We start from the raw sequence: 57,671 nt of genomic DNA, 5'->3' as shown, positions 1-57,671 counted from the left end.
CTTGGCACAAGCGATATTGGATTATACGATGATCTTGCGCCCAGAAAAGGTTGTACTCGGTGGCGGCGTGCCACATCGTGAGATTCTTTTCCCCTTAATTCGGGAAAGCTTTGCGGAACAAATGAGCGATTATTTGGCAGTGCCACCATTGGATGACTATATTGTGCCAGTGGCCAACGGGGACAATGCCGGCATCCTTGGTTGCTTCTACTTGGCGAAAACATTACTATAAAAAATAAAACCGACAAGCCATTAATTGGTTTGTCGGTTTTTTAGTGCCTGTAAGGCTAAGTTGTGGGCGCCAAGATTGTCTTTTTCTGGCAACCATTGACTAAGGACGAGGGTACGAGACGCTAGCAATGCCAAAATGTCATCGACTTCGGGTTGATAATGTTTGGCATATTGTTTGTGTAACGCCTCGACTAATAATTTAGAATCACTATAAATGGTTAGAATATCCGTGTTAGGAGGTAATTGCTTTAACGCCCAAATCAAGGCTTGAAACTCCGCCGCGTGGTTATCCAAAGATTCAAATAGGGGCGACTTAAATTGTTGCTGCTGTTTTTGTTGAATCAGTACGGCACCGGCAGCGCTGAGGCCAGTGTGGGGCTCACGTGCGGCATCGACGTAAAGGGTAAGCAATGGTTTTTCCTCGACAAATAGTTTTTTTAAGACAAATCTGATCGTGTGATACTGTCATATTGTTTCCTATTATAGCGGGTTTTTAACCAAAAATGTACTATTTTTAAGTCTGTGGTTGAGGCACGTTAGTTTTTAAAAGGGGCGCCGAAAACAGCTAAGCGATCAGCTAAACTTGCTTCAATGGCAGTGACACCTGGCGCCAATAATTTTCTTGGGTCATAGTTTTTACCAATTAAATCTTGATCGGTTAAAATAAAATCGCGTAATGCTTGATGAAAGGCTAATTGTGCTTCAGTATTCACATTAACTTTGGCAACACCCATGTCAATTGCTGTTTTGATTTGATCATCTGGGATGCCCGATCCGCCATGCAAAACAAACGGCACCTGGTGCTTGGTGATGTCGTCCAGTGTGGTCGTTAATTTTTGAAGATGGGGCAGATTCAGCCCTTGCCAATTAGCGGGATAGCGACCATGAATATTGCCAATACCTGCAGCAATGAAATCAATTTGGGTTTCAATCATCGCAATGGCATCAGCAATCGGGGCAATTTCACCAGTGCCAATGATGCCATCTTCTTCGCCGCCGATACTACCAACTTCAGCTTCCACTGAAATATCTTGTGCATGGGCTAAAGCGACGATTTCACGGGTTTTGGCTAAATTTTCCGCCAATGGTAAATGCGAACCATCAAACATGACCGATGTAAAACCTGCTTGGATAGCGGATTTGGCTGCTTCATAGTCACCATGGTCGAGGTGAATGGCAATAGGGACGGTAATATTCAAGGCGTCGTCAAGATTGCGAATCAGCTGCGCAACAGTTTTAAAGCCACCCATATAGTTGATGGCGCCCATTGAAATGGCAATCATCGTTGGGGCTTGTTTAGCTTGTGCGACTCGTAGAATTGCTTGTGTCCATTCTAGATTATTGGTATTAAAAGCACCCACGGCGTAGCCGTGATCACGGGCTGCTTGTACAATAGCTTTACCAGAAACAATTGTCATAATTTATTCTCAACTTTCTTTGGTTTAAATTTGGTTGGTTTCACGAAAATATAGGATGTGGTGCGTCATAATGCTGTTGAAATTTGGCTATTTGAAAGGTTAGTTGGCGTTTTTGAGACTAGACCAATTTATCATTTTTACTCAACAAAGCATGTGTTCTAGTCCGTAGAATGCCAGGTGTTATACGCGTCAATATTTGGCCACAGCGGATAAACCTCCTTTTTTGGAAACGCTTACATTTTCGTTATAGAAAACATTATACCGTGTCAAAAAAATAAATCAATATATACCAATTTTGAAATTGGTCTTAAATTTGACAAGGTGACATCAGCAAAAATACGTCGCGTTGTAGGTTGGACTAACAGACCGGCACCAACGGATGATAGCTATTTGTGGTACAATAGTTCTAGCTAATTTCCGATAAAAATTTAAGAAATATGACAAAAAAACTTGAAAAATAGTGGCAAATGCATGTCAGACATCGCAGTAATGCGTGTCTTTTCATTGGATGGGAGGTAGACACATGATTCCAAAGCGTGGGTTCTTTCAACCCTTAGAAATAACGGGACAAATTGGTTGGTTATGGTGGGGAATTGCGCTGTTGGCTGGCCTCATTACTTGGAGTGAATTGTCGTTCCAACTCGTACTACCAGTGATTGGCTACCTCATCATCGTCCTCTTGTTAGGCTTGATTCTGGTTTTACGTCGACGCGTGTATATCGTGGGCCCACGACTATTTTTAGGGCATGTCTTAACATCAGAATATGAAGAAATTTCACTTGTGAAAGTTGAGAATTGGCAATTAAATGGGCACGTATTACAATTAACACGTGCCGGCCGTGATCGGAAATATTGGTTGAGTAAAAATATCACACAACAAATTAAGGATTATATGAATACCCATGACGGACAAAATCACAATTAATATCACAGATCAAACGGGCCGAATTGATGCCATTTTGGCAAATCAAAACTTACCGTATTCTCGTACAGTTTTAGCAAACTGGGTGCAATCAGGCGAAGTACTCGTTAACGGACAACGGGTGAAGCGCTCGTACAAAGTCGCTGCCGGCGATGTGATTAGCATCCAACCACCGGCCGTACAACCAACCGAAATTGTCGCCGAAGCGATGCCATTAGATATTGTGTATGAAGATGCAGATTTACTGGTCGTCAATAAGCCGCAAGGGATGGTTGTACACCCAGCAGCAGGGCATACGTCTGGCACATTAGTGAATGGTTTGTTACACCATGCACCATTATCGACGATTAATGGCGAATTCCGACCAGGGATTGTCCATCGCATTGACCGTGACACCAGTGGATTATTAATGGTTGCTAAAAACGATCAAGCCCATCAAGCGCTCTCTGCACAATTGAAGGCGCATAAGAACGACCGTATTTACTATGCACTCGTTCGTGGTGAGTTTGAAGAAAATACTGGGACAATCAATGCCCCAATCGCCCGTCACGCCATTGACCGTAAAAAGCAAGCGGTACAAGAAGGTGGGCGTGAAGCGGTAACGCATTTTGAAGTCCTCGCGCGTTATGTTGGTTATACGTTACTTAAGGTGCGCTTAGAAACTGGTCGTACACACCAAATTCGTGTCCATTTAACTTACATTGGCCATCCGATTGTTGGGGATCCGGTTTATGGTGGTGCACAAAAGCTATCTGGGGTGAATTTAGCCGGTCAATTATTACATGCCAAGACACTATCGCTAACCCAACCAACAACTGGTGAGAACCTCATATTTGATAGTGAATTACCCGCATATTTTGAACAGGCTTTAGCAACTTTGACCCCAATTAATCCACAACATGATTAATAACAGATAAGAAAGGAGCTGTGTGGTTGTGTAACCGCATAACGAGAATATGGCAAATAAAGAAGTGTTAGATAACGCATCATTACAACGTGCGTTGACCCGTATTACTTATGAAATTATTGAACGTAACAAGGGCGGACAAGATCTTGTCCTGGTCGGCATTAAGACGCGTGGTGAATTCTTAGCCCATCGGATTGCGAATCGTCTAGAACAATTAGAAGGGGTTAAAATCCCAGTGATGGCCATTGACATCACTAATTTTCGTGATGACGTTTTGAATCGCGATGATAGTTTAGGTCTAAATGCTGAAGAAAAAACCAACATTTCGGATAAAAATATTGTGTTGATTGACGATGTGTTGTTTACAGGTCGCACAATCCGCGCAGCGTTGGATGCTTTGATCCACATTGGTCGACCAAATACCATTGCTTTGGCGGTATTGGTTGATCGTGGTCATCGAGAACTACCAATTCGCGCAGATTTTGTTGGGAAGAATATTCCAACGGCGCAAAATGAAAAGATCAAGGTCTTGGTCCAAGAAATTGACGGTCGTGACGCCGTTGAAATTGTCCATTAATAGGAGATATAAAGTAGGTTATTTGGCAATTTTGTGACCTATTGTGAGTAATAGATATGAAACGGCACTTAATTCTTGAGGATGGCACGGTATTTCAAGGCTTAGGCTTTGGTGCACCGGCAACGACATTTGGCGAAATTATTTTTCATACAGCCATGACTGGTTATCAAGAAATCATCACCGACCCGATTTATGATGGGCAGATGATTGTTTTTGCGATGCCAGTTGTCGGCGCCGCTGGGATTCATGCAGAGGCGTATGAATCGGTGAAACCAACGATTCGTGGCATGATTGTGCATGATCTGGCGGAAGTCTCTGTTAACCGGCAACGTCGGATGAATTTAGACCGCTTTTTAAAGCAAAATAATATTCCTGGTTTATACCAAGTGGATACACGGCAACTTATCCGGCATTTGCGCGAGACCGGGCCACAAAAAGCGACCATCGTGGATTATGCTGATGAACATGCAGTGGATCAATTAGTGGCTACGGTGTTAACGAATAAACAGGTGCAAAACACCGCAACGCCAAAGCCTTATGCTAATCCAGGACGGGGTCGTCATATTGTCGTGATTGATTTTGGTTTAAAACATGGCATTTTACGGATGCTGGGCGACTTTGATGCTAACGTTTCGGTTTTACCCTATACGACAACTGTTGAAGAAGTGCTCACGCTTGATCCAGATGGTATTGTGCTATCAACTGGACCAGGAGATCCGCGTACACTACCAGAAAGTGTGCTAACCTTGATTCGGGTTTTGCAAACCAAAGTCCCAATGCTTGGAATTGGCCTGGGACATGAATTATTTGCGATGGCAAATGATGCGGAACTCAAGCCACTGCAGTCTGAACATCACGGCATGAACCATCCTATTCAAGAAATTATTTCACAACAAATTTTTTATGCGATGCAGGGTCAAGGTTATGCGGTCGATGAAGCAACCATCAATCGCAAGAAAATGATTGTGACGTATCGTGATTTAGTGGATGGTGCTGTCCAAGGGTTGCGTCACCGTGAATTTCCCGCTTTTAGTGTACAGTTTTTCCCTGATGCTGCCCCAGGGCCATTAGAAGCCACCGCTGTATTTGCAGATTTCTTTGAAACGGTAGAAGATTATGTTGAACATTTCAATCAATACTAATATAAAAAAGCTGCTCTTTATCGGTGCGGGTGCCAATGATTTTGGTCGCGAGGCAGAACATGATGCGGCAATTTATCAGGTGATGCCAGAACTTTGCGGGCACGGCATTGATGTTTTTGTCATTGATGAAAATCCATATGCGCTGTCTTTGGAGAGTTTGGCGGCGACGGCCTATTGGCAACCGCTGACAGTCGCCAATATTAAAGCCATCATCAAAGACAATCAAATTGATACGGTGATGCCATTGTTTGGTGGCGAAGCATCGTTGCGAATCTGGGCCGAAGTTGTCCAAAGTTGGTCGCACGGTGACGGCGCATTACCGCAGACACTTGGCCTCAGTATTGAGATGTTACTGAAAGTGAATAATATACCGGCACTGACACGATTTATGGCCGACAATGGCTTGCCTGTTATTACCAACTATGTGCTAAAAGCACAAGACGAAGCCAATGAGTTATTGCGTGAATTACATTTACCACTTATGGTGCGGGCTTTGCATCCGAATCAAACGAATACGCGTCATATCGTTGAACGGTTAGATGATTTTGAAGATGCCATTAACCTGGCTAAATCCCAATCAGTGACGCAAGAAGTCATTATTTCGCGCGCCATCAACGGTCTCAAAGAAGTGAGTTTAGAGATTTTACGTGATGCGCGCGGCAATAAAATGCAAATTGGGGCCAGTGAAGATATGGATCCGATTGGGATTCATACGGCTGATTCCCTCAGTGTGTCACCAATTTTGACGATTCAAGATCAGTTGATTAGTCGCATGCGAGACTATGCCTTTCGGATTGCTGATATCTTGCAATTACAGGGGATTATGCATGTCCAATTTGCAGTCGATGACGATACGGATAAAATCTATGTGATTAAAGTGTCGCCTTATATTGACCAAATGGCGACCCGTATGGCCTTAGCCACGGGCTACCCAACAATGCTTGTCGCGATTAATTTAGCAATGGGTATTCCGTTGGAAGAAATTGTGTTACCGCACAATTTTGGCCCACAAACAGCGATGATGGAACCGATGATGGACCATGTGGTGGTTAAATTACCGGTCTTTCCATTTGGTGAATTGGCTGAAGCTGGGGTGCATGTGAAACGCCAACTTAATAGTGTGCAAAAGTCCGTGGGAACAACCCTTGGTTTTGGGCGGACGTTTATTGAATCCTTGGAAAAGGCGATTCGTTCGGCGCACTTTAACAATGCCAGTTTCTCACCAACGAACATGGCCCACATTAACGATGATGAATTGATTCAACAACTGATTCATCCACAAGATAACCGTGTGCTCTTGCTGATTGAAGCGATTAAACGCGGGTATGAAATTGATGAACTGGCTGAATTAACGGCAATTGATGAATTTTTCTTCCATCAGCTGCAACATTTACATCAGTTAGAAACAGAAATTGAAGCTGATGTGGATAGTATTACCGCGTTGAGACGGGGGAAAAGGTATGGTCTCTCAGATGGTTTGATTGCCCGTTTTTGGCATACGGATTTCAATATTATTCGGACCTTAGCCCAGGAACATCATATTGATGTGACTTATAAGGCGGTTGAACCATCTGCTGGTGAATTCCCAGAAAATGCGCGGCAGTATTATGCGACTTTTGAATCAGAGAATGAATCCACGCAGGTGTCAGAAGACGCTATTTTGGTCATTGGTTCTGGGGCTTTTCGGATGGGGGATGCAGCATCTGCTGGTTATGCCACGACAATTACGCTATCGGAGTTGCGGCGGTTGCAGCATGCAACCATTATTATGAATAATAATCCTAGTGATGCGACCTTGTTACCACATTTAGCGGATAAACAGTATTTGGAACCGTTAGAAATTTCTGACGTCATGCAGGTTGTTGAACTAGAACAGCCAAAGGCGATTATTATTCCTGGTAACCGACGCAAGTTGATTCGTGCTTTACGTGAATTAGGACAGCGGGTGATTATTTTACCAAAAGAAAAGCATACCCCTAGCGGTCCAGATGAAAATGAGTCGGAATTTGCGCTAAACGTCTTTTTTGATGGTGAAAAAGTTTATCCAATCAATGTTACGCAACATATGGCTGGCGAGATGCGAGTTATTGCACCTGCTGACGATGTCCCAAGTCGTTTACTGACAACAACAAAAACACTAGAAAATCCTGGTGTTTACCAAGTAATTTGGTATGAGAAAACGGTTCAGTGGCGTCGAGCAGTTGATTTAGCACCGATTGATGATGGCACTTGGTTACGGCCAATGCCATTTGGGCAAATCGCTTTCTTGACCAAAGTGACGCAGATCGAATGGTTACGCTTGACCATTCGGGCCGCTTTACATGAAATGACTGAACTAGATTTGCGACTACTAGCTGATATTGCGCATCATGCCAAGTCACAACCGTTGGCATTGGTGGCCGCTGACGTGAATTATCGTTTGCATTTGCAACCGAGTGAAGTGATTGATGGCACAAGATTTGAAATGGGAGTTGGCGTGAGTGATTATGGGCGATCGGAAGAAGTATGAGACGCATCTCTTTAAGGGGATTCTCGTGACGCAAAACGCATCGGGACGCTTTGAACCAAAAGCTGATGCGGTGCCGCATTTGTGGCGTACGGGAAAACACACCAAGGGGCAATTTAAACAAATTGGGCAAATTTTCTTAACAGAGAATGGCCAATCAGTGGCGGTGTTACAGCAGGATAAATTAGCTTTTAATCAGCGCCACGATTTTACACCCTTACAACGGTGGACCTCAGAATATGTACCACTTGACTTATTGACCAAGTGGTTATAAAAAAACCTGAACATCATGTTCAGGTTTTTTGTATGGGGGCTGGTTTAATATGCTTGCTTGTAAAGTGAAAGAGCGTGGCATTGAGGATAATAATGAGTCCGCTGAAAATGAAAATGGCCCGATAATCATATAGGCTAGCGACAATGGCTCCCATCATGGGGCCAATCACAGAACCTAATGACTGAAAACTTTGATTATAACTGAAAATACGACTGGTCATTTCAGTGGGTGAGTTTTTAGAGAGTAAGGTTTGAACGGCTGGTAACATGGTCGCATCACTAATGCCGACCAAGAATCTAAAGAACATTAACATACTGATACTGGTCACAAAAGCGGTGGGAATAAAAGCAATGACGCCAATCATAAAACCAATTTTAATCATGCGATGAGTCCCGACGCGATCACCAATTCGGCCAAAACGTGGGGCCGCAATCACGGTTGCGATACCTGGCATGGCAGCTACAATACCGGCGATAAACGTGGTGTCGGCACCATGATGTAAGATTTCTCGAACAAATAAACTCACAATCGGATTAATCGCGGTGTTAACGGTTTGGACTAGCATGGTGGTCACAAACAAGCCGACAATGAGTGGTTTATTGGGGATATTTTGCCAAAGTGTTTTGGTGGAAACACGTGACACGCGTAGGGCAGCGGGCCGGGGTGATTCCTTGACCAGGAACAACGTTAATATAAACACGAGAAACAGGATGATGCCGGTAATATGAAATGAGGTGCGGTAACTGAAAAAAGTTGCCAAGATACCACCAAACAGTGGCCCAACTAAATTACCAGCAGTCATCCCCGTCACTAAAATACCCAGGGCTTTTCCGGCATGTTTTTTCGGTGTTTGGGTCGCCACTAAGGCATTCGCATTTGAAATGAACCCACCCATAGCACCTTGCAGTGCGCGTAGGATAAATAATTGCCACACATTGGTCACATTACCCATTAAAAATAAGACAATTGACATACCAAAGGCGGCACGTAACAACATGAGCTTGCGACCTTTGCGGTCGGCTAGTTTACCCCAAAATGGTGACACAATCGCTGTTACCAAAAAGGAAACCGCAAAGACAGCACCAGAATAAAAACTTAATTGGTCTTTATTAAATGTCCCTAATGTGTCAATGTAAAGGGACAAGAACGGCATGACCTCACTCAATGCAACCCCAGTCATAAAGACGCCAAACCAGAGGACAAAGACATTTCTTTGCCACAATGGCTCGCCATCCGACTGAGATTCTTGCGTGTTTTCAGGCATATAGATCTTCCTCCGAGAAAAAATTGATAGTCTTAGTGTATGCTTCTTTGTCAAAATATGCACGTTATAAGACTTAGCTTGTGAATGTATTAAATTTTTATTATAATGAAACTACGTTTGAAAACGTATCAAGGCATGTTGCGGTTTTTAAAATAGTGATGTGTCTTCCGGAATTAAATGAAGGGAATGTGCTTTCTTGCATACACTTGTTTGAAGTACATCGACCAGATTTGGTGATCGATCAAACGACTGTGTGTCTAGTAGCGCGCAAAACAATATGGCAAGAACTAAGAGTTATTCAGGGCAGGAAGTCCTTGATATGGTTGGGCAATATATGGCGCCAGCAGATGCCGAAAAAGTCAAATTGGCTTATGACTGGGCGTCAGAGCTCCACCACAATCAGTTCAGAAAATCTGGTGAACCTTACATTATTCACCCCATTCAGGTGGCAGGGATTTTAGCCGAACTTAAGATGGATACGGCAACGGTTATTTCCGGCTACTTGCATGATGTGGTGGAAGATACACCAGCCAGCATCCAAGACATCGAAGAGAAGTTTGGTGCAACGATTGCCCAAATTATTGACGGTGTCACAAAGATTAGTAAAATCGAATACAAAAACTCACGAGAACAGCTTGCGGAAAACCACCGAAAGCTGCTTTTAGCAATGTCCAAAGATATTCGTGTGATTATTGTCAAACTCGCCGATCGTTTGCACAATATGCGCACGTTAGGCGCGTTACGGGAAGAAAAGCAGCGCCGTATTGCGAGTGAAACATTGGATATTTATGCACCATTGGCCGATCGCTTAGGAATCAGTACGATTAAATGGGAGCTTGAAGACTTAGCTTTGAGCTATTTAGATCCCGAAAAATACTACATGATCGCGTCGCAAATGAACATGAAGCGTGACGAACGGATTCAATATGTCCAAGAAGCGGTGACGGAGATTACGCAAGCAATTCAAGATCTTGAATTGGAAAATGTGAGTGTTTACGGGCGACCAAAGCATATCTATTCTATTTATCGCAAGATGACGGACAAGCATAAGGCTTTTGAAGAAATTTATGATTTGTCAGCAGTTCGTGTCCTCACTGACACGATTCCAGATACGTATGCGGTTCTGGGTGCCATTCATTCTAAGTGGATGCCATTACCTGGTCGTTTCAAAGATTATATTGCGTTACCCAAAGCCAATGGGTATCAAAGTTTGCATACCACAGTGATTGGCCCAAGTGGTCGACCTTTGGAAGTGCAGATTCGCACCCATACTATGCATGAAGTCGCCGAATTTGGTGTGGCAGCACACTGGGCCTATAAGAAAAATAAGGGCTCAAACAAAGAAGCAAAAGTCAATGACCAAAACCAACAAGCATTGACTGTCATTCAAGGGATTTTAGAATTACAGGAAGATGCCAAAAACGCCGAAGATTTCATGGCTGGCGTACAAGGGGACCTCTTTAGTGATCGTGTTTATGCATTCACGCCGCGTGGGGATGTCTTTGAATTGGCAAAAGGTGCTGGACCGCTTGACATGGCTTTCTCTATTCATACCAATGTGGGGATTAAAACAACGGGGGCCAAAGTCAACGGCCGCATTGTGCCACTCGATTATAAAATCAAAACTGGTGATATTATTGAAATTATCACGAGCTCAACGGCTAAGCCAAGTCGCGACTGGTTAGATATTGTCTCAACCCGTCGGGCACGCAATAAAATTAAGCAATATTTTAAGCAACTCGATCGCGAGGATAACATCGAAGCGGGTCGTGACTTGTTAGCCCGGCTCTTACAAGACACTGGTTTTGATCCGGCAGTTATTTTAACAGCGGATCGGTTGGCTAAAGCGGCTGAAGCCCTCCATTATCATACGTATGAAGATATGTTGGCAGCGCTTGGTTATGGTGACGTTGCCGTACCAGGTGTGGCTAACAAATTAACTGAAGCCATTCGTGAAGCCCAGCAAGCAGCGGAAACGGCGGAATTACAACGGGAACTGCTTGAAGAAGGTCACGAAATTAAACGGGTTGAAACAGCGCTCACCCAACGACAAAAGGCGACTGCCGATGATATTGTGATTGCCGGTGTTGATAATTTGCTGGTGCGTTTAGGTCGTTGTTGTACACCAGTGCCAGGAGATGACGTCACTGGCTACATTACCAAAGGTCGTGGTATTTCGGTGCATCGTGTCGGGTGCCCAAACATCCGCGCGGCCGAGACACAAGGCCAACGTTTGGTGGATGTGCAGTGGGAAGACGAAAAGGGGCTCAAGCCTAACTATGACGCTGATTTAACGGTTCATGGTGAAAATCGTAATGGGTTATTGAATGATGTCTTACGGGCTGTCAACGGTCGGACAAAGTTTGTCAACTCAGTGAACGGCCATGTGACCAAAAACGGGATGGCCCAAGTGTCATTATCGATTGGTGTGAAAAATAGTGAACAGCTTGGCAATATTATGGATGCCCTTAATAATCTCCCAGCCGTCTATGATGTTGAGCGCACATTCCATTAAAAAACGGGCAACGTGATTTTTTTATCAAACGATTAGGCGTCTTTTCATGCTATATTTTTAAGTATTACTTTTTAATTTGAAATGAGCGCAAAATGAAGACCCCAATTTTAATGGCCATTGCCCCCATTACCCAGGCACAGCAATCAGGGATGTTGCTAGTCGATAAACAGGCAAAAAAAGTGTACTTTACGGCACAACAATTACCGGAACCCAAGTCCCAAAAATGGTTACTCTGGCTACTGATTATTAGTAGTGTCTTAGTGACACCTTATTGGTTGTTTGATAAGTTGCTGCACTTACCACATTTTCCAATTAACCAGCCCATCATGTGGTGGGTTGTCTTAGTTATCACACTAGGCATTCCAATTATCGCTTGGTATGTGGGTCGGCAAAAGGTCCACTATGACTTTCAGCAAGTGCAACCCTTAGCCGTGGATCAAGGTACCTTAGACCAAGCGCTAAAATACTGGTGGTTTGAACGGTTATGGGTAGCGACAGTCTTGTTGTTGTTACCACCGACATCTGTCTTGTTTTTAGTACTTTATATGATTAAACGTGATCCATTAGATGCTTTATTGATTACGGTTCATGCGACACTATTTATGCGGCGTTTGATTCCGCACGCCTTTTCTCGTATTATGGTATCTAAACGTGATATTGAGGAGTGGAGAAAATGAAAGTTGTGTTACAACGTGTCAAATCGGCACAAGTTACGATTGATGACCAAGTTGTTGGGCAAATTAAAGCTGGCTTTGTGTTATTAGTGGGTGTTGCTGATGATGACACAACGGCTGATATTGATTATCTGGTCCGAAAGATTAGTCAGTTACGGGTCTTTGAAGATGCGGACGGGCGGATGAATTTAAGCATCCAAGCGATTGCTGGTGAAATTTTGTCTATCTCGCAATTTACATTGTTTGCGGATACCAAGAAGGGCAATCGGCCAAGCTTTACCAAAGCTGGTCAACCCGCCTTTGCCAGCATGATGTATGACCAGTTTAATGCTGCGCTACGGCGTACCGGGTTACCGGTCGAAACGGGACAATTTGGTGCCGATATGGCAGTGTCATTGGTAAATGATGGGCCAGTAACCATTCTATTTGATACAAAAGACAACTAAAAAAGGTTCGGCTTAGCCGAACCTTTTTATTTTTGATGTGTTTGTCGATAGTGATAGTACCAACCAAAGGGTACCAGACTTTCAGTCCCGTTTTTAATACGTTGGATATTTGAGCGGTGACGGTAAAAGACGAAGCAAGTTAACGCGGCCGCTACTAAGGTCAAAATGAGATCGTGATAGAAAAATGACGTGATCAGGGCAAAACTGAAGCCAACCATTGAACTCAATGACACCATTGACGTGAGCAGTAACATGATAATAAAGACTGCCGAGACTAGGATGAAAAATTGTGGGTTGTAGGCGAGTAAGACACCAGCTGAGGTAGCCACCGCTTTACCCCCCTTGAATTTAATCCAAATTGAGAAGGTATGCCCAATGATGGCTGCAATACCAACCAACATGGGGTTGATTGAACTGTGGAAAAGATGGGGTAACAAGCCTGCGGCTGTCCCTTTTAAGAGATCAAGGACGAGCGTGACAGTACCGGCGACTGGACCAAGGACGCGAAAGGAGTTGGTCGTGCCGATATTACCGGAACCTTCATCACGAATATCCTTGTGATAAAAAATGAGGCCAATCCAATATCCCGGTAGTAATGACCCGAGAAAGTAGGCACAGACGAACATTAGTATGGTTGAAAACATAGTTTAACTCCTCAATATTGTGAATAAACACAAAGTTAATTCTATCATAAAAAGTCATCGTAAAGGGGGAGACATATTGAAAATGTTATTTTGAGTCTTGTCAGAATAAGTTTTTTAATCTATGATAATATAGATTGACGCATGATCACGAACAGTTGTTCAATCATGACAATGTTTTAAAATAAGAAAGATATGAGTATTCATGGCAGAAAAAAATCACTATGATTCAGATTCAATAAAAATTCTTGAAGGTTTAGAGGCGGTTCGTAAGCGTCCAGGGATGTACATTGGTTCAACTGACGGCCGTGGTTTGCATCATTTAGTTTATGAAATTGTTGATAATGCAGTGGATGAAGCCTTAGGTGGCTTTGGTAATGATATTCGGGTCACAATCCATGAAAATAATGCCATAACAGTGCAGGATTTTGGCCGTGGTATGCCAGTTGGCATGCACGAATCAGGTAAACCAACGCCTGAAGTTATTTTAACAGTGTTACATGCTGGTGGAAAGTTTGGTCAAGGCGGCTATGCCACTTCTGGTGGCCTCCACGGCGTGGGATCATCGGTTGTTAACGCCTTATCCGAAAGTTTGCAAGTGACGATTGTGCGTGATGGTCACAAATGGCAAGAAGACTTTGTGAACGGGGGACATCCCGTTGATACGCTGCGTGATCTTGGACCAACGACTGAGCATTCAGGGACAACGGTCAAATTCAAGCCAGATCCATCATTATTTAGTGCGACAGTCTATAAGTACGACACGTTATCTGAGCGCTTGCGTGAATCAGCCTTTTTGATGTCAGGTGTGAAGTTTACTTTAACGGACGAACGCGTGCAACCTGCACGGGTAGAAACGTACCATTATGAAAAAGGGTTAGAATCATTTGTTGGTTTCTTGAATGAAGATAAGGCCACAATTGGCCCAGTTATGACATTTGAGGGCGAACAATCAGGGATTGTGGTTGAAGTGGCGGCGCAATACAATGATGGCTATTCTGAAACGCTCCTATCATTTGTTAACAATGTGCGGACGCAAGACGGGGGAACGCATGAAGTAGGCTTCCGGACGGCTTGGACAAAAGCCTTTAACGAATATGCCCGTAAGGTCAATTTGTTAAAAGATAAAGATAAAAATCTCGAAGGGACTGACGTGCGTGAAGGCTTGGCTGCCGTTATTTCGTTACGTGTGCCGGAACAATTCTTACAGTTTGAAGGCCAAACCAAAGATAAGTTAGGCACACCAGAAGCCCGTGGGATTGTGGAGTCAATCGTCAATGAAACGCTTGGGCGTTTCTTGATGGAAAACGGTGATTTTGGTCAAAACTTGATTCGTAAAGCCATTCGGGCACGAGAAGCGCGTGAAGCAGCGCGTAAAGCCCGTGATGAAAGCCGAACAGGGAAGTCAAAGGGGCAAAAAGAACGGTTACTATCCGGTAAGTTAGCCCCTGCGCAGTCAAAAGATGCGACGCGCAATGAACTATTTTTGGTCGAGGGTGATTCAGCCGGTGGTTCCGCTAAGCAAGGCCGTGATCGAAAGTTCCAAGCGATTTTGCCTTTGCGTGGTAAGGTGTTGAATACCGAAAAGGCCAAGCTGGTCGACATTTTAAAGAATGAAGAAATTTCAACGTTGATCTACGCCATTGGTGGCGGCGTTGGGAATGACTTTAAAGTATCTGATACAGCCTTTGATAAAATCATCATCATGACGGATGCCGATGATGATGGGGCGCACATCCAGACACTCTTGTTGACGTTCTTTTATAAGTATATGCGGCCATTGATTGAGGCTGGTCGGGTTTATATTGCCTTACCACCGCTCTACCGTGTGAAATATGCGTCAAAGAAAATGGCTGACAAATTTGCTTGGACGAATGACGAATTGGAAGCAATTACGAGCCAAAGTGACGCGCGTTATGAATTAACACGCTTTAAGGGTCTGGGTGAAATGAATGCACCTCTCCTTTGGGAAACGACCATGAATCCTGAAACACGGACTTTGATTCGTGTGAAAATCGATGATGCTGTGTTGGCTGAAAAGCGCGTGACAACATTGATGGGCGATAAGGTTGAACCACGTCGTGACTGGATTGAAGCCAATGTTCACTTTACATTAGATGAAGCGGGTTCAATTTTGGATACGGTTGATGGTGACCCGATCAATGCGAGCGACGTGTTTGAAAAAGCCCGTCAGCATGAAAATAAACCAGTCGTCGCGACGAAGTCAGCAACATCAGCGGGACCAGTGATTACGAACTGGCAAAATGGACAAGACAACGGCGCTTGATTTTTGCGTTGTTAGTATTAATTTGACGAAAGTCTTAGTCGCCGCGTACGTTTGTGCGCGGCCTTTACATCTGACTTTGCATGCATTCTATTTGAAAGGAAATGTGTCTAACCGTGTGACGTCTGTTAGACACTCGTATATATGGCAGATCGTATAACTGAACTCTCACTGGAAGCAGTGATGGGGGAGCGCTTTGGGCGCTACTCAAAATATATTATTCAAGAACGTGCGTTACCGGATATTCGGGATGGGCTTAAGCCTGTGCAACGACGGATTCTTTTTGCGATGGACCAAGATGGTAATACGTATGACCATCCTTATCGTAAATCAGCTAAATCTGTTGGAAACGTCATGGGTAACTTCCATCCGCATGGTGATTCATCGATCTATGAAGCGATGGTGCGACTATCACAGGACTGGAAAGTACGCGAACCGTTAATTGACATGAACGGGAACAACGGGTCGGTCGATAATGATCCAGCGGCGGCAATGCGTTATACCGAAGCGCGCTTGTCAAAGATTGCTGGCGAAATGATGGCTGATTTAGGACAAGAAACGGTTGATATGGTGTTGAACTTTGATGATACGACCTATGAACCGACCGTTTTGCCATCACGAATCCCAAGTTTGTTTATTAATGGGGCAACGGGGATTTCTGCGGGTTACGCGACCGAAATTCCACCGCATAACTTAAAAGAAATCAATGCCGCATTAATTTACTTGTTGGACCATCCTGAAGCACCGTTATCAGCGTTGATGCGCTATATCAAAGGGCCTGATTTCCCAACTGGTGGGATTATTCAAGGCCTTGATGGGATTAAAAAAGCGTATAAGACAGGGCGTGGTAAGATTGTCGTCCGTGCAAAAACGGAAATTTCTGACCTTAAAGGTGGGAAGAAAAAGATTGAAATTACCGAATTACCTTATGAAGTTGTCAAGTCAAACTTGGTGTCAAAAATTGATGCCATTCGTTTGAATAAGGAAGTTGCGGGCATTGCGGAAGTCCGTGATGAATCGGACCGTGAGGGGATGTCAATTGTCATTGAACTCAATAAGGGAACGAATGCCGAAGGTATTCTGACTTATTTGTTCAAGAAGACAGATCTTCAAATTTCTTACAACTTCAACATGGTGGCCATTCACAACCAACGGCCAGTCACGGTTAATTTAAAGCAAGGCCTACAAGCATTTTTGGATTTTCGAAAAGAAGTCGTGTTGAAGCGTTCAGCCTTCGAATTAGCGAAGGCACAAGCTCGGCAACACATTGTTGAAGGCTTAATTCGAATGTTGTCAATTTTGGATGAGGTCGTGGCCACTATTCGCGCTTCTCAGAACCGTAAGGATGCCACGCAAAACTTGATTGACCAGTTCCAATTTACACAACCACAAGCAGAAGCGATTGTGACTTTGCAGCTTTATCGTTTGACTAATACAGACGTTACGCAATTAGAAGCCGAATTTGCGACATTAACAGCTAAGATTAATCATTTGAATTTGATTCTAACGGAAGAATCAGCCTTAAAAGATGTGATTCGTGATGAATTGACAGCCATTACGAAAACGTATACCACCCCACGTCGCTCACAAATTGAAGCTGAAGTGGAAGATTTGGTCATTGATACGGCTGTGACGATTGCCGAAGAAGATGTCCAAGTGTTGGTTTCTCGTAATGGGTATTATAAGCGGGCATCATTGCGTTCTTATAAGGCATCAGATGCTGATAACGGGTTGGCTGACGATGATTTGCCAGTCTTTGTTGGTCAGTTAAATACCACCCAGCATTTGTTTATGTTTACGAATAAGGGGAGTGTCATTTACCGTCCAGTACATGAATTACCAGATTTCAAGTGGAAAGACACTGGGGAACATTTCTCACAGCAGTTAGCTAACTGGCGACCAGACGAATATGTAATCCAAGTAGTGGCGGTTGATAATTTGGCACAAGGTGGGGCGTTCACCATCGTGACAAATGACGGTTTCATCAAGCAAACGGCCTTAGCTGATATGGTACCTAAAGCTTATAAGAAGAAGACCTCAATGGCCATTAAGCTCAAGACTGATGATAGCCAGGTTGTCAATGTGGCTTATACGCCAACTGTCACGGATCAAGATGTACTCTTGCTGTCACACAATGGTGTTGGGTTGCGCTTTGGCCTAAGTGATGTGCCAGAAATTGGTGCCCGTACGGCGGGTGTCAAGGCGATGGATCTTCGCGGGGATGATACCATTCAGGCTGCCTTAATGGTAACGTCACCAGACCAACAGGTTGCCATTGTGGCAGAAAACGGCGCCTTCAAATACATGCCAGTCGCTGAAATTAATCATTCAAAGCGTGCCAATAAAGGCTTGTTGATCTTTACGCAAAAGAAGACGGTGCCTTATCATGTGGCTGCTGCGACATTGTTTGATCAAGATGTGACTGCATTGGAGATTTTGACAAGTCGTTGGCAAGTACAAGATTTGCAGTTGAGTGATTATAGTCCTTCACAACGTGTTGGTAACGGCCAATATGTTGTGGACGTGAAGAAAAACGGCACGCCTTGGCTGGTTCGGCCTTTGGCGATTGCTGGGACAAAATAATTTTTTTCTGCTAAAATAAACGTATATTGAACGAGGAGACATTCACGCATGGCTAAAACTTTAGTTTTCGGACATAAAAATCCAGATACAGATACAATCGCTTCAGCAATTGCTGCCAGTTACTTCTTAAACCAAATTGGTGAAGAAACAGAAGCAGTTGCGCAAGGCACACCTAATGCGGAAACGCAATTTGCTTTGGACTACTTCAAGGTTGCTGCACCACGCGTAGTGACGTCAGCTGATACAGACACAGTCGTTTTGGTTGATCATAACGAAGCGGCGCAATCAGTGGATAACTTGGCAGATGTGACTGTGACTGGTATTTATGACCATCATAAGTTTGCCTTTACAAATGCAACACCACTTTATATCATTGCTAAGCCATGGGGCTCAGTCGCAACAATCTTGTACTACGAATTTAAGCAAGCGCAAATGGCTATTCCGGCAGACGTTGCTGGTTTGTTAGCTTCAGCGATTATTTCAGATACATTGTTGTTAAAGAGTCCAACAACGACGGACTTTGATGTCACAGCTTTGAAGGATTTGGCTGACATTGCTGGTCTTGAAGACTACGAAGCTTATGGTTTGGCCTTGTTGAAGGCGGGGACAGATTTGTCATCACGCACAGATAAGGAATTGATTGATGGCGACGCCAAGTCATTTGACATGGGTGGTCACCAATTCCGCATTGGTCAAGTTAACACAGTAGCCATTGAAGATGTGTTGTCACGTCAAGCTGGTATTGAAGCGGCGATGACTGAAGAAGGCTATGACAACTTCTTGTTTGTGATTACAGATATTTTGAATTCAAATTCAAAGGCGATTTTCTTGGGTGAAGCAACTGCCGCTGTAGAAGCTGCGTTTGATGGTCAATTGGTTGACAATGTGATCGACTTGCCAGGTGTTGTCTCACGTAAGAAGCAAGTTGTCCCACCACTTGAAGCACAATTTTAAGTCGTGATACCGTGAGTTGTTGGGTAGGGATTATTTAATTTTGACGAACAGGTTTTCGTCAAAATTGATAAAAACGCTTTACACTGATGGGCGGTTCATGTATAATAACTAATTGTATTGACAAGCAAATAATTTTAACAAACCACATTAAGGAGTAAGGATATGCGTATTCACGTGATTCTAGGAAATGATGAAACTGGTGAACGTATTTACTTGACGTCTAAAAACCGTCGTAATACACCAGATCGTCTTGAGTTGAAGAAGTACTCACCAAAACTTCGCAAAGTTGTAACATTTAAGGAGATTAAGTAATATGGCAAAGAAGTCAAAGATTGCTAAGGCACAAAAGCGTGAAGCTTTGGTTGCAAAGTATGCTGAAAAGCGTGCAGCATTGAAGGCGGCTGGCGATTACATCGGTTTGGCTGCATTGCCAAAGGATTCATCTCCAGTACGCGTACACAACCGCGATTTGATTGATGGTCGTCCACACGCTTACATGCGTGAATTCGGTATGTCACGTTTGAACTTCCGTCAATTGGCACACAAGGGTCAAATTCCTGGTGTGCGTAAGGCTTCTTGGTAAGATCAAGTTTTCGTTGAAATTGCGTAACTTACACCGGTAAGCATTACGTGGGCGCGTTAAAAGTCAATTATTATAGCATCAGCTAAATACAGTGACTGCCTCAATGAGCATAGCGAATGGGGTCATAAAGGTTCACACACAAGTAAAACCACAGCAATGTGGTTTTTTGTTTGGTCAAAAATAGCATGTTGTTTGCACTTTCTTAAAAATTGCGCTATACTAGAGAGTGTTAATTTACATAGATATTGTAAATGAGCGGGTCACAGTATATGGGGCCGGCTCATTTTTTATGAAATTGGCACTTGCTTGCAATACAGATACAAATTCATCAAAGGAGGGTAGGTAAATGGCAAATAAAGTCGAACAAGAAATCACGGCATTGATCACACCGATCTTAGTTGAACAAAACGATTTATTGTGGGATTTAACCTATACAAAAGAAGGTGGCCAAAAGGTTTTGCGGATCATGGTTGATAAACCTGATCATGCCTTTATCACCATGGCGGATATTACGGACTTTACCCAAGCTGTTAACGACCTTTTGGATACGGTTGAGCCAGATCCAATTCCAGAAGCATATTTATTGGATATTTCATCACCTGGTGCCGACCGGCCATTAAAGCAACCATGGCATTATAAGTGGGCTCAGGAAGCTGACGAAACAATCCTAGTTGCGCTCTTTGCGGCCAAAGAAGGTCAAAAGAAGTGGCAAGGGAAAGTGAAATCCGTGACGGATGATGGCATTGTTTTGTCAACAGCGCAGGGTGACTTATCACTTCAATTTGATGAAATTGCTAAAGCAGTGCTGGATATCCAGTTTTAACGCAACAGGTTAGTCCTGTTGTTAAATGGTTTTGATTATTGTATCAATACAAAACTGGCAATCGTTGCCGGAAGAAAGCACACTATTAATTAAATGAGGATAGGCGAATGAGTAAAGAATTAGTCGACGCGCTCGATGCCCTTGAAGCTGAACGCGGGATTGAACGCGCGGTTGTGATTGAAGCCTTGGAAGACGCCTTAAGAGCGGCTTACAAGAAGCAATACAATGCAGAACAGAACGTTGAAGCCGTTTTTGATACTAAAAAAGGGAATGTTGCCATTAAGCAAGTCAAAGTCGTTGTCTTAGACGAAGATTTTGAAAACGAAGACACGGAAATTCCTTTGGAAGATGCTTTGGCAATTAATCGTGCTTATGAACCAGGCGATGAAATTCGTTTTGATGTCACACCAAAAGACTTTGGTCGGATGGCCGCACAAGCAGCAAAACAAGTGATTGTGCAAAAAATGCGTGAAGCTAGCCGCGAAGCGATTTATAATAAGTTTGCGGACTATCAAGATGAAATCATCACGGGTGAAGTTGATCGTCAAGACACACGTTTCTTGTACTTGACTTTGCCAGGTAATCAAGAAGCAGCCATGGCACCAGCTGATCAAATGCCAAACGAACATTACCGAATGGGTGATCGTATCAAGGTTTTGGTCAACAAGGTTGAAAATAATGCCAAGGGACCACAAATCTTTGTGTCACGGACAGCGCCTGACTTGGTTAAGCGTTTGTTTGAACAAGAAGTACCAGAAGTGTATGACGGTACGGTTGAAATCATGAGCATTTCACGTGAAGCGGGCGATCGCTCAAAGATTGCGGTTTATACGCATGATGCTGACCTTGACCCAGTTGGGGCCATGGTTGGTCAACGTGGTGCCCGTGTACAAGCCGTTGTTAACGAACTTGGCGGCGAAAACATGGACATTGTGGAATGGGTGGAAGACGAAGCGCAATACATTGCTAACGCCTTGAACCCATCAGAAGTCACAGATGTGATTTTTGATCCAGAAAACGACCGTGCCGTAACGGTCATTGTACCAGACAACCAATTGTCATTAGCAATTGGTAAGAAGGGCCAAAATGCCCGTTTGGCAGCCCGCTTGACTGGCTTTAAGATTGATATCAAATCTGAATCTGAAGCCGCTAACAGTCTTGTTGCGGAAGCACCAGTTGTTGTCGAAGACGAAACAAACGAGTAATCTGATAGAAAGGAAACGTGTTTCTGCTCAAACGAGCACAAAGACACGCTAGATATTATGAAACCTAGAAAAATACCTATGCGAAAAGACATCGTTACCGGTGAAATGTTTCCTAAAAAAGAACTTGTTCGTGTTGTGCGCGACAAAGAAGGACATGTGAGCTTAGACCCCACATCAAAAGCCAATGGTCGCGGTGCTTATATTGGTTTAGATCGTGAGATTGCAGCCATTGCAAAGAAGAAGCGCATTTTTGATAGAGCATTTGAGGTGAAGATTCCCGATGAGTTTTATGACGAACTTATCGCTTATGTTGACCATCAACAAGCGCGACGGGAGTTGTTTGGTGATAAGTAAAGACGACCAAATTTTAAATCTCCTTGGCTTAGCCATGCGTGCCGGTAAGTTAGTGTTGGGTTCTGATCCCACGTTAACCGCCATTCGTGGTAATAAAGTACAACTGGCCTTTTTTCCAAGTGATGGTGGCCAAAGTCAAGCAAAAAAATTCGCTGATAAAGCAGCGTTTTATCATGTCACACTGATTCAAGACTATACCAAAGCGCAATTAACCGATGCTATCGGCGTAAATCGCAGTGTATTTGCGATTGCGGATCGCGGTTTTAGTCGCAAAATTAAACAATTAATTTCAGAAAAGGAGCGGAACTAAATGGCAGAAGAAAAGAAATTCTCAGGCTCAAACCGTCCTGCACGAAAACAGGCAGTCCCAGAACGTAAGGAATTGCCCGCATCACAACGTCGCCATGCGGCAAAATTGACAGAAGGATCAGCATCACAAGCAGGTGCTGGTTCACGGTCAAGTCGTCCTGCACGGCCAAATAATGGTCAAGGACAAACACGCAACGCCGCACGCCCAAATGGTGCAGCAGCTAGTCGTCCTAACAATGGTGGTAACCGTAATAGTCGTCCTGGCTCACGCTTACAACCAACTGGTGGTCGCCCAGAAATTCGCGAAAAGAAGAACTGGTCAACTAAGCCACGTGAAGGCCAAGTGGATTACTCAAAGCAAACAGATAACAGCTTGAAGCAATACGTGAGTGAAAACGAAAAGCGTAAGCAAGCTGCCGCTGCGGCCAAGGCGCCTAAGAAGCCAGCCGCACCAGCAAAGGCTGCTGCAAAGCCAACTGATGCTAAGAAGCCGGCTGCTAAGGCAGCAACAACACCAGCCGCACCAGCTGCGGGCGCAGGTAAGTTTGGTGGTGCTTTGGCATCAGGCAACAATTCAGCACGTAACAACTCACGTAAGCGTAACATTACGGGTACTGGGCAACAAACACCACGTCGTAACGATAAGCCACGTGGCTCAAAGAAGTCACGTCGTATTGCCGCCAAGAAGGGGCCAGTAACACCAGTTACTGAACGTAAGGAACAGCCACTACCACAAGTATTGGAATACCGTATTGGCATGAACGTGCAAGACTTGTCAAAGTTGTTGCATCGTGATGCGGCCGAAATCATCAAGAAGTTGTTCCTTTTGGGTATTGTGACGAACCAAAACCAATCATTGGATTCAGACACGATCGAAATTTTGGCAGCCGATTATGGTATTGATGCCAAAGTTAAAGAAGAAGAAGACGTTGCTGATATCGATAAGTTCTTTGATGAAGACAACATCGATGAAGATAAGTTGGTACCACGTCCGCCAGTTGTCACAATCATGGGACACGTCGATCATGGTAAGACAACTTTGTTGGATTACTTGCGTAACTCAAACGTGACGGAAGGCGAAGCCGGCGGTATCACACAACATATTGGTGCTTACCAGACACAACTTAATGGTAAGACAATTACCTTCTTGGATACACCTGGTCACGCGGCCTTTACGGAAATGCGTGCCCGTGGTGCTAACGTAACTGATTTGACAATTTTGGTTGTGGCTGCCGATGACGGCGTGATGCCACAAACAATTGAAGCGATCAACCACGCCAAGGCGGCTGAAACACCAATCATCGTTGCCGTTAACAAGATTGATAAGCCAGGTGCTAACCCTGATGATGTCATGAACCAATTGATGGCCTATGATTTGATCCCTGAAGAATATGGTGGTGACACAATCTTTGTTAAGATTTCAGCAAAGTTTGGTCAAAACGTTGATGAATTGTTGGAAATGATCTTGTTGCAAGCTGAAGTGCTTGAATTAAAGGCTGATCCTGATATGCCAGCCCGTGGTTCAGTTGTTGAAGCACGTTTGGACAAGGGTCGTGGTCCAGTGGCTACAGTCTTGGTACAACAAGGTACAATGCGTGTTGGTGACCCAATTGTTGTGGGTAACACTTACGGTCGTGTCCGGACAATGACCAACGAACGTGGCGTTGAACTTGAAGAAGCTTTGCCAGCCACACCAGTACAAATTACTGGGTTGAATGATGTGCCACAAGCTGGTGATCGTTTCATCGTCATGGCGGATGAAAAGACAGCGCGTGCCGCAGGTGAAGAACGTGCCAAGCGTGCGCAAGAAGCAGTCCGTAACTCGGGTTCTGTCGTGACTTTGGATACATTGTTTAGTACAATGTCTGAAAAGGCGATGAAGACAGTGCCGGTTATCGTGAAGGCGGATGTGCAAGGTTCTGTTGAAGCACTTTCTGGTTCATTGAAGAAGATTGAAGTCGATGGCGTACGTGTGGATATCATCCATACGGCTGCTGGTGCGATTAATGAATCTGATGTCACTTTGGCATCAGCATCAGGTGCTATTATTATTGGCTTTAACGTTCGTGCAACACCATTGGCCAAGGCGCAAGCTGACTCTGATAAGGTTGACATTCGCTTCTACAACGTCATCTATAATGCAATTGATGATGTTGAAGCAGCCATGAAGGGTCAACTTGAACCTGTTTATGAAGAGAAGGTTATTGGAACTGTTCTCGTTAAAGAACTGTTCAAGTTCTCTAAGGTTGGTATTATTGCCGGTGCGATGGTTGAAGAAGGTAAGATTACCAAGGATTCAAAGGTTCGTATCATGCGTGATAGCGTTGTTGTTTATGATGGCGAAGTGGCCTCGTTGCAACGTGGTAAAGACGCTGTGAACGAAGTGAAGATGGGCTACGAGTTCGGATTTACAGTATCAAAGTTCAACGATATTCGCGTCGGTGATGTTGTTGAATCATATATCATGGAAGAAGTTAAGATAAAGTAAGCCAACTAGCACTTTATCGCTTGTATTAAAAGAAAAAGGGGGCACAAGTTATGGCTAATCCACAACGTGCAGGTCGCCTCGCACAAGAAATCCAACGTGACGTGACGGATCTTTTGCTTAAGCGGATCAATGATCCACGCGTAAAAGACGTGACGGTAACGAGTGTTGAATTGTCTGGTGATTTGCAAATTGCAACAATTTATTATTCAATCTTGTCTGATTTGGCAAGTGATGGGCAAAAAGCGCAAGCTGGCTTGGAAGCAGCAAGTGGCTTGATCCGTAAGGAATTAGGGGCACGCTTGACGGTTTACAAGACACCTGAATTACGCTTTGTTCGTGATCAATCTGTTCAATATGGTAATCATATTGAAGATTTGATTCGCAAGCTACATGCTGAAAATTAATAAATGATAACATCTCAACGCTACTCTAAAAGGGGTAGCGTTTTTTGTGTTAGAATAGACTTATATTAATTTGACTAAAAAATGAGGACTTCGAAAATGACAAGCTTGCCACAATCTTTAAACCCAATCATTGCCGATATGGCACCTGATCGGTTATTGGGCTTTCAAGAGAAAGTGCGTGATATTCCAGGTGTGTTAAAGCTGACGTTTGGTGAGCCTGGTTTTGCTGTTGATGATCGCATCAAACAGGCAGCGGTTGCGGCAATTGAGGGTGACCGTTCACATTACGCCGAGAGCCAAGGTGAACGGGCATTGCGCTTGGCAGCGGTCGATTATTTTAATCAAGCCTATCATTTAAATTATGCTGGTGAAGAAAATGTGATTGTCACACTGGGTGTCAGTGAGGCAATCAACGTGGTTTTTCATACCTTGTTGGCAGATGGCGACGGGTTACTAATGCCTGAACCAGCTTACGGGCCATACTTTACATCATTGGAATTGGCGCGTGGGACACGTATTACCATTGACACCACGGCTAATCGCTTTAAACTAACGCCAGAAATGGTTGAAGCGGCTATTGCAAAGGCAACGGTGCCAGTACGGGCTATTTTGATGAATTACCCGACAAATCCAACAGGCGTAACTTATTCACGGGATGAGATTATGGCATTGGCAGCCACGTTCAAAAAGCATGGGATTTGGGTGATTTCTGATGAAATTTATGCGGTGCTGACTTACGATCAAGAACACGTGTCATTTGCGGAAATTATTCCCGATCAAACCATCTATATTAATGGTTTATCAAAGTCACATGCGATGACAGGTTATCGTGTCGGCTTTATCTTGGGCGCAGCAGAAGTGATTGCGCAAATGCAAAAAGTCCACGGGGCATTGACGTTTGCGATCCCCACGTTTATTCAAGATGCCGCATTAGTTGCTTTGCGCGATGTGACTACAGCGCCACAAGAAATGCGTGATGTATACAAAAAGCGACGTGATCGTATTTTGCCACAGTTAATCGCGTTGGGCTTTGATGTGGTGTCACCAGAAGGCGCGTTTTATTTGTTTGCCAAGTTACCAGCTGATTTAGGCGATGATGGCGATGAATTTGCATTACGATTAGCACAAGAAGGTAAAGTTGCCGTGATTCCAGGGTCTGGTTTTAGTGCGGCGGCCAAAGCTTATATCCGGATCTCTTATGCAGCATCCGATGAAGATTTGGATGAGGGTATGCGACGGCTGACAGCTTATATTAATCAACGTCGCGGAAAGTAAGTGAGAGGTAGTCTATGAACTGGTGGCAAAATTTATTCATATCATCTAGCAAGCACACAACAGTGGCATCAACCGGACAGTTAAATGCGACTCAGATTTCGCGTAAATCTGAATTACCTGTCATTGTGGCACCAGTCACAGGACAGTTACAGAGAATTACGCTCGACAATGATCAGTTAAGTAGTCGTCATGGCTTTATGATGATTCCAAACGGACGTGATATCATGTCACCAGTGGCAGGGATTGTCACAGATGCGGTACCACAGGCAATCACAATTCGCAGTGAACGCTATGGGACTGTCACGGTGCAAGTGATGTGTGAAAAGGATCAGGATGTCAGATTGGCATCTTATCGTACTGGACAACAATTACACGCAGGCGATTTGATTGGTTCAGTTCGTCAGCATGATCAGTCTGTTCGCGTGTATGTCTTATTTGAAGCGCAGGCGACGCCATTTGTCAGCTATGGTGCAGTTTATGCTGGACAAAATATCTGGCGGCCGCAAGAGGAAATCGATGCAAAAGAATAATCCAGTTGACGGCATCTTGGTCGTCAATAAACCAAAAGGGGTCACGTCATTTGATGTCGTGGCCAAGGTACGGCGAGCAGTAGGTCAAAAAAAGGTCGGCCATGCCGGGACTTTAGATCCTAATGTTGATGGTGTCTTAGTCGTCGCTTTGGGAAAAGCAACAAAATTAATCGATGAATTACAAGCACGACCAAAACGTTATATCGGTGAAATCACGTTAGGTTTTGCAACGGAAACCGAAGATCTTGACGGGGCCGTGGTAGCCGAACAACCGATTACAACGCCTTATACCGACACGGCAATTGATCAGGCCATCCAGCAATTGAACGGGCCGATTCAACAAGTGCCACCGATGTTTTCGGCTGTTAAAGTCGCCGGTAAGCGCTTATATGAATACGCGCGTGCCGGTGAAACTGTAACGCGACCAGTTCGTGATGCGATGATTTATGATTTTCATCGCACATCTGCGGTGCGTTATCAGCAACAACAACAAAAATTTAACTTTGAAGCAACTGTGTCAAAAGGCACGTATATTCGAACACTGGCCGTTGACACTGGCAAACAATTAGAAGTCCCAGCAACCATGACCAGCTTAACGCGAACGATGGGAAGCGGAATGCCTTTGTCGGCGGCAACGCCATTAGAAACAATCACATCGTTACCACGAGAAGATGTCTTAAAGCTAGTCGTCCCCATTCAAACGGTGTTGACATGGCCGGTGAAAGCTTTGACGGATGACGAGTGGTTTGCGGTCAAAAATGGGCAAAAAATCACCACCTGGCCAGCGGCCGACACTTATTTGCAGTTAACTTATCAAGGGGAATTAAAGGCAGTCTATGCATATCAAGCTGCCGAACACCACTGGCAATCACGCTATGTGTTTACAAACGAATAAATATGATAGAAACTGTTCAGTTACATTATCCAATGCAAAACTTTCAATCATCGCAACCCCAAGTGGTGACGATGGGCTTTTTTGATGGGGTCCATTTGGGACATCAAGCAGTGATACAAGCAGCCAAAGCCGAAGCTGATCGATTAGGGGTGCCACTAGCAGTCCTGACCTATGACCCGCATCCGGTTGTGGTGTTTAAGACACTGACGCATCCCTTGCATTATTTAACGCCGCTTGACCAAAAGGTGGCGTTATTTGAAGCACTGGGTGTTGATCGCGTGTATGTGATGCGCTTTACCTCGCAATTGGCACAACTTGCGCCCCAACAGTTCGTTGATGAAGTCCTATTGCCTTTACAGCCAACGACTGTGGTTGCAGGGTTTGATCATCTCTATGGTGGTGATCGACAGACGGCCAATATGCAGGTATTAGATCAATACGCTGCTAATCGCTTTGACGTGATTACGGTACCGCCTTTTGAAGAGGCAAACCAAAAAGTGGGCTCTTCGGCGATTCGACGCGCATTAGACGCTGGTGATATGCAAACGGTTAATCATCAGTTAGGTCGTGTTTATCAAACGACTGGCACGGTAGTCCATGGTGAAGCGCGAGGACGTGAATTAGGTTTCCCTACAGCCAATATTCAAACGCCGGAATTAGAATGGCTGCCTGGTATTGGCGTTTATGTGGTTGGGATTGAAATTGCTGGCCAGTGGTATCAAGGAATGGCAAGTATCGGCCGAAACGTCACATTTGGTGATGCCCGACCAATCACTGTTGAAATCAATATTTTAGATTTCAAGCAACAAATCTATGGTGAAGCGGTGACGGTTGCTTGGTACCATTACTTACGCGGCGAAGTCAAATTCACGTCGGTACCTGACTTAATCACGCAGTTACAACACGATGAACAAGCGACACGACAGTATTTTAAAGCACTTAACAAAGGTTAAGTGCTTTTTATTTGGCACTCGAATAAAAAGAGTGCTAAAATGCTTGCATTTTTTTCGAAAAGGGTGTATTATAATAGATGTTAGCAGTTGGTATCTATGAGTGCTAAAACGGAGGTGATGGCATGCTAACGGAAAGACAAAAATTAATTTTAAGCGCCATCATTTACGAGTACACACACACTGCGCGAGCAGTCGGGTCGAAAAGTTTGCAGGAACAGCTTGATATTAAAGTAAGTTCCGCAACAATTCGTAATGAAATGGCTGCATTAGAGTCAGCTGATCTGATTAAAAAACTGCATACTTCAGCGGGACGGATACCGTCAAGTGCTGGCTATCGTTATTATCTCGATCATCTCATGGCGACACGCCCCGCAACACAGCAAGATGTGGCGATGGTGATGCATTCATTTCGTGGGATTTTTCATGAAATTGATGACTTGCTTGATGAAGCTGCGCGGACACTATCAGAATTAACCGGCGCAACCGCTTTGATTTTGAAGCCAAAAGGGTTAAACATCAAAGTGTCGGGGTTCCGTTTGGTGCCGTTGGAGAATCATCAATTAATTGCCGTGCTGGTAACCAGTGACGGTAAGGTGACAAGTCAGACATTCAAATTACCACGCGAGTTAGCGATATCATCGTTAGATAGTATGGTCAAGTATATCAATGATCAGATGATTGGCCATCCGATTCTGGAAGTGTTGCAACTCATGCAATCAGATGAGTTGCCAACGCAAATGAATCGGGTGATTAAGACATCAGCTGCCTTCTTGCAATTGTTTGGCGACGTCTTAGCGCGATCGATTGGCGATAATGTGCATATTGGTGGTCGACTGAACGTGTTGGATTTTGGTGAAAATGTTGATGAAACACAGAAAGTAAAGCATTTGCTAGAATTTCTGTCATCAGCACCTGATATCCGACGTGTGGCGACGGCTGTCCCACATCAGGTGACAGTTAAGATTGGGCAAGAAATCGATGAACCCTTATTACAATCCTTTAGTTTGATTACGAGTGCCTTTCAGGTACCAAATCAGGGAGATGGGGTGATTGCATTGCTTGGACCAATTCGGATGCCTTATGCGCGCAACGTTTTGTTGATGGATGCCTTTGGTGAAGCGCTAAGCCAAAAGATGCTCGAATATACATAAATTAGGAGGTCACTTACGTGGCAGATGAAGCGAAAGAAGCAATGAAGAACGACGAAGAAATCGTTGTAGAAGACGTCGCAGTTGATGATGAAGCTGTAACGGAACAAATCGAAGCAGAAACTGATGTTTTGCAAGAAGATGAGGCACCAGTAGAAAACTCAGAAGCGAGTCAGATTGCAGACCTTGAAGCTAAGGTTGCAGAATTAGAAGACAAGCTGTTGCGTTCACAAGCGGAAATTCAAAATATTCAACAACGTCATGCCCGCGAAGTACAAAATGTGCGCAAATATGATGGTCAGAAATTGGCCGGCGCAGTTTTGCCAGCGGTTGACAATCTTGAACGCGCATTGCAAGTAAAAGCAGATGATGCAGTAACAAAGCAAATTAAAACAGGTGTTGAAATGACACTGAAGACATTGGTGCAAGCCTTAGCTGATAATGGTATTTCAGCAACAGGTGAAGTCGGAGAAGCATTTGACCCAACGAAGCACCAAGCCATTCAAAGTGTTGAGTCAGAGGATGTTGCGTCTGATGAAATTGCCGCTGTTTTGCAAAAAGGCTATATGATTCAAGATCGCGTCCTTCGACCAGCAATGGTTGCCGTGGCGAAATAACGACGATTGTCATGGTGATTCAGCGTGTGCACCACACCTTAAAAAGTTAAAAAATAAAAAGATTAAAAAAGTAAAGGAAGAATTAATTCATGTCAAAGATTATCGGTATTGATTTAGGAACAACAAACTCAGCAGTTGCCGTCCTTGAAGGTGGCGAACCAAAGATCATCACAAACCCAGACGGTGGTCGTACAACACCATCTGTTGTGTCATTTAAGAATGGCGAAACACAAGTTGGTGACGTGGCTAAGCGTCAAGCCATCACAAACCCTGATACAATTATCTCAATTAAGTCACACATGGGTGAAGCTGGCTACAAGGTTAACGTTGACGGTAAGGACTACACACCACAAGAAATCTCAGCCATGATTTTGCAATACATCAAGGGTTATGCTGAAGATTACTTGGGTGAAAAGGTTGAAAAGGCTGTTATCACAGTACCTGCTTACTTCAACGATGCACAACGTCAAGCAACTAAGGATGCTGGTAAGATTGCCGGTCTTGAAGTTGAACGTATCATTAACGAACCAACAGCCGCAGCGTTGGCATATGGTTTGGACAAGTTGGATAAGGATGAAAAGATCCTTGTCTACGACTTGGGTGGTGGTACATTCGATGTGTCTATCCTTGAATTAGGTGATGGTGTCTTTGAAGTTTTGTCAACAAACGGTGACACACACCTTGGTGGTGATGACTTCGATAACAAGATCATCGATTACTTAGCTGAACAATTCAAGGCTGAAAATGGCATTGATTTGAAGGAAGACAAGTTAGCTTTGCAACGTTTGAAGGATGCCGCAGAATCAGCTAAGAAGACATTGTCTTCAGCAACTGAAGCACAAATCGACTTGCCATTTATTGCTTCAGGTGACCAAGGCCCATTGCACTTGCAAACATCATTGACACGTGCAAAGTTCAACGAATTGACAGCCGACTTGATTAAGAAGGCTGAACAACCAGTTTTGAACGCCTTGAAGGATGCCGGTTTGTCATTCTCAGACATCGATGAAGTGATCTTGAACGGTGGTTCGACACGTATTCCTGCCGTACAAGAATCTGTTAAGAAGTTGACTGGTAAGGAACCTAACCACTCAATCAACCCTGATGAAGCGGTTGCTCTTGGTGCAGCTGTTCAAGGTGGTGTGATTACTGGTGACGTGAAGGACGTTGTCTTGTTGGACGTGACACCTTTGTCATTGGGTATCGAAACAATGGGTGGTGTCTTCACAAAGTTGATCGATCGTAACACGACAATCCCAACATCAAAGTCACAAGTCTTCTCAACAGCTGCCGACAACCAACCAGCTGTTGACATCCATGTCTTGCAAGGTGAACGCTCAATGGCGGCTGACAACAAGACTTTGGGTCGTTTCCAATTGTCAGACATTCCTGCTGCAAAGCGTGGTGTGCCACAAATCGAAGTGACATTTGACATTGACCGTAACGGTATCGTTTCTGTATCTGCCAAGGATTTGGGTACGCAAAAGGAACAAAAGATTACGATCCAAGCCGCTGGTGGTTTGACTGATGAAGAAATCGAACAAATGATGAATGATGCAAAGGCTAACGAAGAAGCCGATGCAAAGAAGAAGGCAGCCGTTGATACACGCAACGAAGCTGACCAATTGATCTTCTCAACAGAAGCGACACTTGAAGAAGTGGGTGACAAGTTGGAAGAAGATGCTAAGAAGGCAACAAAGGATGCCCTTGAAGCATTGAAGCAAGCTAAGGAAAAGGTCGGCGATGATGTTGAAGCTGACTTGACTGAATTGAAGGAAAAGTCAGAAGCATTGGCTAAGGCTGCACAAGAATTAGCAATGAAGCTTTACCAACAAGCTGCGCCACAAGAAGGTGCTGAAGGTGAAGCAAAGCCAAAGGATGATAACACAGTTGATGGTGACTTCGAAGAAGTTGACCCATCAAAGAAGTAATCCTTTGACGACAAATCAATTCGTGACAATCACTTAATCATAAACGAACCGCATCCAGTTGGATGCGGTTCGTGTACATAATATGGAAAAGGAGCGGGCTGTTGAATAATACAGAATACTATGACCGTCTTGGCGTTGATAAGAATGCTAGCCAAGATGATATTAAAAAAGCATACCGAAAGTTATCAAAAAAGTATCATCCTGACTTAAACCAAGAACCAGGTGCCGAAGAAAAGTACAAAGAGGTTCAAGAAGCCTTTGAAACGTTAGGCGATCCCCAAAAGCGTGCCCAATACGACCAATTTGGTCCAGCTGGCGCCAATGGTGGCTTTGGTGGCCAAGGCTTTGGTGGTTACCAACAAGGTGGTTTCGGCGACTTCTCTGATTTGGGTGATATTTTCAGTCAAATGTTTGGCGGCGGCTTTGATCCGAACCGACCACGCAAGGGACAAGATTTGCAATACCGGATGCGCTTAAGCTTCGAAGAAGCCATTACTGGTAAGGAAGAAATCATCAAGTTTAATCGTGGTGATGGCCCTCATGAAATTAAGGTGACGGTTCCAGCTGGTGTCGAAACTGGGCAACAAATGCGTCTGGCTGGCCAAGGTGAAGAAGGCGTTAACGGTGGCCCACGTGGTGATTTGTTCGTGGTCTTCCAAGTTGCGCCTTCAAAGGACGGATTTGAACGTGATGGTGCTGATGTCTTCCTTGAACAAAAGATTAGTTTCACGAGTGCTGCCTTAGGGGATGAAATCCAAGTTAAGACAGTGCAAGGTGACGTGAAGTTGAAGATTCCTGCTGGTACGCAAACAGGTAAGCAATTCCGTTTGCGCGGTAAGGGTGCGCCGCGTCTACGTGGTACAGGCAATGGTGACCAATATGTCACAATCTTTGTTGAAGTGCCAACGTCAATGACTAAGGATCAAAAGAAGGCCTTGGAAGCCTTCCAAGAAGCCATGACTGGTAAAAAGAAGAAAAGTTTCTTTGATAAGTTAGAAGAATTAACAGAATGAAGACGATAAAACGCACGGGTGAACACGTGCGTTTTTTATTGATGATAAAAAAATGAGGTTTTATGTTAAAATAGATGACAAAATTAACGAGGTGAGCATATGATGTCATTAAAAGCACAATTGGCACAGTTTACAACTATTCATACCGACCGTTTGCTGTTGCGGCCGGTTCAGCTGGCGGATGCCCCAGCTATGTTTGATTATTTACAAGATGCCGACACGATGCGCTATATTTCGATACCACCCGTGAAAACACTCAAGGAAGTCATTGAAAACAGCATTCAAAGTTATTTCATGCTGGATCCGATTGGGAAATGGGCAATTGTCTATAACAAAAAAATGGTGGGGACCATTGATTTACGTTTAAACGAAGCGCATCAACAAGCAGAAATTGGTTATGTCTTGAATAAAAACTATTGGGGACAAGGCATCATGCCGGAAGCAGCGGCCGCTCTTTTAGCGATTGGGTTTGACCAGTTACACTTGGTTCGTATCTTTTCTGAGCATGACACCCGTAATCCGAAATCGGGGCGCGTGATGGCAAAAATTGGCATGCACAAAGAAGGCGTTGCCTTAAAAGCACAAATTATCAAAGGCGAGGCCGTTGACATGGTGAGATATGGCATCACAGATGAACAGTACCGAACCCAACAACATTAAAAAAAAGCCAGTCCCGATGCGGACTGGCTTTTTTTGGTTAATCAACATATTTTGTGTCGTCATTGACTTCCCAAGGGGCTGTCATATTAATATGGTCGTAGTATAAGTGACCATGTAAGTGATCGATTTCATGTTGGAAAACGATAGCGGGATAATCACGCAACTTAAGCGTCTTGGTTTCACCTTGTTCGTTTTGATAGCGGACCGTGATACGGTTAGCGCGGGGGACGAAACCAGGGACATCTTCATCAACAGATAAGCAGCCTTCACCAACATCTAGGGCAGCCCGCTTAACAGATTCTGAAATAATGACGGGATTGAAGATCGTGCCTTTGAAATAAGGTTCCGCATCGCGTTCATGGGGATCCTGTGATGGGATCAGCACGGCCGCCATTTGGAGTGATTCGCCAACTTGTGGGGCGGCTAAACCAACCCCTGGACGCAAACCGTATTTTTCGTTTTGCTCCTCATCTTGTGAGATCACCAAGTAGGTCATCATATCTTCCGCTAGTTGCGCGTGTTCTTCACTGAGTGGGAAAGGTACTTTCTCAGCGACTTGTCTGAGAACCGGCTCCCCATCACGTGTGATTTTATCCATTGTAAATCGAATTGTCATGTCTTTTCACCTCCATAATAGTATATCAAACTGGCCAACAGGTTAAAACTCCTAAACGCGTTAGGCAGCGCAGTTTTATACCTATTTTTATTTTTTCGTGCCACCAGCGTCGCCGTTAACGCCTTCTTCGGTACCTGGATTCCACCAATCAACGTGGGCGTTGGTACGTTGGGTACGTAAATTAAACAAATCAACGAGCCGTTGCGGTGCTTGTTGCCAAGTGTAGTGGGTTTTCAATGTTGCGTGGGTGATAATGCGGTATTGTGTTGATGGAAAGAGACAACTAATAATCGTGAGTGTTGGCGCTTTGGTTGGATTAAGGACCGCAATGTCATTTTTATTCACGGTAGTTTGGCCTGTAATCTCATAAACAAAGAGGCCTGTTGCATTAGCTAAAATAACCGGCTCACCATTCAACCAGTTGGATCCCTTCAATTGGCCGTTTTGAACGTAGGGCCAATCGTGATTATTAGATTCTTGCAAAGCACTAAAGCCAGATTGGCCATCGTTGAAATTATGGCCAGCCAAGCCGTAGTTACCTTGACCCATAATAGGTTTTTGGGTACCGAGCGGATCGACTGCTGACCGATTGGCGTAATTGGCACCAGCATCTAAACCTTTATTTGAATAGGCATCGTTATAAATAGGGAGGAGAATAAAGCGGCTGGGGATGGCGACAAAACCTTGTTTTTCTAAGCCCTTTTGTGCTTGGCGCATGACCATTTTGGCAATCTGATCGCGCGAAGTCGCATCGTTTTTTGCTTGGCGCGCTTGTGCCTTTTGCCGCTGTTTTTGGAGCGTATTGAGCGTGTGGTCTTTGAATTGGCCAACATTATTTTGGTAGAGATAGTCTAGCCCCAAGGTGATGCTGGTGACCAAACTCGCCATCATGAGTGCTTGATAAAACCACCGCAAGTATTGTTTTTTAGGACGATGTCGCAAGTAAGCTAACCCAAAAACAAGCAACATCACAAGTCCAAATGTGAGACCCGCCAAGTATAGTGGATGCCAATTCAAAATATTTAAAAGACCTTGTATCATCTGTTGTGCCCTCATGATTAATTTGACTAGGTGTTAAAACTTGTCATCGTGTCGTTCAACACCTCCAAATCATTATACAAAGAAGCGCATTGATTTCATAGGTTTTCACACGACGATACTCGGTCGCGACGCCACTAATTGGTTAGCCGGTAAATCGATTGCAAGGGGATGTATGTTACAATAATTTTAGCTAAGGATCGCTAAAATAGTGGCTGAAGCGGTAAAATAGAGATAATTGATGAAAAATTTGAAAGATTGTAGAAAATAGAGTAATGAGTGAAAATTATACGTTACCAATCGATGGTAGTTGGACAGTTGAAGATATTGTGGCGGTATCTCATTTTATTGACAGCGTGTTAGCTGTTTATGAAACGGGTGTCGCTAAAGCCACGTTACTGGCACGTTATGACGCATTTCGTGAGGTGATGCCAGCGAAAAGTGAACAAAAGCGGTTCGATCGTGATTTTGAACGCCAAACAGGTCACAGCATTTATCAAACCATGAAACTGGCGCAAAACACGACCAAAGATCGGGTACGCGGATGACACTGAGCCAATTCGAAATTCAAGAAATTGACCAAACTGTCCTGTTATGGCTCGATGACGTGCGTCAACAAACCTTAGCGGCAATGACACAAGAATTAAACGTCGGCACCAAAAATAATCCACGTGATTTGGTGACCAATGTTGACCGAGCAAATGAAACGTTTTTAAATACTAAAATTCGCGCCTTTGATCCGGAAGCGCATATTGTCAGTGAAGAGGGCTTTGGCGATCAGCAACTGGATATGCAAGGGCATGTGTGGTTTGTGGATCCCATTGATGGCACGATGAACTTCATCAAAGAAAAATCGGACTTTGCGATTATGATTGGTCTCTATATCGATAATCAGCCCGTTTTGGGGTGGATTCTTGATGTGATGAATAATGTTGTTTATCACGGCGGACCGGAAATTGGGGTCTATGCTAATCAATTACGCGTTAGCGCCCCTAAAAATGAGCCTTTATCTGAAGGCCTAGTCCTATTAAGTGGTGCGCGCTTACTGTATGGCATGTTTGGTTATGATGACATTGCCAAAGCAGCCCTAGGCTTTCGGATTATCGGGGCTGCCGGGCCATCATTTATTCGCGTTATTTTAGGTCAGGCGGTCGGTTATTCCTCTAAAATGATGCCATGGGACTTTGCGGCTGGCCAAGTTTTGGCACAAACACTTGGATTGTCAGTTTCAGATATTGACGGTAAGCCCCTCGATATGTTATCATCTAACATAGTATTAGTGGCTACAAATCGTGCGCATCGTGATATTTTAGCGTTGCATCAAAGCTAGGGCACACCAGTCCCTAGCTTTTACTATGAGAAGAGTAGCATTTAAATTAAAGGAGCACTAGGAAATTGGCAAATCGCGAAGATATTCGTAACATCGCTATCATCGCCCACGTCGATCACGGAAAGACGACGTTGGTTAACGAACTTTTGAAGCAATCAGATACATTGGACTCACGCAAGGAATTGGGTGATCGTGCAATGGATACAAACGACATCGAAAAGGAACGTGGGATCACGATCTTGTCAAAGAACACAGCCGTTAAGGTTGGGGACAAGCAGATCAACATCTTGGATACACCAGGACACGCGGACTTCGGTGGTGAAGTTGAACGTATCATGGGTATGGTTGATGGCGTTTTGTTGGTTGTTGATGCCTTTGAAGGCACAATGCCACAAACACGTTTCGTGTTGAAGAAGGCCTTCGAACAAAACTTGACACCAATCGTTGTTGTCAACAAGGTTGATCGTCCAGGCGCACGTCCAGAAGAAGTTGTTGATGAAGTGTTGGATTTGTTCATTGAACTTGGTGCCGACGAAGAAGATTTGGACTTCCCAGTGATCTTTGCTTCAGCAATGAACGGGACATCATCATTGTCACCAGATGTCGCTGATCAAGAACACACAATGAAGCCAATCTTTGACAAGGTGTTTGAAACAATTCCAGCACCTGTTGATAACTCTGACGAACCTTTGCAATTCCAAGTTGCGATGTTGGATTATAACGACTTCGTTGGTCGTATTGGTATCGGCCGTGTTAAGCGCGGTACGATCAAGATGGGTGATAACGTTGAAGTGTTGAAGCTTGACGGTTCAAAACAATCATTCCGTGTCACAAAGCTTGCTGGTTTCATTGGTCTTGACCAAGTTGAAATCGAAGAAGCTAAGGCCGGTGATTTGATCGCGGTTTCAGGTATGGAAGACATCTCAGTTGGTGAAACTGTTGCTGATCCTGCTCACCCAGAAGCTTTGCCAATCTTGCGTATTGATGAACCAACTTTGCAAATGACTTTCCGTCAAAACGACAGCCCATTTGCTGGTCGTGAAGGTAAGTTCGTGACAGCACGTCAAATCGAAGACCGTTTGCGTCGCGAATTGCACACTGACGTTTCTTTGCGTGTTGAAGATACTGACCAAGCTGGTGCATGGTTAGTTTCAGGACGTGGTGAATTGCATTTGGCAATCTTGATCGAAACAATGCGTCGTGAAGGCTTCGAATTGCAAGCTTCACGTCCACAAGTTATCTATCGTGACATTGATGGCGTGCAATCAGAACCATACGAATCAGTTCAAATTGACACACCTGATGAATATGCCTCAGCAGTTATCGATGCATTGAACCAACGTAAGGGTGAAATGATCAACATGGAATCTGTTGGTAACGGTCAAACACGTTTGACTTATATGGCACCTTCACGTGGTTTGATTGGTTACTCAACTGAATTCATGTCAGCAACACGTGGTTACGGTATCTTCAACCACACATATGCTGAATACCGTCCAGTAGTTCGTAACTGGGAACCAGGCCGTCGTAACGGTGCCTTGGTTTCAATCACACAAGGCACAACTTCTAACTATGCCATCATGGGTGTTGAAGACCGTGGCCAAATGTTCGTTGGTGCCGGTGTTGACGTTTATGAAGGTATGATCGTTGGTATGAACTCACGTGACAACGATATTTCTGTCAACGTGACAAAGTTGAAGCCACAATCAAACGTCCGTTCATCAAACAAGGACCAAACAGCCTCAATCAAGACACCACGTGTCATGAACTTGGAAGCTAGCTTGGAATTCTTGAACGATGATGAATACGTTGAAGTAACACCTGAAAACGTTCGTATCCGTAAGGCAATCTTGAATACGGCTGAACGTGAAAAGGCTGCTAAGCGTCGTAAGGCGTCAAAGTAATTTAATTGATTAAGAACCACTTGTGGTTCTTGTTCATGGAGATATGGCACAATCTGGTACTGCAACGGACTCGAAATCCGTCGAGCCGCGTTTCGCGGTGTGCGGGTTCAAATCCCGCTATCTCCTTAAGGGTATGCCATATACCGTCAGAATATAAAAAAACGTTGATATATCAACGTTTTTTTTATTTTCCATTACGTTAAATAACGGAAGAAAACATCTCACGCGGAGCCAAATTGGAGCCGCGTTCAAATTTTCTTAACCTAATCGCTCAACCTTTTATGGTGCTAGGAATTAGCCCCAAATACTCTTAACTTTGTCTGCTTCTTGAAGTGATACTTGGGAATAATGTCAATACTTTGGAGTGGTTTTTAGATAGCCCCGCGAGGGGCCGGAGCTACCCCGAAAGTTTAATCAAAAAGAATAAACGAGGTCCAGGCAATCATCGCCCGGACCTCGTTTGTTTTCTATAATTTATTTTCGGATTCAATCATGTAAGAATCATAGTTGTCAATTTTCCACTGTAAATAATCACGGGCATCAACAATTTCTTTTACCTTTTCGTTAAGCGTATTAATTGCTTCGCCTAGAATGTCTTTACGGGCTGGAATGGTAGTCGGGTCGTCTTCGAACACGGCGCTGATGTCAAGATTATGGACAGGCTTTTTTGGCACCGAGAGGTACCGCACTCCGAAAATTTTTCAAAACCCGGATTTCAGCTTAAAACGGCGTGATTTCTGGGTGTTTTTGTAGGTGGAACAGGGCCGAGCCCTACCAGTGAGAGAAAACAGGTGGTATAGATTGTGAACCAGCCGGATTTCACAAGTTGTATCGTGCAACAAATAAGCCTTCACAAGGCGAATTTTTGAAATTCACAAGTGACGGCTTATAAACGGCGTCGTACCGGCTAGTGCCGATAACCGGCATTATGTTAAGCAGCAAGTGGTATAGCTGCCGGACGGGTCTTTGTAGATATTCTGGTGGTGTTCCACCAGTAGTCATAGCGGTGCGCTCCTGCAATAATCGCATTGATTGACCAACTTAAGCGACGTGGGTTGAAGAATTCTGATTTGAAAAATGAGTGATAGTTTTCGATGATTGTGTTGTGCTCGGGATGCCCGGTGAGCTGAATGAGTGCATGAGGCCATAAAATGAGACGGTATCTTCGTATTCCTCACTGATGAAGTGGGAACCGTTATCTGAGTGCAAAATGATTGATGTTTCGGCGTTGAGAATCGATTTAGGAATTTGACGCATAGCTGTTTGAAGTGCTCGTTTAGTTAAATCAGATGTCATATCATAGCCAACGACGGCACCAATGACATCACCGGTAAACCAGTCTAGAACGCTGGCTTTATAGAGTTTCTGCTTATCTGGCATCACCAGGTAAGTTACATCAGTTGTGAGAACTTGGTATGGTCGTTCAATGATAATGTCTTTAACCAGATTGTCGCGTTCAACAACTGGACGGCCGCGATTTCCTTTATAAGACTGAGTGATAACAGACTTATATTCAATCTTCTGCATCAAGCGATGAACACGGTGTTCACCGGTATGTATGTCATATTGATCGGCCAATTCCTGCACCATACGCTTAATTCCGTAGGAATTATTGAACTCGTGCGCGTCAACGATTTCTTGAATTTTCTCGATTATCAGAGCGTCTTGTAAATCGTGTTCTGTGGGCGATTTTGGAGCTTTGTGCGAATAAAAAGTGCTTGAGGGCACATTCATGACCGCAAGCAACTTGGTTTGAGAATATTTCGCATTTTCAGACATATCGACGACGGCGCGCTCCGCTAAACTCATCGTCGGTTGGATTTTTTTATCTGTTCACGTGAGTATTTGTCCATTAAAGTGACTGCTTCACGCAAAATTTGGTTATCTTGTTCGAGTTCGGCAATTCTCGCTTCAAGTTCAGAGACTGTTTTCTTGGTAATTTTTTCGCCATTGTCACTCACCGCAGGTGAATACTCACGGACCCAGCGCCGAACGGCGCTTATTGAGATTTTATTTTCACGTGAAATTTGGCTTAATGTTTGTTTTTCATCCCAATGTAGGGCAGCGATAGCTGCCTTCTGTTCAGGGGAATAATAATTTCGTGTAGTCATAATAAAAAGACGCTCCTGCTGGTTTCATTTTACAGGAAATGGTTCTAAAAACCACTCCATGAAACTAGCATAAGCACCATACATATAAAAGAGAAAAGAGACTAGTATGGCAATAGTTAAGGATATATTTGATAAAACACAGGCAATTTCTGGATCAAAAAGTCATGGGAATGTCACACTCTACTTAATGCGTTATAGACAAAAGACAATTAAAGCAGAGAAAAATAGCAAAGTTATTACATTTCCGTCTTTTTACGATGCGAAGTTAGACAATGATTTGCAGGAAGAATTTGTTAAATTATTTCTAAATTCCAGCTCATACTACTCTGATTTAACATATGATTATAGTGTGAACGGGTCTCAAGAGGACGGTGTCGCTGTTGTACATGAGAATGATTTCGAAAATGTTACAAAATTTATAGGAGATTTAAAACAAGGATCCAATGTTTTGGATGATATGTCTCAACTTAATTTGGCAAGAATCAAGGCATATATTGTTAGACTATCGTTTGGCAATGATGACGATTTGTATTTTTTTGGAAGCATTAAAAATTATTCACAGTTACAAAAGAAAAGTGTTGTGCTTCACAAATCAATAAATAAAAGTAAATTAAAAAAGTTTGATATGAATGATACCATAGGTTTTGATTTTTACGTAAATATGTTTTGGTACGATAATGATTTGTATATAGCAAACGCAAATAAATTTGAATCTGTATTCCAAATGTCTCGTTATTATAAGGAAAAAGCAGAAGAAGTATTAAATACAATTGTGAAATCTGATTGCGTTATGGATGATGATATCATTGCCATTAATAATAAATGTAAAGATGATTCCAGAATAGCTAAAAAAGTAATGAAACTTAAGTTTAGAGAAGACCGAATTAAGAGTATTTACGAAAACTTAAATCAAGATATTTTTGATGAAATTACAAATGATTCTGTCTTGAAAGATAAATACGAATTAGTCAAGTATGAGAATGGTAAACTGACAATGGTTGATAATTCTGATTTAAAAAATATTCATGAGTATCTCAACTTTATTGCGGATACAGCTAAAAGGGGTATAGCCTCAAAGCAAACAAGTAGTGAAAATTTTTAATTGAAAAAGAGGGTTCACGATGAGTGGTTGGATGAAATGGTCGATGTATGTGATGTCATATTTACCATTGTACATACTAATTCTTTTACAAAATATGACTGATTTTATCAACATGCTAAAAAATATAAGCCAGTCTAAGTATTCATTTCATGATAATGCGCTCGAATTTTTTGTATTTTGGTTTATTATTATTTTGGTACTTTGGGCACTGATCACGTGGAAAAATATATATTCGAATAAAGTTTCTAGGAATACCAAAATTGGTACTTATGAAGATGCGGGTGAAGGGACCTTAAATTATCTGGCTACGTTTATCGTGCCGCTTATCTCGTTGAAAATAAATGATGGCAATACCATGATTGCAAATCTTTTTTTATTCATATTGTTGGGGAAACTTTATACTATGGGAGACCTTTTATATTTAAACCCAGTGTTCACGATATTTGGTTTTCATATTCTTAGAGATAAAAACACAAAGAAAATTATGCTAAGCAAGTATTCAATAAGTCAATTACATGAAGCAGGGAAGAGTAATTTGAATCAAATTACAGTTTCGATCCTAGGTTCCTCAGAAATTAATATCATCAAAGAAATAGTTAATCAAGAATTTGAAAATGATGAATAAATGTCTTATAATCGCAAGTGAAACTGACAACAGTAACATCTTTCGGTTTTTAGTGTAAGTAACAACACCTTCGGGTGCTTTTTATTTGGACAAAATCATTGTTGAAGAAACTAAAATATCACTAAAACATATTCGAGATGTGATAAAAGTTAATAAGCAACATTTAGCAGAACAAAAGCAACGGCGTAATGAATGGCATGAGTGCTAACGTCAGAAAGTTAAGGATGAGTTTTACGGGAACACGAATATTGATTATCGTAAACATATCGGTTTGTGACTTCTAATCCAACTTGCGTTCTTTCGATGGTATGATTGTTGCTATTGGAGGATTAAAAGATGAAAAAAATCGAAGACTTTTTAGCACGAGAACTGAAATATGTGTGGGGTAAATATAAAACTATAATTATTTTATTTTTTGTTCTAGGCCCTTTTTTGATTCAAATATTATTTAAAGTGCTGAATCAAATATTTGAGAACTCACATACGGATTTGAAATTTTATTTTCCTTCCGATTGGTTAGGATTTTGGGGGAGTTATTTAGGTATCATTCCTTCAGGATTGATAGCGTATGCAGTCTCTAGGTATCAAATAGAAACGGAGAAAGACAATAAAAAAATTGAAGCTGAGCAAAAAAATTTACCGTATCTAATGTTTCATATAGAACAAACGTTTCATTGTATTAAGCAAGACAAAGTTTTTCAATATCGTATTCCTTATTTTATAAAATTTTCGGCATATAATAATTTTTATCCAATACGATCTGTTACAGCGTTTATATATATGAATACGGATGAAGACAAAGAACCTGGTGTTAAAGACAGTGTTTATTTAGGAGACATTATGCCAGGAATCGAGGAGTGGACACCTGTAACTTTTATGTTTGATGAAAATTCTGATGATTTCAAATTCGTTGAATTAATCTTTTATGGAAGATTGATTGATGGTAGAGTAGTAAAAATCAAAGCTAGAAACAATACGGTCTCTCATTTATTCATGGATAAAGATAAAGTTTGGCATTCATATGAACCGGAGCCTCTCGAGATAGTGTTTAACGATCTGGAAAAAGAGGAAATTAGAGAAAAACAATCATGAATTATATGTTGATCAAAGTATGGTTATGTGAGGTTTCATTGAACCCATGAAAGGAGGTGCCGAAACGACATGAAATTAACACCGAAATAGCAGAAGTTTGCGGATGAGTATATCAAGACTGGAAACGCAACGTAGTCAGTGATTGAAGCGGGTTATAGCAAGAAGACAGCAGCGGTTATTACAGCTGAAAACCTAATAAAACTTAATATTAAATCGTACATAGCCGAACACATGGAACGGATTGCATCAAACCATGTCATGGGATATGCAGAAGCTGTTGAACTGCTAACTAGTATAGCTAGAGGTGAGTTAATGGAAACGGTTGTTGTCGGCACCATGAATGGCGCGGAAACAGTCAAAAAAGAAGCTGATATCAAGACGCGCATTGTAGCGTTGAAAGAAATATTCAAACGTTATCCAGACAACGATAAGCTGGTTGAACAGCAAGTACGCAAGATGAAAGCTGATGCTGACATGGCGGAAGCAAGGGTTAAGCTGATGAATGATGACCGCGTATCGCTTGAAACCAAGATTGTGATCGGGGAGTATAACGATGAATAAATCAGTCACGTTAGAATTTCCAAAGACAGAAAAGGTGTTCAATAAGCAGATATTTGATAACTTGACCGACTACGGTTCGCGTATTGATCATGGTACGGTAGTGCTGCATCTGGCAAGTCACACGGTGTTGTGCAAAAGGTTGTGGTTAAGACGTTGCAGTAACGAAGTCAATCACGGCCATTATTAATAGTTTTGCTAATGGCTATAGTAAGACTAAAAATTGAATTCATTAAAAGACCCGATCAGATTGATTTCTGGTCGTTTTTTTATGACTGGTCTAAGATTACAGTAAATGTCTGAGTAGAACAAAATTTATTGATATGTTGAATAATAAGGTATATGATTTGTTTCAAGACAAAACTAGAAAATAAGAGGCGCATCAGATGGAATTACTTGATAAGGATACAGCTGAGAAAATTAAATATCTTCTCAAAGAAAAAAATTATTCACCTATAGTAGAGGAATTGTCACAGAAATTTACAAATGACGAGATTGAAAAAACAAAAGCATCCTTTTTGAAAATCGGTGGTCCATTTGATGGATTTGGTACCATTTATAGAGATGGATTTCCAGAAGCTCAGCTAAACTATCAATATGTCTTTGTTTCAATTATCGAAGATGGAAAAGTTGCTGTAGTTGGGAAAACATCATTTTGGGACACACGTCGTGTTGAGGGGAGTATAGATTCCTCTGAAAAATACAATTTAGGCGATTTATATAGACCTTATTCAACGAAAAATTCAAATCCTACCGCAAAGGCAATTATTGCTCATTATGATGAAAAAAATGAATTGGTCTCTGATGTGAATGAAAAAATAACCTATGCTGTTATTATTCCAATTGACAACAGCAAATTCCACACGGAGGAATATAAAACACATCAACATAGTGGTGCAGAGCTAGTATTAGATGCGTTTGGCATTCTGAACAGTAACTCGCATGAACTTTGAAAATTGGTAAGTGACTGATAAAAAGTCCGACTTGATTAAATTCTGATCGGATTCTTTTTTTATTTGCTATTCGCTGTGATACGTGTTACAGTTAATGAGTAATAAAGTTTTTGATTTTGATTTCTCTTTTCTTGAAGGACATTCAGTACCAATTATTTAAATTACAAATAAAGATTGGTGAATGCACCAAAGGAGAAACATATAATGGAAACAGGCACAGTAAAGTGGTTTAACGGCGACAAGGGTTTTGGATTTATCACACGTGAAAATGGTGATGATGTCTTTGCTCACTTTTCAGCTATTCAAAGCGACGGTTTCAAAACACTTGATGAAGGTCAATCAGTGACTTTTGATGTTGAGAATAGCGACCGTGGTTTGCAAGCTGCAAACATCGTTAAAGCTTAATAATAGATAGTAAAGACCGACTAGATTAGGTTCTAGTCGGTCTTTTTTGTTGGAAATAGTGAAGTAAAAGATAGGCCATATTATTATCGGTTTTACTGGCTTCTAAAAACATCTATATAATAGGAAGAAAAAATAAAAATAACTCGATTAGTTACACATTTATCGAGTTATTTTTTATATGTACGCCTATGTGATTTGCAGTTTTTTATCTGGAGCCAAGTTAGGAGCCAGCAGTGTTTTTAAGGGGTAAAAAGTGTAAGTATACCAAGGGGTTAGGGGATAGGGGTGTTTTTTATTTGTCTTATTTTGGAGACTTCATTGTCTAGTATGTACGCCCAAAAGGGCTTATATTAGTCATTCAAGTGTTGTGCAGCGTAGTCTGCTTCTTCTGGTGTGAATTTTTCGCCGTCATCAGAAGTTAATTGGTCTCTAATAGCTTCTGTAGACATGTTCAGATTCTTTTGGTAGTTTTTTGCTGTCTCTAAAGCGTTTTTGTTATAATCAGCCTTTAGGTTATCAACGGCATATTGAGCTGCATCTGCCGGGAATTTTTCGCCGTCATCAGAAGTTAATTGGTCATAAATACCAGCTTTAGACATGTGCAACGAATCAGAGTATGTCTTAGCGCTACCTAAGGCTGCTAAATATTCAGCTGATACCTTTGGTTTTTCGGCAACGCTGCTACTTGTGGATGATTGAGCTACTGAAGTTGATGAAGTAGTGTTATTTGATTCAGAAGTCTTACTATCAGATACACTGATAACAGCAAAAATAATTACTGCTGCAGCAATCCCCCAGAACCAAACGCGTTTATAAAGTGGCTTTACTTGCACGTATGTGTTTCCGTTCTCGTCGACAATCTTCTTTGCCATAAAATAATACTCCTTAGCCTTTTAATGTGGTTGCTCAGCACATATTCGTTTAAAAGGGCCTTTTAACGTGTTACCCAGCACGTGCTATTTCAAATAGTAGTGTGTTGTCGTGGTTTTAATTGTTGTCTTAAATGTTATTAAGTGAGCAAGTAGGGAAATATTGAATCTTTAAAAAAGCAAAGTGATTATTTTAAATGATTTTGCTTGCGGCTAGTTGTTTATTTTTAAATAATCCTATGGTTATTTCCGGTTAGGTTATGTTAGAGTCTTTATCAACCCATATGTACGCCCAAACGGGCTTTTTTAGTCGTGGAACTTCTTTAATCCAGCTAGATATAATGAACCACCAACGATCGCGACAATGCCGCCGACCCAACCCATGAAGGGGACGAGGGCAATGGCACCGCCAACAATCAATAAAACACTGGGTGATTTTGTGAGGATTGGTGTATTGTTGAATTGCACCAATCCGACAATACCGAGCACAAAAATTGCGACCTTCAAAGCTAAAAATAGCGCAATCATAACGTTCAACGTATTATCACTTATAGCCGAAGCGCTCAAAACGATCCAGCCCCCCAATAGCAGGATGATACCGCCGGCCAAACCAACAATTCCGTTAATTTCTTTAACTTCATAAAAACTCCCCTAAGAACCTTTTAATGTGGATGTTCAGCACATGTTGTTTTTGCTGAAGCTTTTTAACGGGCGATTGGCATATATGTACGCCCAAATGGGTTTATAATTATGAGTTTTATTGTGTCAATATCGTGTTATACTGCTCTAACCATTTACTTTTTTCTTCGAGCCAAGTGTTTTTGGCAGAATTCATTTCGTCAATTAGAAGTTGTTTGTCAGATTCTGATGTAGTAGGATCTTCTGATGTATATTTATCATGATATATAGTCGTTGCATAGTCTTTAAAAGCTATCAAGTAACTATTTAAAGCATTCGAGTATACTACTAGTTTGTCTTTATCCTCTTTGGTGTAATCCCTATCTGGCTTGTAAGCTAACTGTTTGGCATCATCAGCTAATTTTTGGACGTTTTTTAACGCATTCATTATTCCGTCGATTTGATATGAGGCGCTTGGATTATTACTTGTTGGGTCAAAATCAGCTTTTTTTAAAACTTCATTTTCAATATTTTCATAATTTTCTTTCGGCATAGTAGAAACATCTGCTTTAAGATTAGCTAACGAAGTTTGACTATCGGTGCTAAAATTACTAATCGATGATGATGATGAATATACCCCAGATGAGGCAATTTTTGGGGAATCATCATAACTATTATAACTGTCGGACGAACTAGTCTCTTCAGTAGTTGTTTCTGGCGTGTAATCAGATGAGTTTTTTGTAACAAGACTTACAAAAATGATCAAGCCAGTAAGATTAAAGCCATCACGATAATTCCGTGTTTGTGGCGTACCTTTTTGTTTTTCATTGCATGTATTCTCCCAAAGCCTTTTAATGTGGTTACTCAGCACATATTTCGTCTACAAAGAGCCTTTTAACGTGTTGCTCAGCACGCGTTACTGTTAAAAAGTAGTCAATACTGCAGGGGAATACTCATGTCAGCAAATTTTTGACAAAATGTTACTAAATGAGCAAGTAGATGAAGAATGAATCTTTCAAAAAAACATAAAGTGGTTTTCTATCGTTGTGTATTAAAATTATGATTTGCAAAATATGTATCACACAACAGCTTTATTGAAAAAATTGTTAAAATTTACATATCTAGTTATTTTATACACGCACACTGACATGAAAGAGGATATGTGTAATCTATATTGATTTTACAGATTACGGTGTTTGATATGTACGCCCAAACGGGCATGTATTATTTCGCAACGTTTAATTCCCAACTGTAGCCGTGCTTTTTGTCGCCGTGACCGACCAAGTAGCCCGTGACTTCAGCAGTTTGACCAACACTATAATTCTTGAGATCATTGTTTGGATCATTGATGACAACAACGTAGGCTTTTTGCTTTGTGTTCCGAACGTTGGCTGGCATTTCCTCAACTGGGACATACAGGTAGAGGTCTGTTTCTTCAGCTACTGGTTCAATCACTTGACCCTTGATTGTTGTCTTTGTTGTCGCAACGTCGGCTTTTTGATAATAGGCTAAGTGCTTTTGTTTATCTTGCGCATAGAACGTTTTCAAAAAGGTCACCATATCACCAGACTTTAGCGCCGCTTTTAATTTTGCAACGACAGCGTCGTCAACCGGTTGCTTTGATGTGTTTGATTTTGCTGTTTTATGCACGTTTTGCGCGCTATTAGCCGTTTCTGGTGTTTTAGCGGTTGTCACATAGACAACGATTGCGACAACTGCCAGTAACAACCAAAGCCACGTTTTTTGATTAATGTGCTGGTTTTTCACGAATCCCCAAATCAGAAAAACGATAAAGGCGACAACTGAAATAATAAAGATTAGTCCTGAAAGTGTTGAAATCATATGCTCCCCCAAGCTTTTTTATTGTGATTGCTGATCATATCACTTTTTTATTCGCCACATATTAATTTTATAATTATTGAAAAAACGGTCAATATTTTAGCCGAAAATCATTGTTCTAATGCGTGAATGTATTGTCAGACAGCGTATTTGATGATATTATCGTTTTTGTAAATAAAACGATGGGGAGAAGTTTTATGAAGAAGATTATCGTAATCGCCATAACAGCGATTGTATCACTCGCAATCGGTGTGTTTATCGGGGCAAAAATGATGACACATCGTTTGGATAACGATGCTGACAAGCACGTCGTGAGACACGCTAGTCGATCAGATAAGGCAGTCGTGAAAAACATTAACCAAACACAGAGTAATGACAACTGGAATGTCACACTTAACCGTGTTAAGACTGAAAAGGTGAAGCGGTCAGCATATGATCGTGATATGTTTGATGTCAGTTCTGCAATCAAAGACTTGTTGCCAGAAAAGTTCTATAAGACAACAGTTGAAGCAACACTAGAAAATAAAACGGATCAAGATATCCATGGGAGTCAATTAAATGGGAAGTATACTTTTATTGACGGTAACGGGAATGCGAGATCAGCAGCAGGGGAAACGTTAGATTCCTATACGAATGTCCGACCAGCAGCAATTGAACTATTCCCAGCAAAGTCAAAAACAAAGGTGAAATTTGTCGTTTTGAGTGACAAAGATGATTTCAAGTCTGATGGCATTAAAATTGCACTACCAGACGTTGCTAAAGATGGGTCACAAAACGAATCTTATACTGGCGGCACATTCTACTTCAACAAGTAATCAAATAGCAGCGTGATAACAGTAAAAGCGCCAATCTTACTAGTAAGATTGACGCTTTTTGAATTAAGATGATACTTGGCGCCTGACAAGGCATATATTATTTGCGTTGTCTGGCTAACTATGGTATTCTTATTAAGTTAGCTCAGTGATTTTGCGATCACCATATTTCTTTTATCTAGATTGAAATGTATTCCAGGGGCTGATGTACATAGTAATACAACAGTTAAACGCCGATTTTGGCGTTTTTATTTTGCCATAATGGCAAAATAAGTGAACAAACAAAAAAGCGTTGGTCTCAATAAGAGGCCGACGCTTTTTTAGCTCAAGTTAAGCTATCGCTTAACCAAGACGTGATATTACTTCTTTTCTGACAAAAGCTTAACGATGTCTTGTAAATACTTTTCAGTCTTTGTATCTTCAACTTCAAGAACTTCTGCTTCTTTAGCAGACTTCTTGTTCATTGTGTTGAAGACTTTAACCATCATGAAGATTGCGGCTGCAATGATCAAGAAGTTGATGATAGATTGCAAGAACAAACCATAAGCAACAGTTGCTGTGCCAACTTTAATCGCAAGATTTGAGACATCAATCCCACCAATCAAAATACCAACAAGGGGCATGATGATATCGTTAACCAGTGACTTCACGATCAAACCGAAAGCACCACCGATAACAACGGCAACGGCAAGGTCAACAACGTTCCCTTTAAAAGCGAACTCTTTAAATTCTTTCCACATAATATATTATCTCCTTTTTTCTATTATATCACACAACAAACATCTGTATAAGTCGATAAGGGGCGTTCCAATGTGTACAACAAGCCACAACGGCTAACATTAAAATGATGTTCTGCTAGTATCGGGCTGAATAATACTTATCTATTTCGAGTTAAATGAGAAAATAGTATAATGGAGGCGTTAGTAAAAAACAGCGATAACGCTGTAAAAAATTTTTTTAATTGAAAGGATTTTAACCGTCATTATGTACGCAAAACGCTTTATTCAACTTTTTGTGATGTTTTTAGTCGCAATATTTATCGCCCTGTTTGTTGTTGTTTTCTTTGGGATTCAAGGTTATTTGGCGCAGGCACTCGTGCTAACAGTTGTGGGCTATATTATCTTGGTGATTCCGCTCACAGCATTAACGATTATGAAGCAACGCAAGAAGTTTAGCACGAACACTAATGCAACAGCCGACAATGTGTTTCAAAATGCGCTCAACATGCTGGACAATATTCTTGTTTTATCAACGGTTTCGGCTGATAAGACTATCAGTGCTAGTGTGATTACGTTTAAGCAATCAAGCACAGCTGAGAATGTATTTTATATTGTGACGGATAAGACAACCGCACGTGTGCAAAATATCAAAGCGACGCACACAGCTGCTATCACGACATGGTTTGACAAGCAAACAGGTACTCGCGTGAGTTCAAATGCCGTGGATGCGTTGGTGATTGCTGATGAAGATGTTAAACAGGTGGTTGCTGCCCATCCAGAAATTAAAGCGTTATCTGAAGATTTCAATCATAACGCCATTATTCAATTAACGCTCCGCTCAGCACTAGTTGAATCATTCAAGACTAGTCCGACAGTGGTCGACTTTCAAGCATAACTAAAAACCACGATGCGCGTTGCGCAAAATCGTGGTTTTAATTGTATCATGATGGTAAATAGGCATTGTATTTTGTTTGACAATCATTTTATTCAGTGTCAAGATATAGAGTAAGCAACGGGAGGGAAGACGATGTTAACGAGTTATAAAGAGTTTTGGACGAAAATTTTGACTTGGAATGCGACGGCAACCAGGGCACAATACTGGATCCCAGTGATTATTAACTATTTCTTGGGTGGCCTTTTAGTCAATGTGATTGAAAAATTGCAAGGTCACGAGCTTGGCGATATTTATAATATTGCTGATTTAACGACAAATACGACCGCGCAAGTCATCTATTTATTGGTTTGGGTCGCCACATTAACGTTAAAGGTTCGTCGTTTACACGATACCAATCATAGCGCAGGGTGGATTTTGATTCAGTTCGTACCAATTATTGGCACGATTTGGTTCTTTGTACTCATGGTGTTACCAACGACACCAGAATCACGTTGGGTCATTAATCAATCACGTGTTTAAATGAAAGCGCCGTTCGGCGCTTTTTGTTTTGGGATGAAACTGACGTGGTGACATGGCGCAAGTGACTTGTATCTCATTGAAAAAAGGGCTAGTATAGATATAGCGCTTATTATGATAAAAATGCATAATATTTAGTAGGAACACCTATCAAATCTATCGCCAGGTAGCCACCCGTGAGGGGCGTTATACGCGTGTAGTATAGGTAAAATAAAAAAGGCGGATATATGTTACCAATCAAACAGATTTTACACAAGTTATTACATCATCCAAATACCCTGCCGTGGGTGTTTGTCGGGATCATGGTAGCAGTGATGTCCAGTTATAATACAATCATTCGTTATGGTTTTTCAGAAAAAATGTTGTTGCGTGTGGCGATTATTTATCCATTTGTTGTGATGTTTATCTACTGTTTGCGGACTTATGTATCGTTACCAATTGCCATGAAGTTACATCAATATTTTCCAACAATCCTGACCAAAAACGTCCCAAAACATGTTAGTGTTACGGTACTTGTCATTACTTTTAATGTTTCGGTTATGATGGTGTGGTTTACGGAAATACATCGACAATTATACCCGCATTTCATTTCGGGTTATGTCGGGAATTGGGCCAAAACCTTTTTTGTTGCGATACCGCTATACTTTTTTATCGTTCGTCCGATCACTTTAAAACTGTTTAACAGGTTGAAACAGGCGCATCCAATATCACACATTGTGACGCTGGAAAATCATTAAAAGTCGGCATACGATAAACTGATATCAATTTGATATAAAATTTTGATAAAGGTTTGACAATTTCAGTGGAAATGTGATAAATTATTCTTGTAACGTATTGGTTACGTTAGCCCAGTACATGACGTCCACGTCTGTTGAAACACATAACACACACTTTAACATAAAATTAGCAATATTTTCCCGAGAACAAACGCTATACTTTTAGTCTACTCAATTCGGATAGTGTGCTGGGTTTTATTTTCCATATTAAAAAGCGCCGTGATTAGTATGATACTAGTTGCGGCGCTTTTTTTATAAAAATTATGAGATATTTTAAGCGCGTAAGTTAGAAACCCACATCATAATGCCATATATTACGTGTTGACGTTGTGCCTGTGGTATACTTGAGCGAAGGGGGAGATGACAATGGCAAAAAATAGGAATGATCTACTAACAGTATTGGAACAATTATCACTTAATATAGCGGAACAAGTAGTTGTAGACCGTGCAATTAATCAGCTCAAAACAACTCATGAAAGTGAAGCGCGTGTGTTAGGATCGTTACAAAGTGGTTTTAGGGGACTGGCATTACAGAAAAAACTGTCAGAACAAGGGCTGGCATTTTTCACCGAACTTCAAAAGCCTGATTTTGCTCGAGACAACGCGGTGATGTGGTCGATGTGGCTTGGTAATTTACGTTGAGAACGGGTGTACCAGTATTGAAATGATAGCGCAAATTTCAGCGCTTTTTATTTTGCGATAAAAAAAGCATCATCTGAATTGATGATGCTTGTAGCCTACAAGGCTGAATGACCGGTTTCGACACCGATTTTAAAGCCATGGATAAAATCCGGAATTTCATTGAATAAAAATGATACCACGATGGCTACAAATAGTATCGTTAACCAGGTCTGTTGTTTACGCGTTAGCGTATGAAAGATTGGCCGAAGGGTGATAAATGACCCAATGGCACTGACGATAATGACAAGGCTAATAAAACCAAGTGTAAATTCTAACATAATTCCCCCTAAGTACTTATTTAAAAGTATAATCATGTTAAGCGTTTTAGTCAAACGCTTAACATTGCTAAAGGAACAGAAGTTAGCAGCGCGATAGGTTTGAATTAAACTAGTATTATTTATAGAACTTTAACCATAAAAAATACAGCAGCCCGAGAATAACAACAACAGCTGCCACCCCGTAAATCAGCATAAATAGCCATTGGACTTGGTGGACACCGTATTTGAAAAAGTAGTTCATAATCATCCTTTCAATGATGACACATGCGTTAACATGCTGTGTTGACGTCAACAAACACGTCGAGAGAAATCACGTGATCATTTAACCGATATGTTGTCATTAAAGCATAACATTTATCCGGCTGAATTGCAGGGAAAAGCTTTACCCAGCTTGACATAAGGGTATCTTTTTATAATTTTGATAAAGGTTTGACAATTTGTGGGTTGATATGATAAATTATTCTAGTAACTTATCAGTTACGGTATCCCAACACATACATAATATTTATTATTGATCATTGTTGAAAACAACCAGCGTACTTCTTTGCAATATTTAAGCGTAGACTAACATAATGTTTTTTGTAAAATGCATACTCCAAATTAATGTAAGTGTTGGGATAGGGAGAGAAGGCAAGTCATGATTTACAGCGCATGTAGGTCATGACTTTTTTGTTAATCACTATTTCAAACTAAAAAGACTAGATTCAATCTAGTCTTTTTTCTAATGCACTACTTGTGCCAGATAGTATCTGTGCAATCTCAATGGCAAAGGCTTGTCGACTGATTGGTCGTAATTTTTTAAAATACTGAATGCCGCCTAAGCGTGACAAAATGCGTCCGGGGAAATATGAACTCAAGCGCGTTTTGTCAAAAATAATCCCTGGATAAACAATATAAGTGCGTTCGGGTAACAGTGTGCGCATCCGTGCCTCGACGGCTTTTTTTGTATTGAGGTAGGGTGACATGAAAAATGGCCCACCATTTGCAGAGATAAAAAGTAATTTCGTGTTTGGTGCGGTAAGCAATGCATCAATGAGATATTTGGCTGGCGCATAACTGCTGTTTTGATAATTTTGTTTTTTGATTGGGTTGGGCAACAAGATGCCGACCGCATCAATCACCCAATCAGCATCTTGAATGATTACTGACAAGCTTGGTGTATCGGACAAGTCAATGACGTGATAAGTTGTTTTGTCGTCAGCAGTGGACTGGTGTACATGGCGGGACAAACTATGGACGTCATATTGTGTTGGATCAAGTTGTTGGATGATGCCTTGACCGACAAATCCTGTGCCACCAGCAATAACAACTTTTGTTTTCATCATTGTAATTTCCATATCTTATATTGACCATTAGTGGTGTGAGCAGGTTAAGTCATTATACCTGATAACGCAGTAGGAAAGTGAGCGAGTTGGTGATTCTGATCGGCCAATAATGCATCAAATTATATTGCAATTGAGATGAAAAAGCCTGATAAGTACAATTGTTCGGAATTTCAAAAACATATTGGTAATATTTTCCTGAAAAATAGACATTTATGTGCCCATTTGACTAAAAAGGGCGTATGATGAAAGGGAATGTTAGTCTATATATTACAGAATTTCGGAGGATTGCAAGAAGTATGAGTTTAGTTGATGAATTGGTTGAGGTTGTTGGCAAGAAAAATGTCATCACGAATGCCGGGAAGACGTTACGTTTTCGCAAAGGCTATCGTTCAGGACATGGTGATGCCATAGCAGTGGTTTTCCCAACCAGTCTCATGGCCATGTGGCGTGTATTGAATGTTTTGCATGAGCATAACATTGTGATTATTATGCAAGCAGCCAATACGAGTTTGACCGAAGGATCGGTACCAGCACCTGGTTATGATCGCCCAGCTGTGGTTGTCAACGGCATGAAAATTAAGGATTTGGAACTGATTAATCATGGGGAACAAGTTTTGGCCTTTCCAGGCACAACGCTTTTCCAGTTAGAGAATGCCTTGCGGCCGTTAGATCGTGAACCGCATTCGGTTATCGGCTCATCAAATCTCGGTGCCTCAGTCATTGGCGGCATTAACAACAATTCTGGTGGTGCCCTGATTCGTCGTGGCCCAGCCTATACTGAATTGTCACTTTATGTCTGGATTGATGAAAACGATGAGATGCACTTAGTGAACCATCTTGGTATTGATTTGGGTGATACACCTGAAGAAATTATTACCAATTTGGAAAATCGTAACTTCGATTTAAACCAAGTGCCAGCGACTGAACACCACGGCTCCATGCACAATCATGAACAGGTCGTTCGTGATGTCGATTCTGATCAACCGATTCGTTACAATGCTAATCCAAAAGAATTATTTGAAGTTTCTGGGTCTGCCGGTCACGTTGCCGCATTAGCGGTGCGCCTAGATACCTTTCCCAAAGATGAGACCACTCAGGTCTTTTACATTGGGACCAATAACCCAGATGAACTAGAAGATATTCGGCGTCACATTATGACGCACTTCAAGTCTTTGCCAGTGTCTGGTGAGTATATGCATAAAACGGCTTATGAACTCGCGAAGCAATACGGGAAAGACTCGCTGATTGTGATTGAAAAAATCGGGACTGGCCACTTACCACAGATGTTTGCTATGAAGGCTTGGGGTGAACGTTTATTGAAGCATATCCCATTCTTCAAGCCTTATTTCCCAGATCGGTTATTGCAAACCTTGAGTCATCTTTTCCCTAATCAGTTACCAGAACGGTTAGAAGCGTACCATGATAAGTATGACCACTATTTGCAACTTAAAATGGCTGGGGATGGGATTGCTGAAGCACGTGAGTATTTGGCGTCATTCTTCCCAACTCAGGACGGGGATTATTTTGAAGCGGATGCGAATGAAACCAGTAAGGCAGAAACGCACCGCTACGTGACGGCCGGCGTGGCGATTCGCTATCAAGAACTCAAGCAAGATGCGATCGACATTTTGCCGTTAGATATTGCTTTTGCCAGCAATGAATATCATTGGTTTGAACAGTTACCAGCTGAAATCGAAGAGAAAATTGCCTATAAAATCTACTATGGTCACTTGCTCGATCATGTGATGCATCAGGATTATATCTTGAAGTCTGGGGTCGATGCCCATGCACTCAAACAGGACATGTTAAAAATTTTGGATGCCCGCCATGCGGTATATCCGGCCGAACATAATGTCGGCCACTTGTATCTCGCAGCACCTGCATTGGTGGATCACTATCGTAAAAACGATCCAACTAACAGCTTTAATCCCGGCATTGGGCAACAATCAATGTCTAAGTATTGGGGCGAATATTAATAATGCTAAAAAGGCGCAACTGGATAATCTGGTTGCGCTTTTTTGGTGTCTATTTTTTAGTAAAAAGTGTGGTAAATAATAAAAGCTCAAAATAATCCAACTATTTC

At 42.2% G+C, this 57,671-nt stretch carries 61 protein-coding genes and 1 tRNA gene (1 of these 62 only partly in view); 46 read left to right on the top strand and 16 right to left on the bottom strand.

Annotated elements, in window-relative coordinates; genetic code table 11:
- Positions 1-232 carry the end of an ROK family protein gene (locus tag FGL80_RS08185; RefSeq protein ID WP_055307667.1) on the top strand. It extends 635 nt beyond the left edge of the window, so 232 of the gene's 867 nt are visible here — the last part of the coding sequence; its start codon lies off the left edge, out of view; the stop codon is at positions 230-232.
- Positions 233-252: 20 nt separating this feature from the next.
- Here FGL80_RS08185 and FGL80_RS08180 read toward each other — a convergent pair whose 3' ends face one another.
- Together FGL80_RS08180 and fba are read right to left on the bottom strand one after the other, a co-directional pair.
- Positions 253-642 (bottom strand): ribonuclease HI family protein, encoded by a 390-nt coding sequence (locus FGL80_RS08180; RefSeq protein ID WP_010000488.1) that lies wholly within the window; start codon positions 640-642, stop codon positions 253-255.
- Between the two features lie 125 nt (positions 643-767).
- The gene (gene fba / locus FGL80_RS08175; RefSeq protein WP_147001972.1) at positions 768-1,649 is read right to left on the bottom strand and encodes a class II fructose-1,6-bisphosphate aldolase; all 882 of its coding nucleotides are present in this window, start codon (positions 1,647-1,649) and stop codon (positions 768-770) included.
- 523 nt (positions 1,650-2,172) lie between these two features.
- On the opposite strand from fba, the gene FGL80_RS08170 reads away from it, so the two are divergent.
- From FGL80_RS08170 to FGL80_RS08145, 6 genes are read left to right on the top strand one after another with little or no spacing between them, the layout of a single operon-like run.
- Complete coding sequence (locus FGL80_RS08170) at positions 2,173-2,574, top strand: EbsA family protein (protein WP_147001971.1); 402 nt, start codon at positions 2,173-2,175, stop codon at positions 2,572-2,574.
- Complete coding sequence (locus FGL80_RS08165; protein ID WP_055307670.1) at positions 2,552-3,478, top strand: RluA family pseudouridine synthase; 927 nt, start codon at positions 2,552-2,554, stop codon at positions 3,476-3,478. Before FGL80_RS08170 ends, FGL80_RS08165 begins: the two co-directional genes overlap by 23 nt.
- 49 nt (positions 3,479-3,527) lie before the next feature.
- Positions 3,528-4,055, top strand: a complete 528-nt coding sequence (gene pyrR / locus FGL80_RS08160) for a bifunctional pyr operon transcriptional regulator/uracil phosphoribosyltransferase PyrR (protein ID WP_010000485.1) — start codon at positions 3,528-3,530, stop codon at positions 4,053-4,055.
- A gap of 56 nt (positions 4,056-4,111) precedes the next feature.
- A complete protein-coding gene (locus FGL80_RS08155; RefSeq protein ID WP_010000484.1) occupies positions 4,112-5,197 on the top strand; it encodes a carbamoyl phosphate synthase small subunit in 1,086 nt (361 codons plus the stop codon).
- Positions 5,172-7,706 carry a carbamoyl phosphate synthase preATP-grasp domain-containing protein gene (locus tag FGL80_RS08150; RefSeq protein WP_147001969.1) on the top strand — a complete coding sequence of 845 codons (2,535 nt, stop codon included), beginning with the start codon at positions 5,172-5,174 and terminating at the stop codon, positions 7,704-7,706. Before FGL80_RS08155 ends, FGL80_RS08150 begins: the two co-directional genes overlap by 26 nt.
- Positions 7,684-7,977: a DUF7671 family protein gene (locus tag FGL80_RS08145; RefSeq protein ID WP_010000482.1), complete on the top strand. Its 294-nt coding sequence runs from the start codon at positions 7,684-7,686 to the stop codon at positions 7,975-7,977. Before FGL80_RS08150 ends, FGL80_RS08145 begins: the two co-directional genes overlap by 23 nt.
- A 19-nt stretch (positions 7,978-7,996) precedes the next feature.
- Here FGL80_RS08145 and FGL80_RS08140 read toward each other — a convergent pair whose 3' ends face one another.
- The gene (locus FGL80_RS08140) at positions 7,997-9,241 is read right to left on the bottom strand and encodes a multidrug efflux MFS transporter (RefSeq protein WP_147001967.1); all 1,245 of its coding nucleotides are present in this window, start codon (positions 9,239-9,241) and stop codon (positions 7,997-7,999) included.
- Positions 9,242-9,518: 277 nt separating this feature from the next.
- Between FGL80_RS08140 and FGL80_RS08135 the strand changes: the two genes are divergently transcribed.
- From FGL80_RS08135 to dtd, 3 genes are all read left to right on the top strand, one after another.
- Positions 9,519-11,756, top strand: a complete 2,238-nt coding sequence (locus FGL80_RS08135; RefSeq protein ID WP_147001965.1) for a RelA/SpoT family protein — start codon at positions 9,519-9,521, stop codon at positions 11,754-11,756.
- A 92-nt stretch (positions 11,757-11,848) separates the two neighbouring features.
- Entirely contained in the window at positions 11,849-12,433 is a 585-nt protein-coding gene (locus FGL80_RS08130) for a hypothetical protein (RefSeq protein WP_048699780.1), read from the top strand.
- On the top strand, positions 12,430-12,876 hold the full coding sequence (gene dtd, locus FGL80_RS08125) for a D-aminoacyl-tRNA deacylase (protein WP_048699778.1): 447 nt from the start codon (positions 12,430-12,432) through the stop codon (positions 12,874-12,876). Before FGL80_RS08130 ends, dtd begins: the two co-directional genes overlap by 4 nt.
- A 26-nt stretch (positions 12,877-12,902) precedes the next feature.
- On the opposite strand, the gene plsY is transcribed toward dtd, so the two are convergent.
- Positions 12,903-13,520 (bottom strand): glycerol-3-phosphate 1-O-acyltransferase PlsY, encoded by a 618-nt coding sequence (gene plsY, locus FGL80_RS08120; RefSeq protein ID WP_147001963.1) that lies wholly within the window; start codon positions 13,518-13,520, stop codon positions 12,903-12,905.
- A 202-nt stretch (positions 13,521-13,722) separates the two neighbouring features.
- On the opposite strand from plsY, the gene parE reads away from it, so the two are divergent.
- From parE to FGL80_RS08020, 20 genes are all read left to right on the top strand, one after another.
- Positions 13,723-15,804 carry a DNA topoisomerase IV subunit B gene (parE, locus tag FGL80_RS08115; RefSeq protein WP_055307674.1) on the top strand — a complete coding sequence of 694 codons (2,082 nt, stop codon included), beginning with the start codon at positions 13,723-13,725 and terminating at the stop codon, positions 15,802-15,804.
- Between the two features lie 141 nt (positions 15,805-15,945).
- Positions 15,946-18,384 (top strand): DNA topoisomerase IV subunit A, encoded by a 2,439-nt coding sequence (gene parC, locus FGL80_RS08110; protein ID WP_055307675.1) that lies wholly within the window; start codon positions 15,946-15,948, stop codon positions 18,382-18,384.
- Between the two features lie 48 nt (positions 18,385-18,432).
- Complete coding sequence (locus FGL80_RS08105; protein WP_010000473.1) at positions 18,433-19,338, top strand: manganese-dependent inorganic pyrophosphatase; 906 nt, start codon at positions 18,433-18,435, stop codon at positions 19,336-19,338.
- 162 nt (positions 19,339-19,500) lie between these two features.
- Positions 19,501-19,650, top strand: coding sequence for a 50S ribosomal protein L33 (gene rpmG / locus FGL80_RS08100; RefSeq protein WP_010000472.1), 150 nt, complete (start codon positions 19,501-19,503; stop codon positions 19,648-19,650).
- Position 19,651: 1 nt separating this feature from the next.
- Positions 19,652-19,921, top strand: coding sequence for a 30S ribosomal protein S14 (gene rpsN / locus FGL80_RS08095; RefSeq protein WP_010000469.1), 270 nt, complete (start codon positions 19,652-19,654; stop codon positions 19,919-19,921).
- 346 nt (positions 19,922-20,267) lie between these two features.
- The gene (locus FGL80_RS08090; RefSeq protein ID WP_055307676.1) at positions 20,268-20,744 is read left to right on the top strand and encodes a ribosome maturation factor RimP; all 477 of its coding nucleotides are present in this window, start codon (positions 20,268-20,270) and stop codon (positions 20,742-20,744) included.
- A gap of 107 nt (positions 20,745-20,851) precedes the next feature.
- Positions 20,852-21,949, top strand: a complete 1,098-nt coding sequence (nusA, locus tag FGL80_RS08085; RefSeq protein ID WP_010000466.1) for a transcription termination factor NusA — start codon at positions 20,852-20,854, stop codon at positions 21,947-21,949.
- A 57-nt stretch (positions 21,950-22,006) separates the two neighbouring features.
- Positions 22,007-22,303, top strand: a complete 297-nt coding sequence (gene rnpM / locus FGL80_RS08080) for an RNase P modulator RnpM (RefSeq protein ID WP_010000465.1) — start codon at positions 22,007-22,009, stop codon at positions 22,301-22,303.
- Positions 22,293-22,613 (top strand): L7Ae/L30e/S12e/Gadd45 family ribosomal protein, encoded by a 321-nt coding sequence (locus tag FGL80_RS08075; RefSeq protein ID WP_010000464.1) that lies wholly within the window; start codon positions 22,293-22,295, stop codon positions 22,611-22,613. The genes rnpM and FGL80_RS08075 overlap by 11 nt, the downstream gene beginning before the upstream one ends.
- The gene (gene infB / locus FGL80_RS08070; protein ID WP_055307677.1) at positions 22,614-25,100 is read left to right on the top strand and encodes a translation initiation factor IF-2; all 2,487 of its coding nucleotides are present in this window, start codon (positions 22,614-22,616) and stop codon (positions 25,098-25,100) included. It abuts the gene before it with no gap.
- A 50-nt stretch (positions 25,101-25,150) separates the two neighbouring features.
- Positions 25,151-25,504 carry a 30S ribosome-binding factor RbfA gene (rbfA, locus tag FGL80_RS08065; protein ID WP_010000461.1) on the top strand — a complete coding sequence of 118 codons (354 nt, stop codon included), beginning with the start codon at positions 25,151-25,153 and terminating at the stop codon, positions 25,502-25,504.
- A gap of 96 nt (positions 25,505-25,600) precedes the next feature.
- Positions 25,601-26,779 (top strand): aminotransferase class I/II-fold pyridoxal phosphate-dependent enzyme, encoded by a 1,179-nt coding sequence (locus FGL80_RS08060; RefSeq protein WP_055307678.1) that lies wholly within the window; start codon positions 25,601-25,603, stop codon positions 26,777-26,779.
- 14 nt (positions 26,780-26,793) lie between these two features.
- Complete coding sequence (locus FGL80_RS08055; RefSeq protein ID WP_055307679.1) at positions 26,794-27,309, top strand: PTS sugar transporter subunit IIA; 516 nt, start codon at positions 26,794-26,796, stop codon at positions 27,307-27,309.
- Complete coding sequence (gene truB / locus FGL80_RS08050) at positions 27,296-28,204, top strand: tRNA pseudouridine(55) synthase TruB (RefSeq protein ID WP_010000457.1); 909 nt, start codon at positions 27,296-27,298, stop codon at positions 28,202-28,204. The genes FGL80_RS08055 and truB overlap by 14 nt, the downstream gene beginning before the upstream one ends.
- Positions 28,205-28,206: 2 nt before the next feature.
- Positions 28,207-29,157 carry a riboflavin biosynthesis protein RibF gene (ribF, locus tag FGL80_RS08045; RefSeq protein WP_055307680.1) on the top strand — a complete coding sequence of 317 codons (951 nt, stop codon included), beginning with the start codon at positions 28,207-28,209 and terminating at the stop codon, positions 29,155-29,157.
- A 122-nt stretch (positions 29,158-29,279) separates the two neighbouring features.
- Complete coding sequence (gene hrcA / locus FGL80_RS08040) at positions 29,280-30,308, top strand: heat-inducible transcriptional repressor HrcA (RefSeq protein ID WP_147001962.1); 1,029 nt, start codon at positions 29,280-29,282, stop codon at positions 30,306-30,308.
- Between the two features lie 41 nt (positions 30,309-30,349).
- A complete protein-coding gene (grpE, locus tag FGL80_RS08035; protein ID WP_147001990.1) occupies positions 30,350-30,922 on the top strand; it encodes a nucleotide exchange factor GrpE in 573 nt (190 codons plus the stop codon).
- An 89-nt stretch (positions 30,923-31,011) separates the two neighbouring features.
- The gene (gene dnaK / locus FGL80_RS08030; RefSeq protein WP_055307682.1) at positions 31,012-32,853 is read left to right on the top strand and encodes a molecular chaperone DnaK; all 1,842 of its coding nucleotides are present in this window, start codon (positions 31,012-31,014) and stop codon (positions 32,851-32,853) included.
- A 101-nt stretch (positions 32,854-32,954) separates the two neighbouring features.
- Positions 32,955-33,866, top strand: coding sequence for a DnaJ C-terminal domain-containing protein (locus tag FGL80_RS08025; protein ID WP_010005145.1), 912 nt, complete (start codon positions 32,955-32,957; stop codon positions 33,864-33,866).
- Positions 33,867-33,965: 99 nt separating this feature from the next.
- Complete coding sequence (locus FGL80_RS08020) at positions 33,966-34,526, top strand: GNAT family N-acetyltransferase (protein ID WP_172792708.1); 561 nt, start codon at positions 33,966-33,968, stop codon at positions 34,524-34,526.
- 37 nt (positions 34,527-34,563) lie between these two features.
- Here FGL80_RS08020 and def read toward each other — a convergent pair whose 3' ends face one another.
- Together def and FGL80_RS08010 are read right to left on the bottom strand one after the other, a co-directional pair.
- On the bottom strand, positions 34,564-35,142 hold the full coding sequence (def, locus tag FGL80_RS08015; RefSeq protein ID WP_010000447.1) for a peptide deformylase: 579 nt from the start codon (positions 35,140-35,142) through the stop codon (positions 34,564-34,566).
- Between the two features lie 87 nt (positions 35,143-35,229).
- The gene (locus tag FGL80_RS08010) at positions 35,230-36,183 is read right to left on the bottom strand and encodes a class A sortase (protein WP_055307683.1); all 954 of its coding nucleotides are present in this window, start codon (positions 36,181-36,183) and stop codon (positions 35,230-35,232) included.
- Positions 36,184-36,455: 272 nt separating this feature from the next.
- Here FGL80_RS08010 and FGL80_RS08005 point away from each other — a divergent pair, with 272 nt between their 5' ends.
- The 4 genes from FGL80_RS08005 to FGL80_RS07990 all read left to right on the top strand — a co-directional run bounded on the left by FGL80_RS08005 (position 36,456) and on the right by FGL80_RS07990 (position 39,540).
- Positions 36,456-36,728 carry a UPF0223 family protein gene (locus FGL80_RS08005; protein WP_055307684.1) on the top strand — a complete coding sequence of 91 codons (273 nt, stop codon included), beginning with the start codon at positions 36,456-36,458 and terminating at the stop codon, positions 36,726-36,728.
- Positions 36,725-37,510 (top strand): inositol monophosphatase family protein, encoded by a 786-nt coding sequence (locus FGL80_RS08000; protein ID WP_055307685.1) that lies wholly within the window; start codon positions 36,725-36,727, stop codon positions 37,508-37,510. Before FGL80_RS08005 ends, FGL80_RS08000 begins: the two co-directional genes overlap by 4 nt.
- A 65-nt stretch (positions 37,511-37,575) precedes the next feature.
- Positions 37,576-39,414: a translational GTPase TypA gene (gene typA, locus FGL80_RS07995; protein WP_010000443.1), complete on the top strand. Its 1,839-nt coding sequence runs from the start codon at positions 37,576-37,578 to the stop codon at positions 39,412-39,414.
- Between the two features lie 37 nt (positions 39,415-39,451).
- Positions 39,452-39,540: transfer RNA gene (locus FGL80_RS07990), tRNA-Ser, on the top strand.
- Positions 39,541-39,881: 341 nt separating this feature from the next.
- Here the strand turns inward: FGL80_RS07990 and FGL80_RS07985 are convergent.
- The 3 genes from FGL80_RS07985 to FGL80_RS07975 form a co-directional block, all read right to left on the bottom strand.
- Positions 39,882-40,088: a MerR family transcriptional regulator gene (locus FGL80_RS07985; RefSeq protein WP_055307686.1), complete on the bottom strand. Its 207-nt coding sequence runs from the start codon at positions 40,086-40,088 to the stop codon at positions 39,882-39,884.
- A gap of 367 nt (positions 40,089-40,455) precedes the next feature.
- The gene (locus tag FGL80_RS07980; RefSeq protein WP_147001960.1) at positions 40,456-41,223 is read right to left on the bottom strand and encodes a DDE-type integrase/transposase/recombinase; all 768 of its coding nucleotides are present in this window, start codon (positions 41,221-41,223) and stop codon (positions 40,456-40,458) included.
- A complete protein-coding gene (locus FGL80_RS07975; RefSeq protein WP_048699725.1) occupies positions 41,220-41,525 on the bottom strand; it encodes a transposase in 306 nt (101 codons plus the stop codon). The genes FGL80_RS07980 and FGL80_RS07975 overlap by 4 nt, the downstream gene beginning before the upstream one ends.
- A gap of 106 nt (positions 41,526-41,631) precedes the next feature.
- Here FGL80_RS07975 and FGL80_RS07970 point away from each other — a divergent pair, with 106 nt between their 5' ends.
- From FGL80_RS07970 to FGL80_RS07940, 6 genes are all read left to right on the top strand, one after another.
- The gene (locus FGL80_RS07970; RefSeq protein ID WP_055307688.1) at positions 41,632-42,627 is read left to right on the top strand and encodes a Kiwa anti-phage protein KwaB-like domain-containing protein; all 996 of its coding nucleotides are present in this window, start codon (positions 41,632-41,634) and stop codon (positions 42,625-42,627) included.
- Between the two features lie 19 nt (positions 42,628-42,646).
- On the top strand, positions 42,647-43,252 hold the full coding sequence (locus FGL80_RS07965; RefSeq protein WP_055307689.1) for a hypothetical protein: 606 nt from the start codon (positions 42,647-42,649) through the stop codon (positions 43,250-43,252).
- 336 nt (positions 43,253-43,588) lie between these two features.
- The gene (locus FGL80_RS07960) at positions 43,589-44,344 is read left to right on the top strand and encodes a hypothetical protein (protein ID WP_055307690.1); all 756 of its coding nucleotides are present in this window, start codon (positions 43,589-43,591) and stop codon (positions 44,342-44,344) included.
- A 138-nt stretch (positions 44,345-44,482) separates the two neighbouring features.
- Positions 44,483-44,905 (top strand): terminase small subunit, encoded by a 423-nt coding sequence (locus FGL80_RS07955; protein ID WP_341874222.1) that lies wholly within the window; start codon positions 44,483-44,485, stop codon positions 44,903-44,905.
- Between the two features lie 383 nt (positions 44,906-45,288).
- Positions 45,289-45,855, top strand: coding sequence for a hypothetical protein (locus FGL80_RS07945; protein WP_147001958.1), 567 nt, complete (start codon positions 45,289-45,291; stop codon positions 45,853-45,855).
- Between the two features lie 204 nt (positions 45,856-46,059).
- Positions 46,060-46,260 (top strand): cold-shock protein, encoded by a 201-nt coding sequence (locus FGL80_RS07940; RefSeq protein ID WP_055307692.1) that lies wholly within the window; start codon positions 46,060-46,062, stop codon positions 46,258-46,260.
- 350 nt (positions 46,261-46,610) lie between these two features.
- Here FGL80_RS07940 and FGL80_RS07935 read toward each other — a convergent pair whose 3' ends face one another.
- The 4 genes from FGL80_RS07935 to FGL80_RS07920 form a co-directional block, all read right to left on the bottom strand.
- Positions 46,611-47,132: an Ltp family lipoprotein gene (locus FGL80_RS07935; protein WP_055307693.1), complete on the bottom strand. Its 522-nt coding sequence runs from the start codon at positions 47,130-47,132 to the stop codon at positions 46,611-46,613.
- 303 nt (positions 47,133-47,435) lie between these two features.
- Entirely contained in the window at positions 47,436-47,756 is a 321-nt protein-coding gene (locus FGL80_RS07930) for a hypothetical protein (protein ID WP_147001956.1), read from the bottom strand.
- 130 nt (positions 47,757-47,886) lie between these two features.
- Positions 47,887-48,618 carry a hypothetical protein gene (locus tag FGL80_RS07925; protein ID WP_147001954.1) on the bottom strand — a complete coding sequence of 244 codons (732 nt, stop codon included), beginning with the start codon at positions 48,616-48,618 and terminating at the stop codon, positions 47,887-47,889.
- Positions 48,619-48,971: 353 nt separating this feature from the next.
- Complete coding sequence (locus FGL80_RS07920) at positions 48,972-49,589, bottom strand: hypothetical protein (RefSeq protein WP_055307696.1); 618 nt, start codon at positions 49,587-49,589, stop codon at positions 48,972-48,974.
- 194 nt (positions 49,590-49,783) lie between these two features.
- Between FGL80_RS07920 and FGL80_RS07915 the strand changes: the two genes are divergently transcribed.
- Positions 49,784-50,401, top strand: a complete 618-nt coding sequence (locus tag FGL80_RS07915) for a hypothetical protein (RefSeq protein ID WP_055307697.1) — start codon at positions 49,784-49,786, stop codon at positions 50,399-50,401.
- 356 nt (positions 50,402-50,757) lie between these two features.
- Here FGL80_RS07915 and mscL read toward each other — a convergent pair whose 3' ends face one another.
- Positions 50,758-51,138 carry a large conductance mechanosensitive channel protein MscL gene (gene mscL / locus FGL80_RS07910; RefSeq protein WP_055307698.1) on the bottom strand — a complete coding sequence of 127 codons (381 nt, stop codon included), beginning with the start codon at positions 51,136-51,138 and terminating at the stop codon, positions 50,758-50,760.
- A gap of 244 nt (positions 51,139-51,382) precedes the next feature.
- On the opposite strand from mscL, the gene FGL80_RS07905 reads away from it, so the two are divergent.
- From FGL80_RS07905 to FGL80_RS07890, 4 genes are all read left to right on the top strand, one after another.
- A complete protein-coding gene (locus tag FGL80_RS07905; protein ID WP_055307699.1) occupies positions 51,383-52,012 on the top strand; it encodes a pyridoxamine 5'-phosphate oxidase family protein in 630 nt (209 codons plus the stop codon).
- A gap of 132 nt (positions 52,013-52,144) precedes the next feature.
- Complete coding sequence (locus FGL80_RS07900) at positions 52,145-52,531, top strand: DUF805 domain-containing protein (protein ID WP_055307700.1); 387 nt, start codon at positions 52,145-52,147, stop codon at positions 52,529-52,531.
- Positions 52,532-52,755: 224 nt separating this feature from the next.
- Positions 52,756-53,265, top strand: a complete 510-nt coding sequence (locus FGL80_RS07895; RefSeq protein ID WP_055307701.1) for a DUF2798 domain-containing protein — start codon at positions 52,756-52,758, stop codon at positions 53,263-53,265.
- A gap of 399 nt (positions 53,266-53,664) precedes the next feature.
- The gene (locus tag FGL80_RS07890) at positions 53,665-53,946 is read left to right on the top strand and encodes a hypothetical protein (RefSeq protein WP_147001953.1); all 282 of its coding nucleotides are present in this window, start codon (positions 53,665-53,667) and stop codon (positions 53,944-53,946) included.
- Between the two features lie 95 nt (positions 53,947-54,041).
- On the opposite strand, the gene FGL80_RS07885 is transcribed toward FGL80_RS07890, so the two are convergent.
- Positions 54,042-54,263 (bottom strand): hypothetical protein, encoded by a 222-nt coding sequence (locus tag FGL80_RS07885; protein WP_055307703.1) that lies wholly within the window; start codon positions 54,261-54,263, stop codon positions 54,042-54,044.
- A 704-nt stretch (positions 54,264-54,967) separates the two neighbouring features.
- Positions 54,968-55,588, bottom strand: a complete 621-nt coding sequence (locus FGL80_RS07880; RefSeq protein ID WP_244297933.1) for an SDR family oxidoreductase — start codon at positions 55,586-55,588, stop codon at positions 54,968-54,970.
- Positions 55,589-55,884: 296 nt separating this feature from the next.
- On the opposite strand from FGL80_RS07880, the gene dld reads away from it, so the two are divergent.
- Positions 55,885-57,564 carry a D-lactate dehydrogenase gene (gene dld, locus FGL80_RS07875; RefSeq protein WP_147001951.1) on the top strand — a complete coding sequence of 560 codons (1,680 nt, stop codon included), beginning with the start codon at positions 55,885-55,887 and terminating at the stop codon, positions 57,562-57,564.
- Positions 57,565-57,671 lie beyond the last annotated feature (107 nt).

The sequence above is a fragment of the Leuconostoc lactis genome, assembly GCF_007954625.1.
Lineage (GTDB): Bacteria > Bacillota > Bacilli > Lactobacillales > Lactobacillaceae > Leuconostoc > Leuconostoc lactis_A.
Note: the sequence above shows the minus strand (reverse complement) of the source record. Positions and strands in the feature narration are given on the sequence as shown.

Bases quoted from the DNA above. Each gene is read 5' to 3' on its own strand.
- FGL80_RS08140 (WP_147001967.1), bottom strand. From the start codon at position 9,241: ATGCCTGAAAACACGCAAGAATCTCAGTCGGATGGCGAGCCATTGTGG.
- FGL80_RS07970 (WP_055307688.1), top strand. From the start codon at position 41,632: ATGGCAATAGTTAAGGATATATTTGATAAAACACAGGCAATTTCTGGA.
- parE (WP_055307674.1), top strand. From the start codon at position 13,723: ATGGCAGAAAAAAATCACTATGATTCAGATTCAATAAAAATTCTTGAA.
- plsY (WP_147001963.1), bottom strand. From the start codon at position 13,520: ATGTTTTCAACCATACTAATGTTCGTCTGTGCCTACTTTCTCGGGTCA.
- FGL80_RS07945 (WP_147001958.1), top strand. From the start codon at position 45,289: ATGGAATTACTTGATAAGGATACAGCTGAGAAAATTAAATATCTTCTC.
- rbfA (WP_010000461.1), top strand. From the start codon at position 25,151: ATGGCTAATCCACAACGTGCAGGTCGCCTCGCACAAGAAATCCAACGT.
- parC (WP_055307675.1), top strand. From the start codon at position 15,946: ATGGCAGATCGTATAACTGAACTCTCACTGGAAGCAGTGATGGGGGAG.
- grpE (WP_147001990.1), top strand. From the start codon at position 30,350: ATGAAGAACGACGAAGAAATCGTTGTAGAAGACGTCGCAGTTGATGAT.
- rpsN (WP_010000469.1), top strand. From the start codon at position 19,652: ATGGCAAAGAAGTCAAAGATTGCTAAGGCACAAAAGCGTGAAGCTTTG.
- FGL80_RS07960 (WP_055307690.1), top strand. From the start codon at position 43,589: ATGAAAAAAATCGAAGACTTTTTAGCACGAGAACTGAAATATGTGTGG.
- FGL80_RS07885 (WP_055307703.1), bottom strand. From the start codon at position 54,263: ATGTTAGAATTTACACTTGGTTTTATTAGCCTTGTCATTATCGTCAGT.
- FGL80_RS07895 (WP_055307701.1), top strand. From the start codon at position 52,756: ATGTTACCAATCAAACAGATTTTACACAAGTTATTACATCATCCAAAT.
- FGL80_RS08145 (WP_010000482.1), top strand. From the start codon at position 7,684: ATGGGCGATCGGAAGAAGTATGAGACGCATCTCTTTAAGGGGATTCTC.
- FGL80_RS08170 (WP_147001971.1), top strand. From the start codon at position 2,173: ATGATTCCAAAGCGTGGGTTCTTTCAACCCTTAGAAATAACGGGACAA.
- FGL80_RS07975 (WP_048699725.1), bottom strand. From the start codon at position 41,525: ATGACTACACGAAATTATTATTCCCCTGAACAGAAGGCAGCTATCGCT.
- FGL80_RS07880 (WP_244297933.1), bottom strand. From the start codon at position 55,588: ATGATGAAAACAAAAGTTGTTATTGCTGGTGGCACAGGATTTGTCGGT.
- FGL80_RS07940 (WP_055307692.1), top strand. From the start codon at position 46,060: ATGGAAACAGGCACAGTAAAGTGGTTTAACGGCGACAAGGGTTTTGGA.
- FGL80_RS07915 (WP_055307697.1), top strand. From the start codon at position 49,784: ATGAAGAAGATTATCGTAATCGCCATAACAGCGATTGTATCACTCGCA.
- FGL80_RS08055 (WP_055307679.1), top strand. From the start codon at position 26,794: ATGAACTGGTGGCAAAATTTATTCATATCATCTAGCAAGCACACAACA.
- FGL80_RS07965 (WP_055307689.1), top strand. From the start codon at position 42,647: ATGAGTGGTTGGATGAAATGGTCGATGTATGTGATGTCATATTTACCA.
- FGL80_RS07900 (WP_055307700.1), top strand. From the start codon at position 52,145: ATGTTAACGAGTTATAAAGAGTTTTGGACGAAAATTTTGACTTGGAAT.
- FGL80_RS08130 (WP_048699780.1), top strand. From the start codon at position 11,849: ATGAAGACCCCAATTTTAATGGCCATTGCCCCCATTACCCAGGCACAG.
- FGL80_RS08105 (WP_010000473.1), top strand. From the start codon at position 18,433: ATGGCTAAAACTTTAGTTTTCGGACATAAAAATCCAGATACAGATACA.
- FGL80_RS07890 (WP_147001953.1), top strand. From the start codon at position 53,665: ATGACAATGGCAAAAAATAGGAATGATCTACTAACAGTATTGGAACAA.
- FGL80_RS08010 (WP_055307683.1), bottom strand. From the start codon at position 36,183: ATGATACAAGGTCTTTTAAATATTTTGAATTGGCATCCACTATACTTG.
- FGL80_RS07920 (WP_055307696.1), bottom strand. From the start codon at position 49,589: ATGATTTCAACACTTTCAGGACTAATCTTTATTATTTCAGTTGTCGCC.
- FGL80_RS08155 (WP_010000484.1), top strand. From the start codon at position 4,112: ATGAAACGGCACTTAATTCTTGAGGATGGCACGGTATTTCAAGGCTTA.
- FGL80_RS08150 (WP_147001969.1), top strand. From the start codon at position 5,172: ATGTTGAACATTTCAATCAATACTAATATAAAAAAGCTGCTCTTTATC.
- FGL80_RS08135 (WP_147001965.1), top strand. From the start codon at position 9,519: ATGGCAAGAACTAAGAGTTATTCAGGGCAGGAAGTCCTTGATATGGTT.
- FGL80_RS08060 (WP_055307678.1), top strand. From the start codon at position 25,601: ATGACAAGCTTGCCACAATCTTTAAACCCAATCATTGCCGATATGGCA.
- fba (WP_147001972.1), bottom strand. From the start codon at position 1,649: ATGACAATTGTTTCTGGTAAAGCTATTGTACAAGCAGCCCGTGATCAC.
- FGL80_RS08000 (WP_055307685.1), top strand. From the start codon at position 36,725: ATGACACTGAGCCAATTCGAAATTCAAGAAATTGACCAAACTGTCCTG.
- FGL80_RS07980 (WP_147001960.1), bottom strand. From the start codon at position 41,223: ATGAGTTTAGCGGAGCGCGCCGTCGTCGATATGTCTGAAAATGCGAAA.
- FGL80_RS08165 (WP_055307670.1), top strand. From the start codon at position 2,552: ATGACGGACAAAATCACAATTAATATCACAGATCAAACGGGCCGAATT.
- infB (WP_055307677.1), top strand. From the start codon at position 22,614: ATGGCAGAAGAAAAGAAATTCTCAGGCTCAAACCGTCCTGCACGAAAA.
- FGL80_RS07935 (WP_055307693.1), bottom strand. From the start codon at position 47,132: ATGGCAAAGAAGATTGTCGACGAGAACGGAAACACATACGTGCAAGTA.
- rnpM (WP_010000465.1), top strand. From the start codon at position 22,007: ATGAAACCTAGAAAAATACCTATGCGAAAAGACATCGTTACCGGTGAA.
- rpmG (WP_010000472.1), top strand. From the start codon at position 19,501: ATGCGTATTCACGTGATTCTAGGAAATGATGAAACTGGTGAACGTATT.
- ribF (WP_055307680.1), top strand. From the start codon at position 28,207: ATGATAGAAACTGTTCAGTTACATTATCCAATGCAAAACTTTCAATCA.
- dld (WP_147001951.1), top strand. From the start codon at position 55,885: ATGAGTTTAGTTGATGAATTGGTTGAGGTTGTTGGCAAGAAAAATGTC.
- FGL80_RS07905 (WP_055307699.1), top strand. From the start codon at position 51,383: ATGTACGCAAAACGCTTTATTCAACTTTTTGTGATGTTTTTAGTCGCA.
- hrcA (WP_147001962.1), top strand. From the start codon at position 29,280: ATGCTAACGGAAAGACAAAAATTAATTTTAAGCGCCATCATTTACGAG.
- nusA (WP_010000466.1), top strand. From the start codon at position 20,852: ATGAGTAAAGAATTAGTCGACGCGCTCGATGCCCTTGAAGCTGAACGC.
- FGL80_RS08020 (WP_172792708.1), top strand. From the start codon at position 33,966: ATGATGTCATTAAAAGCACAATTGGCACAGTTTACAACTATTCATACC.
- dtd (WP_048699778.1), top strand. From the start codon at position 12,430: ATGAAAGTTGTGTTACAACGTGTCAAATCGGCACAAGTTACGATTGAT.
- FGL80_RS08090 (WP_055307676.1), top strand. From the start codon at position 20,268: ATGGCAAATAAAGTCGAACAAGAAATCACGGCATTGATCACACCGATC.
- FGL80_RS08005 (WP_055307684.1), top strand. From the start codon at position 36,456: ATGAGTGAAAATTATACGTTACCAATCGATGGTAGTTGGACAGTTGAA.
- def (WP_010000447.1), bottom strand. From the start codon at position 35,142: ATGACAATTCGATTTACAATGGATAAAATCACACGTGATGGGGAGCCG.
- dnaK (WP_055307682.1), top strand. From the start codon at position 31,012: ATGTCAAAGATTATCGGTATTGATTTAGGAACAACAAACTCAGCAGTT.
- truB (WP_010000457.1), top strand. From the start codon at position 27,296: ATGCAAAAGAATAATCCAGTTGACGGCATCTTGGTCGTCAATAAACCA.
- pyrR (WP_010000485.1), top strand. From the start codon at position 3,528: ATGGCAAATAAAGAAGTGTTAGATAACGCATCATTACAACGTGCGTTG.
- mscL (WP_055307698.1), bottom strand. From the start codon at position 51,138: ATGTGGAAAGAATTTAAAGAGTTCGCTTTTAAAGGGAACGTTGTTGAC.